The organism is Streptomyces sp. NPDC054883 (assembly GCF_053610645.1).
The window spans coordinates 111586-160045 of record NZ_JBSGYT010000012.1; the positions used below are offsets into that span (position 1 = coordinate 111586).

A 48460-nucleotide genomic window follows, 5' to 3' on the forward strand; every position below is an offset into this window, starting at 1 on the left:
GCTACTGCTCCGGCGCCCGCTGCTGGGCACACTGGCGCGCCTGGCCGGTGCAACCGGGGGCAACTTCCTGGTCAACATCTGGCTCTCCCTCTTCGAGCTCTTGGTCGTCGGGCTGCCCCGCCGGGTCTACGGCCTGTGGCTCAGCAGACCCCGCAGCCTGCGCTGGGTCGGCTCGCGGCGCCCCAAGGGCGCGAACTTCCTGCGGATGGCGCTGACCATCACCCCTTCCGGCACCTCCCGGAACAACCACGCCCTGATCCAGCGGATGCTGCTCATGGCCCTGCTGAACGACCTTTCCAGGGCGGCCGCGCCGTCCCGGCTCTCGGTCTACCGGGCCCGCCGGCGCTGGCCCTTCGTCCTCCTCCTTCCCGAGGTCGGCGAGGAGGGCACGCCCGTACGCCAACTGCTCGACACCTACGCGGACATCGTCCGCACCGAGCCGCCCGCGCCGCTGATGGTCCTCGGAGCCCTGACGGGTGAGCCGCCCTCCTACGCGCAGACCGTGCCGGCCGACCCCCGCAGCGTGACCGGTCTCGCCGACCGTGTGCACAGGCTGTACACCCGCGGCTCCTCATCGGCCGTGTACGTCGTCCCGCTGTCCGCTGACGACGACGACGGGCCGGCCGATCGCTGGCTGGAGACCAACCCGAAGGTCACCGTACGGGCGAACGGCCGCGGCGACTACGTACGGGCCGTGGCGGCCCCCGCCGTGGTGCTCGCCCTCGTCGCCGGGGGCCTGTACTTCTTCGAGCACGACACCGGAGTCTCCCCGTCGTGCCACAAAGTGAACACAGGAGAGATCGTCGGAGTCACCGACGGACAGGAGTGCCATCTGGGCATCCCGGGCCGGGACGACGAACTGCTCGCCCTGGAGGCGGTAGCGGCACAGCAGAACCACGCCGCCGTGACCAGCGGGCGCCCCTACCGGACCGTGGTGTTCTTCGCCCCGCTCACGGCCGAGCCCGGTGACTCCACCCCGGTGAGCATCCAGAGCCTGCGCGGCGTGCTCGCGGCCCAGGACCAGGTCAACGGACGCGAGGGCGACGTCGTCCAGATACGTCTGCTGATCGCCAACGCGGGGAAGTACTTCGCGTACGGATCTCAGAACGGTGCAGCGCCCGACGTCGCGAAGGAGATCGTCGATCGCAAGGACCGGGACAAGATCGCTGCCGTGGTGGGCATCACCCAGAGCCGCCCGTCCTCGTTCGCCGCGGTGGGGGAGATCTCGGCCGCGAGCATTCCGGTGATCGGCAATTCCGTCACGGGCAGCAAGATGGTGGACGAGCGGGCCCCCTCCTACTACTTCCAGGTGTCTCCCTCGAACGACCGCATCGCCGAGGTGATGGCCGAGTTCGCCGCGTATTCCGAGCAGATCGGTGAGGTGACGACGAGCAAGGACGGTGGCAGGACGGCCGTGGTGGTCTACGACCCGGACGACGAGTTCTTCAGCTCCGACCTCCAGCGCAAGTTCGCCGAGCACTACAAGGGCGGCAAGATGGTCACCGTCCCTTACTACGAGAACCGCAACGGACAGATCGTCTCGGAAGTGGCACGGGACATCTGCGCGGAAGTCCGGGCCTCCGGTGGATACATCCTGTACGCGGGCCGCTCGGGCGAGATGCCGGAGCTCTTCGACGCCCTCCAGGGGAGCGCGGACTGCCGGAAGGCGGACGGGAAACCGGTCGCCGTCTTCGCCGAGAGCACGGCCGCGACCTACATGCAGGACCCCGCGGACATGCTCAAGAAGCACTCCGTCCTGAAACCGTTCTACGTGATGCTGAACAACTCCACCGGCACGGAGAGCCCCGACAGCCCGTACTCCGAATTCACGGTCCGCTTCCGGACCGTCTTCAAGGACGGCTCGGTGCCGGAAGGGAACGCGGCAGGGGCGTACGACGCCCTTCGGGTGGCGTCCGAAGTGATCAACTCGGTCTACGCGCAGTACAAGACGCCGCAGAACAGCAGCGCCCCGTTCCAGCCGACGGACGTGTACGCGCGGCTCTCGAACCCGGGCGTCCAGAACTTCTCGGGCGCCTCGGGCCTCCTGTCGCTGGACAGCCGGCACAAGTACCCGCCGAACAAGGCGGTCTACGTCCTGGAGTCGCACATGGACAAGAGCGTGACGACATGGATGGCGTGCGGTCTGCTGCCCGACCAGCCACCGGGCATGAACAACCCCGCCACCTGGGGCCGCCCAGGCAAGACACGGCCTTGTCCCTAGACCGCGGAGCACGTCAGGTGTGAACGCCTCGCGGCCTGGGAGACGTGTGCTGCCACGAGGTCGGACGCAGTGCGGTCGACGGCCTCGTAGCGCCGGGTCTTTCACCCTGCGGGGCAAGGGTGTACCTGTCCTTGGGAAGGGGCGCCCCGTCGCCTTCGGAGACGGAGGCAGTCGAGGGCTTCCTCCTTCGACAGCGCGAATCGTTCCTGCGGTGAATGTCTGCGGCTGTGTGGGTGAGCGCAGCCCGTTATCCCCCCGGCGGAGGGGAGGAGGCCGGTAGAAGACGGGGGTCGTTCCGTCGTCCTGTGGGGTGTTGTGATGAGCCGAGGCTTGATCGTCGTGGATGTGCAGAAGGACTTCTGCGAAGGAGGCAGCGTTCCCGTCGCGGGAGGCGCGCAGATCGCCACCGCGATCGCCGACCTGGTGGAGCAGAGCGCGGACAGTGACTACCGGTACGTCGTGGCCACCCGCGACCACCACATCGACCCGGGAAGCCACTTCTCCTCGGAGCCGGACTTCAAGGACAGCTTCCCCGTCCACTGCGTCGCCGGAGACGAAGGCGGCGAATTCCACCCGAACTTCGCCCCTGTCGTCGCCGGCGGAAAGGTCCACGCCGTCTTCTTCAAGGGCGCGCACAGCGCGTCCAAGAGCGGCTTCGAAGGCGCGGACGCCGAAGGGACCTCCCTCGCGGACTGGCTGCGTGCACGCGGGGTGCGGGATGTCGACGTGGTGGGCATCGCGACCGACCACTGCGTGCGTGCGACCGCTCTGGACGCTGCCGCGGCTGGATTCGGAACCCGGGTACGCCTGGACTACTCGGTCGGCGTCGCGCCCGACACCATTGCCTCCACTCTGGACGACTTCCGCCGGGCAGGCATCGAGGTGTCCGGCCAGGGGTAGGCCGGGCGGACAGGACGACGCCCTCACCCTGCGGCGAGCCGTCTCTGCGGGACTGCGCCGCAAGGGCGCCGTTGAGCCGGCTGGACATGCTCGCGGAGTGGACCCTCCTCAGCAGCTACCCGGGGACACCGATGCCGCTGCCTTCGGCGGCTGCCGGGTAAGCGTGGCGATCATGTCGACTGGACTGGAGGGCGGTGTTCACCGTCCGGCCGGGTCGCCGAGCGGCGCGGTGAACCGCGGCCGCCAGCCTTCCTCCGTCAGCACCACCAGTTGGACCGCAGCCGCACGGGTGCGCAGAGGCAGCAGGCTGCCGACCGCAGCGCGGACCCGGGCGGAGGCCGTCGGATTGTCCGGACCCATAGCGACCGTGAGATGGGCGGCGGGCCGCGCCCCGAAGCGGCCTCTGTACGGGCGCAATTCGGGCCACTGGGCGCGGAACGCATTAACGATCGGTTGGAGTTCCGGAACGGTGACGGCGACGAAGCCGGACGCCGTCACAAGCTCCTCCAGAAGGAGGTCAGCTGCCGGAAAACTTGCCGCCAGGGAACGCATGCCCTTCTCGTCCTGGCCGGTCAGCGCGGATTCCGGCACGAACGGGTAGAGGAGCGAGACGTGCGCCGGCACACCATGACGCACCAGAGCCGGGTCGATACGCCGAGCCGCATCGAGGAGCGGGGTGGCATCGGGCAATACGACGACGACGGCAGTGGTCCCTGGATCTGGCATGCCGTCATCATCGCAGTCAGCGCGTAAGCCCCTGGCAGAGCCAGCCTCGTCGGCCGGGGTGGAGGTGGTGCGGTAGGCGAGAGCCCGGGCCGCCCAAGCGGCGCTTCACCAGCAAGATCCACCTGGCGGCCGCCATTTGCCTCCACCTCCATGTGCTCGACCGGACGGCCCTTGTGTCCTGAGTCGGAGATTCGTCGTCGGTCCGTGTGAGTCGTCCTGGACCGAAGATCGCGCCGGTGGTGGTGTCCGATGCCGAGCGGGCGATGTCGCAGTCGTGGGTGCGTCGTCGTTCGAGCCCCCAGTCGTTGGCCTGGCGGTCACTGAACGTCCCGGAGCGTGCGGACGGCCAAGCGATCGCGGAAGTCGCCCGGCGGCTGGCACCACCACGGACACGGTCCGCGTCCGGCGCCGACGCTATCTCGAACGCCGGCTGGACGCTCTGTGCGACGAGCCGTGGCCCGGCGTCCCGCGGAGGATCACCGACGCGGGCGTCGAACGGGTCGTCGTGAAGACGCTGGGGGAGACGTCGAGGGACGCAACCCACTGGTCCACGGTCGATGGCTGCGGCGACCGGGATGTCGCAGCCGGCGATCTCGCGTGTCCGGCGGGCGTCCACGGCCGTTCGTCTGGACAAAGACCGCCGACGAGATCCTCGAGAAGGTCGCCGCAGACCGCCGACGGATCTCCGACTCAGGACACTGGCTGCTGCTAAAGGCGTTTGGCGCTGCGCAGGGTGGCGGCGTAGTAGCCGTTGCCGTCGATGCGGGAGGCGCCGCCCTTGTCGCCGATGGTGGGACCGTTGGCCTCTTCCCGGCTCGATATGAAGATCTTGTGGCCGTCCGTGTCGTTGCCGAGGTACATGCCGGTGTGGTCCAGGCGCTCGCCGGTCCGCGCGTCGAGCTTGAAGAACACCAGGTCGCCCGGCTGCAGGACGTCGATGGAGGTCGGCCGGTCCTTCGCTGTGACCCCCTTGAGCGGAAGGATGTCCACTCCGACCTTCGAGCGTGCCATGCCGTTGGCGGTACGGGGCAGCCCGCTGCCGCCCGTGTCGGTCGCTGCCAGCGGGAAACGGCTGCGGTAGCCGAAGACGGTGCGGATGAAGCCGGAGCAGTCGACGGCCCGAAACTTGGGCTTCTCGGGCTGCTCCTTCGTGCCGTCGCGGAAGGTGTACGGGATGCCGAGGTAGTCGTAGAAGTCCGACTGCTCCAAGCGGAGGTCGTTGCCCACGGAGCCGTTGGGATTGATCGGGCCGAAGGCCGCGTCGCCCGCGTACGGGACGCCGGCCGCGTCCTTCTTGACGGGTGCCTGGTCGCCGTACTGGAAGGCGATCGCGAAGACGTCGTCCTCCTCGCTGCCGTAGTACTTCTTGAACCAGTCCTGGAACCACTGCTCGCGCTCCGCGCCGACGCGCCAGGGCTCGGGCAGCAGGCGGACCCAGGTGTCGGTGACGACGCGGGTCTGCGTGGTGGCCGGCTCGGTGAAGGTGCGGCTCTTGCCGGTGAGCGTCGCCGTCCGGGCCCCGTCGGTGAACGTCGCGAGGACGGCGCCGTCCCCGCTGCGGAGCACCGAGCGCTGCGGGTTCTTCAGCCGCTCCCACTTCTGGGTGCCGTCCTGACCGCCCTTGGCGCCGCCCTTCGCCGCCTGGTCGGTTACGCGCATGACGGCGGGGGCCTGGGCCTGCTCCTCCGTGCGCAGCTCGTAGGTGAAGTACGCGCTGGCGGCCAGCAGGCTCGTCACCACGAGGGCGTGCAGGACGGGACGGGCGCGACGGGCGGGTTTGGCGGTCATCGTGGCTCCGGGCGGTACGGCAGGCGGTGCGGGTGGTCGGGCGTGGCGTCGGGTCGGGCGTGGTGTCCGTCAGGCGTGCGGCAGAAAGCCCAGCAGGATGCCCGACGTCAGGACGACGTACGTCATGAGGGTCGCGGACCCGGTGGCGAGGAGCGTGGCGCCCTTGGGCTGGCGGACCAGCTGGTAGGCGATCAGTCCCGGGACGATGAAGCCGAGGGTCTGGTTGGCGTACAGCAGGGGGAACTTCATCTGCAGCACGATGACCACCGTGGCCTGCAGGAGAACGCCGATGAGGACGACGGCCGCGAACAGCCGCTTGCCGTAAAGGATCACGAACTTCTGCGTGACGAGCGTGAGCACGTACGTCAGGACGGTGATGCCGACGACGAGGGCCGCCCGCTGCAGGTCCTCGATGAGGGTGAGGGCGAGCCAACCCGGGGTGATCATGCCGCCGGGCGAGAGATTCGTGGTCAGGTAGCACAGCAGGGAGAAGAGCAGGCCCAGTGCGATGCCGATCGCGGCGATCTCGGGTGTGAGGACTGCGGGGATCAACGGGGCTCTCCTGGATAGGGCTGTTGCGGGTCGTGCCACTGCGGGTCGTGCCACTGCCGGTCGTACGACCGCGGTTCGTCTGACTGCTGGTCGTACGGATGCGGATACTGGGCCGGCGCGTACGGCTGGGGCTGCGGGTACGGCGGCTGCTGCTGGTATGGGGTTCGCGCGTACTGTGCCGGGCCCGCGTACGGCTGATCCCCCACGTACTGCCTGGGCACGGGCGGCTGCGCGTACCGCGCCTCCTGCGCGGCGGTGAGGTCCGCGTACGGGTCGAGGTGCGGGATGTACTGCGGCTGCTGCGGCTGCTGCGGCCGGTCCTGCCCGGGCGGCTCGGGCGCGGGCTCGTCCTCGAACCCGGGGAGCTCCGCGAGGTGCTCCAGCAGGATCTCCCCCTGACCGTGAATGTTGCCGATCGCGACCAGCGAGGACTCCTCGCCCAGGTGGCCGAGCAGCTCGTGCATGAACTCCTCGCCGTCGCGCTGGTCGCCGCCGAGGTCGACGGCGCGCGAGCGCCACTCGGCGGGGATCGCGTCAATGGCGCTCTTGGCGGGGTGCCCGATCACGAAGACCTTCTCGGGCATCAGGTCGGGAACGATCTGGCCCATCTGGCCGTTGCGCTCGACCCGGTCCGGCCGGCAGTTGATCACCACGTGCAGTGGACGGTCGACGGCCCCGAGGTCGAGGAGCTGGTTGATGTTCATCAGCGTGGACTCGGGGTCGTTCGCGGCGAAGACGTTGGCGAAGCGCACCCGCTTGCCACCGGGTGCGACGTACCGTTCCACGGAGAGTACGCCCGGGTCGGGCGGGGCGTCGTACATCCCCTGGAGGGCGGTATCGCGGTCGACGCCGAGCAGCTCGGCGACGGTGAGCGCGATGGCGACGTTCTCCTTGAAGGTGAACCAGCTGAATCCGCGCAGCTCCTCGTCGCTGACCGTGTCGGGGTCGGCGTAGATGAGCCTGCAGTCGCGCGCGTCCGCCTCCTGCTGGAGGACGTGGAAGCGTTCCTTCTCCGCGGTGACGCAGATCCCGCCGTGCGGCATCGACCGCGACAGGGAGCGCCCGATGTCGTCGAGGGTCGGTCCCATCTCGGCGACGTGGTCCTCGCGGACGTTGCACAGCACGCCGATGGTCGACTGGATGAGCTTGGACTGGTTGATCTCCTGGAGTGCCGGCATGACCGCCATGCATTCCATGACCAGCGCGTCCGGTTGGTAGGCCGCGGCGCGTCGGACGATCCCGATCTGTTCGACGACGTTGGCGATGCCGAACTTGCGGTAGACGGGTTCCTCGGTGGCGTCGGGGTGGATGAAGCGGGCCGCGGTGCCGGTGGTCTTGGCGACCGTGCGCAGTCCGCCGCCGCGCAGTGCTCCGGCGCAGAGCCGGGTGATGGAACTCTTGCCGCGGATGCCGTTGACGAGGACCCGGTGGGGTATCCGGTCGAGGTTGGCGTAGTGGCGTCGTTGCTCGACGATGCCCGCGACCAGCATGCCCAGGCAGCAGACGAGCAGCACGCAGTAGAGGAAGAGCACGGCGGATCAGTTCCTTCCGGCCGGGGTGGCGCGGCCGGGCGTCCGGCCGGTGCCGCCGCCGGCGTCCCGCTTGCGCTGCTCCTGCAGCTGCTGACGGATGATTTCGAGGCTGCGGGTGACGGCGCCGACCTCGTCGTGGTGGGTCGGGTAGAGGACGGTGCGACGGTCGCCGTCGGCGAGGGCCTCGGCCCGCTCGGCGAGGGTGCGCAGCGGTCGAACCACGATGATGTGCAGCCAGCCCAGGCAGGCCGCCGCGCCGGTGAGTCCGAGCAGGCCGGCCAGGACGGTGCGGTTCTGCGCGGTGTACGCGGCGATCTCCAGGCCCTTGGCGGGCTGCAGCGTGACGACCGTCCAGCCCAACGGCTGGGCCACTCCGCCACCGGTCATGGGCGCCGCGGCGGCGATGGAGGTACCGCCGTGACGCAGCACGCTGCTGCGGGGGCCGGGGCCCTTGCCGCTCTTCTGGTTGGCGCTGGTCACCAGAGCGTCGAGCTCGGCGTCCGGCAGCTTCGTGAAGGCGCGGTAACCGCTGTTGGAGCCGATGACACGGTGCTTGGCATCGACCACGCGGACCTCGCCCATCCCCGGCCGCCTGAGCAGCGCGTTGATGAAGTCCATGCGCAGCTCACCGACCACGACCGCGCCACCGAGCGCGGGCGCCTCGGCGTACTCGGTGATCACGGGCTCGTGGCCGCTGTCGATCACGGTCACCGGTTCACGGGAGGCCGCCTTGGCGCCACTGTGGTGGGGCGTGCCGCCGGCCCGCGCCATGACGCTGCCGTCGGACTTCAGGACGTAGAGCGATTCGTAGCGCGCGTGCTCGCTGCGGGTGCGTTCCAGTACGGCTGTCAATTCGGCGGGGGTGGCCTTGGCGGTGAGGATTGAGGCGACGGAAGCGAGGTCGGCGTGGCCTTCGTTGAGGGCCCGCCGCGCCCGGTCGGCGAGGGTGTCGGTGCGCTCGCGCTGGTCGTCGACGATCGTCTGGGGCACCTTCACGGAGGTGCCCGCGCGGTTGAGCGTCAGCAGGAGCGGCGCGGACCACACCAGCAGGAGGACCGCGCACACCGCGAGCAGGGCGCGCGTTCCGATCCGGCCGCGGCGACCCGGGCGGGGGCTGTCGGTGGGCGCGCCGGACTCCCCGAGCGACTGGCGGCGCAGTCGGTCGAGGGCGGCGCCGATGCGGGCCGCTTCGCCGTACTTCGGGAGGGTGACCGGGCGGTGCAGGTCACCGCGGCCGATCCGGCGGCTCTCCAGGAACAGTTGGAGCAGTGGGCGCTGCACGGTGACGACCAGCAGGGCGACGGCGAGCGCCCCGAGGACGAGCAGGGCGCCGGCCGCGGCGAGCCAGAAGAAGGAGTCGCCGACGGCGGAGCGCTGTTCGGTGACGCTGACGAACGAGACGACGGTGAGGCCGAGGGCGGTCGCGTCGGTGCTCTGACCGGGCGCCGGACCGGCGAGTTTCGCGTAGCCGGCCACGGAGCGGTGACCGGACGCGGTGTCCCCGAGCAGGCTGCCGCTGACGCCGGGGAAGCCGCCGGAGCCCGGCTCCTTGGACTGCAGGGGGTGCTGCCTGGCCTTCTGCGCCGTGGTCTTCGCGAACGCGTCGAGCTGCTTGCGCTCGCGCCCCGAGCTGCCGACGCCGCTGCTGTCCAGGACATGGCCGGCAGCGTCGAGGACGGCGATCGCGCGTCCCTGGCCCAGGCTGACACCCGGCACCTTCAGACTGCTGGAGGCCACCAGGAGCTGCTGCGGGTGGCCCTGCCAGGAGAGCAGGGCGAGGGTGAGGAGGCGGGTCTCGCCGTTTTCGAGCCGCACCATGCGGGGGGCGAGGCCGTTGGGGGCGTTGAGGGTGGTGAGGTCGAGGGCCGTCAGGGGGAGGTTCTCGCCGCGCTGAGCCTCGAGCCGTCCCGACTTGATCTCGATCACGGCCGTGCCGCGCCATTTCTGGTACACGTTGCCGAGCTTGTCGAGCACCGAGTCCGGCGAGACCGGCTCACCCGCGGTGAACAGGGAAGCGGTCCGGCCCATGTCGGTGACGCTCTCGTCGAGCGAGGCGCGCAGGGCGATGGCGCCGTCCTCCGCGAAGTGCTGCTGGGAGGTGAGGACGGCGGGCGGTACGGTTCCCTTGCCCACGTGGCCGAGCTGGAACGCGGTGAGGGCGGCGAGGGCCAGCAGCAGGGCGGACAGGGCTGCGATGGGTGGGCGGATGCCGCCCAGCAGGGACATGTCCGCTCTACGGCGCGCACGGCGCCGCCGCCTCGGTCGCGACGCGGCCAACGCAGGCTCCTCTTCGTTTCGTCCTGGAGCCGGTGTGGCCGAGGGGGATGGCGCAAGGGTAACCGGAGAGCGCCGCTCCGCTATTTTCATATGACTATGAGCGCACCATCGACCCAGCGAATAACAATTGCGATACTATGTGGCGCGATTGCTCTGCTTTGTGCCGTTTTCGTGCTTTTTGCTGCAAGGCCGGACGGAACGCCTCCTCCTCGGCAGGCCGCCCCCGCGCCCCAGTCGACCGCAGACAACGACCTCGTGCGGCGGATCGCCCGCTTCACCGCCGGCTTCGGCGAACACGGGGGCTACCGCGTCCCCACGAGCGGGGAACGACAGGCGCTCACCCGGGGCGTCGCCCTCCTGCTCGACGGCGATCAGGACGCGGCGCGGACACAGCTCGCCACCGTCGACTTCGCCCTGCACACCGTGACGGACGGCCTGAGCGGGCGCCGGTACGCGGAAGTCGCGGACGCGGTGAGCGAATCGGGCCGCGACAACCGGGGCTGGGGCCGGGTGTACGTGGACCTCGACCATCGCCCGCGCTGGTCGGTACAGGTCCCCCACCCCATCGCCGACGCCCGCACCGAGCTCTTGGGCGCACGGGTGCTCCGCGGGGCGCCGGGCGGGGTGATGGTGATCGCCGGGGCCCACCGCAACGCGGGCCGGGACGGCGCGGCGGACATGGCCCACCGCACGGACTCCGTCTTCCACGGCGTGGTGGGCGAGCTGATGCGGCGCGACCTCCCGGGGATCCAGCTGCACGGCTTCGCCAACGAGTCGTTTCCGGGCCGCGACGCGGTGGTGTCCACGGGCGCCGGCGACAGGGCCACAGCGGACGCCAGGGAGTTGACCGCGGCGCTGCGCCGCGACGGCCGCCAGGTCTGCACGGCTTACTCCGAGCGGTGCCGGCTCTCGGGAACGGAGAACGAGCAGGGCCAGGTCGCGGCCGGCGATGATGTCCGTTTCCTGCACCTCGAACTGAACCGGACGGTCCGCGGGGACGACGCGGGACTCGACCGCACCGCGGCATCCATCACGATGCTGACCGACCGCTGGTCCCGGAGCTGACCCGGAACCTCGTTGACGACGGGCTGGCTTTGTCCATGTCCACCGGTTCTGGCTCAACTTCCGTGAAGTCGAGCCGATCCTCGGTGTCCGAGGTCAGCGAGCCCGGGAACAGACAGGTCGACGGCTTACTCCCCGTGAGGGACGGATCCGGTCGCCGCGGCTTCACAGAAGTCGTGTCAGAACCTCGTCGGCCGCTCGCGGGCCGAATCAAGGACAGCCGAACTCGGGCGGCAGTGCTCTTCGGGTCAACGCAGCAGCACGTCGCAGGTGGACGCGAAGAGCTCGCCCGTCTTACCGCCGTTACCGCCGTCGGGGGTGTCGGGGCCGCCGTGACCGCCCCAGATGTGTACGACGGCTTGTTCCAGGGGTAGTCGGCGAGCATCCGGGCGGCGCCCGGCACCACCTCCTGCCAGACACGTCACCACGGGCAGCGGACGGAACGGCTTCGCTCGGCGCTGTCCGGCACCGGCCTGGCCGTGGCCGGCCGGGCCGGTGCCCGCATGGCCCACGTGCTCGGTGTCGGTGTCAGCCGTAGTACGGTCCTGCGGCTGGTCGGCGCCCTGCCGGAGCAGGAGGCCGTCCTTCCAGCGAGCCGCCCGGGTCGGCGGCCGTGCCCTGAATGACCCGTGTTCGAGGGCCGGGACCGCTGGGGCCGATCGGATGCCGTTCCCCTGATCGCAGCGTGGGTCGACCGGGTCTGGCGCAGACCCCTTCGGCACCACGAGGATGGATGGCATCCGTATGTCATGGACCGTGCACAAGGAGAAGGGCGACGAGACTATGAACAGATCCGTCTCCATGGCTTTGGGCCGGGCGAGCCTCGCGCTCGGCGTGGCCCTGGCGTCGACCGTGCTCTGCACCACCGTGAGTGCGGCAGCGCCCGGGGGCGTGAGCGGGGCCGCGGGTACGGACTCCGTTGCGCGAACGGTGGACGAAAGCGCCTGCCCTGTCGTGTACTTCGACTTGGGCGAGACCCTCGTGCACACCGCCGACGATGGCAGCATCGCCTATCAGTCCGGAGCGGCCTCTTATCTGCGCGCCCTGCGCGAGCGCCACATCAGAGTCGGCCTGATCACCAACGTTCCGCCCTCCTGGGGAACGACCGATGCCGAGCGTGCCGCCAGGTTGAAGAAGGAAGTCGACTCTGCGTGGAAGGACTCCGCGCCCTTCGCCTGGAAGGACTTCGCCGGTCGGATCTTCACCCCCCGCACCGAGGCGGAGCGCAAACCGGCTCCCGTTCTCTGGCAGCGCGCGAGGGCCGAGTCAGGGCACTGCCGGCTCGTCTTCCAGGCGGAGACGGCCGAAGAGGTCGAGGTCGCCGCCTCGCTGGGCTATGTGCCGTACCAGGTCGGACAGCCCCACCGGCCCCCGTTCCTCCCGGTCGGTCTGGTCCGACTCCTCGCCGACCGCTCCTACTGACCGTAGTGGCAGACCTGACCTGCCGTCACTGACGCCAACCGGCTCACGCCGAGGGTAACGAATCCCTGCTGGCGCTGCTCGAAGCGTCCGAGGTCTTCCGGGGTCAACGAAGGGCGCATCACCGACGTCAAGCTGCAGAAACGCCTCACTGCCGCCGGTGGACTCGGGGACTGTCGGACCGATTCGTACTACGCCTCTCCGGAGCAGCGGTACGCGCGCCAGACCCACCGCCGGTTCGGCGCGGGCGACGAAGGACGACCGCAACACGGGTTTTGCAGTCGCCGTATCCCGGCGCTGCTTCAGGCGGGTTCCCCAGGGCAGGCGCGAAGATGTGCAGCGAGCCCCCGACGATGTGGAGCAGCCTTGTGACCCTCTGCCCAAAGCCCCGGCAGCCGGGGCGGACTCCTTATGAGAGGGCATCGGACTTCGTGACAGCGGTCCTGATCTTCCTCCGGGACAACGTGCTGCTGGACGAGCCGCTGCGGCCGGAACACATCAAGCCGCGGCTACTCGGCCACTGGGGCACCTGCCCCGGCGTCACCACCATTTACGCGGCCCTCAACACCCTGATCCGGGAGCGCGGAGCCGACGTCCTGCTGGTCACCGGGCCAGGCCACGGCGCCCCCGCCCTGCACGCCAACCTGTGGCTCGAAGGAACCCACGAGGAATACGACGCGGCCCTGGTCAGGACCGGCGCCGGCCTGCGCGAACTGGCGCGACGCTACTGCGCCCCGGACGGCTTCCCCAGCCACCTCTCCCCGGCCGTACCCGGCACCCTCCACGAAGGCGGTGAACTCGGCTATGCCCTCGCGACCGCGTTCGGCGCCGCCCTGGACGCCCCCGACCGGATCGTCGCCTGCGTCGTCGGTGACGGTGAAGCCGAGACCGGGCCCACCGCCGGCGCCTGGCACTCGAACAAGTACCTCGACCCCGTGACCGGGGGAGCGGTCCTGCCGTTTCTCCACCTCAACGGCTTCAAGATCTCCTCGCCGACGGTCTTCGCGACGATGACGGACGAAGAACTGACCGCCCTCTTCCGGGGCTACGGCTGGGACCCGCGCATCGTGGACATCACCGCAGACCCGCCCGGCGAACCTCTGGCCGCTGCGGTCCTCGACGCCCACGACAGCATCCGCGACCTCCAGCACCGCGCCCGCACCGGCGACCGGCCGGTCCGCCCCGCCTGGCCCGTGATCGTGCTGCGCAGTCTCAAGGGACAGGGCGCCCCGGCCGAGGTCGAGGGCAAGGCGATCGAGGGCACCTTCCACGCCCACCAGGTGCCCCTGCCCGATGTACGCGAAGACCCGCAGCAGCTGCACGCCCTGGAAGCCTGGCTGCGCTCCTACCGGCCCCAGGAGCTGTTCGACGCCGGGGGCCGGCCCACCGCGGAAGTCCTCGCCGGCATCCCGGAGGGCGACGCCCGCATCGGAGTCCAGCCCGCCGCGAACGGCGGAAGGCTGCGCCGTCCCCTCGACCTGCCACCACTGGGTCCGCACGCCGTTCAAATGGCGAACGGACCCGGGACGGCTACGGCGAGCCCCACCCGAGTCCTCGGCGACTGGCTGGCCGACCTCATGCGCGCCACCGCCGCCCGCCGGGACTTCCGCATCGTTTCCCCGGACGAGCTGGCCTCCAACAAGCTCGACGCCGTCCTGGGGGCCAGCGGGCGCGCATACGTCTGGCCGGTCGAGGAATACTCGGAGGACCTGACCCGGTCCGGCCGGGTGATGGAGATGCTGTCCGAGCACAACTGCCAAGGCTGGCTGCAGGGGTACCTGCTCACCGGTCGGCACGGCCTCTTCCCCACCTACGAGGCCTTCGCCGCCGTCGTGGACAGCATGGCCAACCAGTACGCGAAGTGGCTCAAGATGTCCCGCGAGATCTCCTGGCGCGCCCCCGTCAGCAGCCTCACGTACCTCCTCAGCAGCGAGGGCTGGCGCCAGGAGCACAACGGCTACAGCCACCAGGGCCCCGGATTCATCAACAACCTGCTGAACAGGAAGAGCACCGTCACCGGGGTCTACCTGCCGCCCGACGCGAACACCCTGCTGGTCACCATGGAACGGCTCCTGGACGAAACCGGGAAGATCAACGCCGTGGTCGCGGGGAAGCACGACGCCGCCCAGTGGCTCGATCTCGACGCCGCCCGTGCCCACTGCCGGGCCGGCGCGTCCGTCTGGGAGTGGGCGAGCACCCACGGGGGCACGGACCCGGAGGTCGTCCTCGCCTGCGCCGGAGGCATCCCCACCGTAGAGTCGCTGGCCGCCGCCGACCTGCTGCGGCGCGACCTGCCGGAGGCGAGGGTCCGTTTCGTCAACGTGGTCGACCTCTGTGCGCTCGCCCCGCCGGACCGCCACCCCCACGGGCTGCCGGAGAAGGACTTCCGCGCCCTGTTCGGCGAGACGACCCCGGTCGTCTTCGACTTCCACGGCTACCCCTCGGCCGTGCACCAGCTGCTCCACGGGCGCCCCCACCCCGACCGGTTCCACGTGCGCGGATACGTCGAGGAGGGCACCACGACCACCCCGTACGACCTGCTCGCCCTCAACGGCACCACCCGCCACGACATCGCCGAAACCGTCCTGGAGCACCTCGGGGAGCATGCCGGCAGGTCCCGTGAGCTCGCCGAGAGCTACGCAAGCCATCGCGATCTGCTCCGGCGGGAACTGCGCCGCACGGGCGAGGATCCGCGCGAGATCACGGCATGGAGGTGGTCCTCATAACCCGGCCGGCCGCCGGCCCGGTCACCGGCCCGGTCCTCGTCGTCGACACGGGCTCCTCCAGCCTCCACCTCGCCGTGGTGGACGAGCGGGACCGAGTCCTCACCGGCCGCGACTTCGAGGAACCACCCGACGACAGGGCCGGGTCCGCGCTGACGGAGTTCCTCGCCCAGAGTCCGCCGGTGATCGCCTGCGGCCACCGCGTCGTCCACGGCGGCCCCCACCTCCGGGAGCCGGCCGTCGTCGACGCCGGCGTACGCGCGTGGCTGGAGGCGGCCGCCGGGCTCGCCCCGCTCCACATGCCGCCCGCCCTCGCCGTCCTGGACGTCGCCCGCCGGCTCCTGCCGGACGTTCCGCACGTGGCCTGCCCGGATACCGCCTTCCACAGCCGGCTCTCCGAGCCCGCCCGTACGTACGCCGTCCCACGGGAGTGGACGCGGCGCCACGGCCTGCGCCGCTACGGCTTCCACGGCCTGTCGTACGCCTACGCCCTGCGGCGCACCGCCGAACTCCTCGCCCGCCCCGCGGCGGAACTCCAGCTGGTCATCACGCATTTGGGGGGAGGGTGCTCCGCCTGCGCCGTCCGCGAAGGCACGAGCGTCGACACGACCATGGGCCTCACCCCGCTGGAAGGACTGCCGATGAGCAGACGCAGCGGCAGCGTCGACCCGGGGATGCTTGTGTGGCTGCAGGCTGAAACCGGTGTCGGACCCCGACGCCTCGGCGAGATCCTCACCCGCGAGTCGGGCCTCCTCGGGGTGTCCGGGACCTCTGGCGACACCCGCGATCTCGTCCGCGCCCGCGAAGCCGGGGACGCCGACGCCGCGCTCGCCCTCGACGTGTTCACCCTCGGGGTGCGCAGGGGCATCGCCAGTGTCGCGGCCTCCCTCGACCGGGTGGACGCCCTGGTCTTCACCGGAGAGATCGGCACGGACCAGCCCGAGGTACGGGAAGCCGTGGCCGCCGGCCTGAGCGTGCTGGGCATCGGGGGCGGTCTCGACCCGGCGAACCCTTCGGAACCCGCCGTCGTCAGCCCGTCCGACGCGTCCGTGCCCGTCCTGGTGGTGCCGACGGGCGAGGTCCCCCAAGTCGCCCGCGAAACCCGCTCCTGCCTGAACCGGCAGGACTGACAACGGCGCAGCGGTTCGCCGCAGGGCCGCGTGTATGACAGTCGCTCGTTCCGTTGTCCTGTTCGCCGTTGCAGAAGTAGTCGCAGCAGCGCGAGACCCGGCGGCGGTCGCCGTCACTCGTGGACCCTGCCGGTTCAGGCTGGACCGGGGCGGGCCGCTGGCGGGGGCCGCCCCGCCGGGTCTTCGGGGCGGCCGACCCGACGTCGCGTCTGCTGGGTGGCGGGGGTTACTGGCCTGCTGTCGCGGCGGGGATGTCGACGCGGGCGGCCCTGCGGGCGGGCCAGATCGAGGCGAGCAGCGAGCCTGCCAGGGCGATCAGGATGGTGAGGGCGAGGCGGCCCCAGGGCAGGACCAACTCGTAGCCCGCCACGTTCGCTTGGAGGGTGCGTCCCAGTGCCCAGCCGAGGAAGACGCCCATGACCGTGCCGAGGGTCGCGCCGAGCGCGCCGAGGAGCAGGGCTTCCAGGCGGATCATCCGGGTCACTCCGGCGCGGTCCAGACCGAGGGCGCGCAGCGTGCCGAGCTCCTTGCGGCGTTCGAGGACGGACATGGCGAGGGTGTTGGCGATGCCGAGAGCGGCGATCACCAGGGCCATGCTCAACAGGGCGTAAAAGGCATTGAGTTGGTCGCCGATGCCACGGCTGTCCTGGGTGCGGATGGCTGCCTGGTCGAGGACGCTCAGTGTGGGATTGTCGCCAAGGGCGTGGGTGACGCCCGCGAGCGCGGCCGGGCTGGGTCCGCCGTCCGTGGCGACGAGGATCCCGGCGGTGCTCGGGGTGGAGTCGTAGCGGGCGACGAGGGAGTCGGGTGCGGTGATGCTGGGCATCAGGTCGCTCTGCTCGTCCGCCTGGTAGATGGCGCCGATGGTGACGTTGCCGCGCTGGTCGTGCTGCCTCTCCAGGCGCAGGGTCTGCCCGATGTGCCAGCCCGCCTGCTCGGCCTTGAAATCGGCCACGGCGATCTGGCCCTCGGCAAGGCTGGCGAGGGAGCCGTCGACCACGTCGTACCGCAGCAGTTTGCCGATGGTGGCGGGGTCGACGCCGGTCAGGACGGACTCGCTGCCGCCCAAGCGGTATCCGGTGGACTGGTTGAGCGGGCTGTACGTGGCGCCGGCCAGCCTCTTCAGGGGCGCGGCGGTGGCGGGGCCCATCCGTCGGCCGCCCACGGACTTCACCACGTAGTCGGCGCTGAGGGCGTGGGTGGTCGCGCGGTCGAGGTACCGGGTGGCCGAGGCCCCCAGGACGGACAGGCCCGAGGCGAGGGTGAGGGCGATGGCGAGCGCGGCAGCGGTGGCGCCGGTGCGGCGCGGGTCGCGCACGGCGTTACGGACGGCGAGGTCGCCGTGCACCGGGGCCAGGCGGGTCAGCAGCGGCCGGAACAGGCTGACGACCGGCCGGGACAGCAGCGGTATGAGGCCGATCGTCCCGGTCAGCGCGATGGCCGCGCCGAGGCCGATGACGGTCCGGGCGTCCTTCCCGGTGGTGAGGGCTCCGTACACGACGGCGGCGGTGCCGGTGAGCACCAGTGCGGCCCCGAGGCCGGTACGCAGGGAGCCGGGGCGTGCGGGGGCCGTGTGCTCGGCGGCGCTGAGCGCGGCGACGGGCGGGATGGCCATGGCCCGGCGGATCGGGAGCCATGCGGCGACCATGGGCAGGAGGATGCCGGCCAGCACGGAGCTGATCACGGTGGTCGGGGTGAGGACGAGCGGCGCGGCCGGGGCGTCGGCGAAGAGGGTCTGGAGCAGGGCGGCGACCCCGGTGCCGACGGCCAGACCGGCCGCGGAGGCGGTCGCGCCGACGAGGAGGGACTCGGTGAGCAGGATGCGCCGCACCTGCTGGCGGGTGGCTCCGACGGCCCGCATCAGGGCCAGCTCCCTGGTGCGCCGGGCGACCAGCATGGTGAAGGTGTTGGAGATGAGGAAGGTGGCGACGAACAGGGCGACCGCGGCGAAACCGACCAGGATCTGGCGCATGGTGGTGGTGCCGCTGGTGGCGAGGTTCGCCTTGATCTGGGCGAGCCGGACCCCGGTGACCGCGCTGGTGCCCTTGGGCAGCACCGATTCGACGCGGCTGAGGAGCTGCGTCACGTCGGTGCCGGGCGTGGCCGTGAGTTCGATGTTCTGGTAGCGGCCGGGTTCGAGGAAGAGCTGCTGGGAGGTGGCGCCGGCGAACAGCGTCAGGCTGCCCCCGGTGGGGAGCTTGGTCCCGTCGGTGCGGAAGATGCCGCTGAGGGTGTAGGAGGCGGCGCCCTTGTCCGTGCCGACGCGCACGGTGTCACCGACGCGGTAGCCGCCCTTGGCGGCGGTGGCCGCGTCGAGGGCGACCGTGTCGTTGCCGGTCGGGCCGGAACCCTTGGTGAAGTGGTACGCGGGGTCCTTGCCGTCCGCCGCCGGGGCGAAGTTGCCGCCCTGGGCGTCCTTGCCGTTGCCGAGGGGCTTGCCGTCGCGGTCGGCTACGGCGGCGAAGCCGTCGACCCGGCCGGCGGCGGCGGCGACGCCGGGGAGCTCGGCCAGCGAGGTCGCGGTGCGGGCGTCGAGGTCGCCCGGTCGGCCGCCGTTCGCGGAGTCGGCATCGGCGGAGACGTTGACGGCGATGCGCGCGTAGCCGTCGGTCGCCTCGGCGGCGGTGGCCTGGCTCAGGCTGTCGCCGTAGACGAGGCTGCCGGTGATGAAGGTGACGCCGAGCATGACCGCGAATGCGGTCATCAGCAGGCGGGTCTTGTGCGCGGACACGTTGCGCAGGGCGGTACGGAACATGGGGAGCGGATCCTGGGAGGCGGGCTCGACGGAGGCGAGCGGCTGGCTGGGGCGGTGCCGGTGCACGGGCTGGTCGTCAGCTGGTGCGCGAGCGGGTGTCGAATTCCTTCATCCGGTCCAGGACCCGTTCCGGGGTGGGCTGTGCCATCTCGTCGACCGGGCGGCCGTCGGCGAGGAAGACCACGCGGTCCGCGTAGCCGGCGGCGACCGGGTCGTGGGTGACCATGACCACGGTCTGGCCCAGTTCGCGCACCGAGTCGCGCAGGAAGCCGAGGACCTCGGCTCCGGCGCGGGAGTCGAGGTTGCCGGTGGGCTCGTCGCCGAAGATGATCGCGGGCCGAGAGGCCAGGGCACGGGCGACCGCTACGCGCTGCTGCTGCCCGCCGGACAGCTGCGCGGGCCGGTGGCCGAGGCGCTGGGAGAGGCCGACCATGGAGACCACGCGGTCCAGCCACTGCTGGTCGGGGCGACGACCGGCGATGGTCAGCGGCAGCGTGATGTTCTCCAGGGCGTTCAGCGTCGGCAGCAGGTTGAACGCCTGGAAGATGAAGCCGATCCGGTCGCGGCGCAGCGCGGTGAGCTGCCGGTCGCCCAGCGTGCTCAGTTCGGTGGTGCCGACGCGCACCGAGCCGGAGCTGGGCGAGTCGAGCCCGGCGGCGCAGTGCATCAGGGTGGACTTGCCGCAGCCCGACGGACCCATGATCGCGGTGAACTCGCCCTCCCGGAAGGCGATGCTGACCCGGTCCAGGGCGACGACACGGGTGTCGCCGCTGCCGTAGACCTTGGACAGGCCGGTGGTGGCGGCCGCGATGCCGGTCGTCGTACGCAGCTCGTGCGTGGCAACTGAGTGGGCGGTCACAGGGGACTCCTCTTCGCGTGCGGAAGGTGCACTTCGAAGGGTGTCCGGGGAACGTATCGGGGGTGTGGGTCGCCGGGTACCGGGGTCCGCTTAGCCGCGTATCGGTTCTGTAGCAGCGAGGCGACCCGTACGGCGAGGGGGCGAATGTCCGCGGCCCGCGGAGGCCACGAGTCCGGTGGGCCTCGAAGCCTGAGGGGGAGTGGCGGCGTAGTTCACCGTATCCGCTTGCCACGGCTCGTTCGGTGGCGGCGAGGGAGGGCCGAGGCACTGCGAGGCCATCCACCGGCATACGCCGAACGGCCTTGGACCATTCGTCGGGGGGTTGGGGGTCGAGGGGCGGACCGTGGCCCGGCTCGTACCGGGGAGTGCGCGCTGCGCTGCGCCAGACGGCGCCAGGGACCAGCCGCCGGGTGCCGTGCACGTCGGCGTACGCGGCCCACGGCACGTTGCGCCCGCCGGGGTGCTGGTGCCGGTCTTCAGCCGGACGACGCCTGGCCGAGGAGCCGGTCGGTGGTGTGCGCCTCGCCCCCGTCCGCCTCGGAACCGGCACTCCGGCGAGCGAGGAGCCGGGCGACGTTGCCGCCCGAGGCTCCCTTTCGTATCGGTCGTGTGCCAGGGACCGGGAGGTCAGGCCGGCAGGCGCAGGGTGGCGACGGCACCGCCGTCCGGGGCGTTGTCCAGGCGCAGTTCGGCGCCGAGGAGCCGGGCCTGGCCAAGGGCGATGGTCAGGCCCAGGCCGTGGCCCGAGCCGCGCTCCGTCGCGCCCGTGTGGAAGCGGCGCGGGCCGTCGCGCAGCAGGTCCGGGGGGAAGCCGGGGCCGTGGTCACGGACGACGACGGTACGGCCCTCGACGGTGACCTGTACCGGGGTGGCCCCGTGCCGGTGGGCGTTGACGACGAGGTTGCTGACGATCCGCTCGAGTCGGCGCGGGTCGGTCTCCACGGTCTGCGCGGCCTCTGCGCTCGGTGCGTCGGCGACGGTGGCCTCGGTGTCGAGGCCGGTGCGCGTCACGGCCTCGGACACGACCGCGCCGAGCGGGACACGGGCGCGGACCGGCTGTTCGGCTCCGGCGTCGAGCCGGGAGATCTCCAGGAGGTCCTCGACCAGGCCGCGCAGGTCGCGCACCCGGGCCCGGAGCCGTTCCTCCGTCTCACCGGGCGGCAGCAGGTCGACGGCGGCCAGCAGACCGCCGACGGGGGTACGCAGCTCGTGGGCGACGTCCGCGGTGAACTGCCGCTCGCTGCGCAGACGTCGGCTGAGGCTGTCCGCCATGAGGTCGACGGTGGCGGCGATGTCCGCCACCTCGTCACGGCCCTTGGTGTGCCCGGTGCGGGCATCCAGGTCCCCGGCGGAGAGCCGGACCGCGGTCTCGGAGACCTGCCGCAGCCGACGCCCCAGCAGCCCGGCGCCGTAGACCGCCAGGGGTACGGCCGCCGCGAGGGCGATCAGCGAGGCCGCCACCATGACCGCGTCGAGCCGGCGCAGCGTGTGGAGCTCGGAGCTCATGTTGACCCGGACGGCCAGCACCCGGTTCCCCGGACCGTCGACCCGCTGGGCGCCCCAGATGCTCGGGCCCACATTCCCGTTGACGCGCCCGTCGTAGGCCGTGTGCCGATTGCTGTCGGCCGGGTGCCGCAGTGCGGCGGGAAGGCCGGCCGGATCGAGCTCGGCACCGTCGGTGAGGGTTCCGGTGCGCCGGTAGGTGTCCATGGCCGTGTACACGCTGTTGGTGGCCTGTGCTGCGGCCCGGTCGCGGATGTCCTGCGCGGTCCACATGTGCACGAGCACGCCCACTGCCGCCGCGACCAGGCAGGCCGTGGCCGCGGCCAGCCCTGCGATCTTCCAGCGCAGGGACGCGCGGGCCGGCCGCAGCCGGTGGAACGGATGCACCGGCCTCAGCGCCTGAGCTTGTAGCCGAAGCCGCGGACCGTTTCGATCCGGTCCCGGCCCACCTTCCGGCGCAGCCGCTGCACACACAGGTCCACGACCCGGCTGTCGCCGTCCCAGCCGTACTCCCACACGTTCCGCAGCAGGGTGTGCCGGTCCAGGACGATTCCCGGGTGGGCGGCGAACTCGAGGAGCAGCTTCAGCTCGGTCGGGGTCAGCGCCACTGGGCTTCCCGAGACGGACACCTCCAGCCCGCCGGTATCGATGGTCAGGTCCCCGAAGACCAGAACCTCTTCCTCAGCCGGTGGCAGCTCGTCGGCCCTGGCTCCTCCGGGTTCCGGTGCGGGTGGTGCGTAGGTCGCCCGCCGCAGCAGCGACCGGATGCGGGCCACGAGCACTCCGGTCTCCACCGGCTTGACCACATAGTCGTCCGCTCCGGCCTCCAGACCGGCGACGACGTCGAGCCCGTCGCCGCGAGCGGACATCATCAAGACGGGCACCAGGCTGGTCTCCCGGATTCTGCGGCACAGACCGATCCCGTCCAGACCGGGCAGCATCACGTCCAGAATCAGCAGGTCGAAGCTCTCGTCACGGAAGAGCTCAAGGCCCGCGAGACCGTCGGCCGCAGCCGCCATCTCGTAGCCGTAGCGCTCCAAGGCGACGGTGAAGGACCGGCGCATCAAGTCGTCGTCCTCCACCAGCAACACGCGGACAGGGCGCGAAGAGGCCGGAGCCGGGGCGGACGAGGACATCGGGAGGATCACTCCTGCTCAGACAGTTCGGACGGTTCAGGTGAGGCATCGGTCCTGTACGCACTGAACGCGCGACCGGCGACCTGAAAGGAACGATAAGGCAGACACCGGACCCGGTAACCGCGTCACACGGCGGATCCGCATCGCGCCCTCACGACCCCTTTCACCCGTAAACCGCCAGGCCAGGTGGGGTGAACGGCTCCGGCAGGAGCCGGGCACACGGCGCGTCGGCTCGGGGCCTCCCTCCGCGGGGCCGTGCTCACCGACCGGTTCGATGGGTAATGAAGCGTTCCCTGATACCCGCCCGATACAAATGCGCGAGCGACCACCTATGAAATGCCATGCCCGGGCCGGTCACGTACCGTCACTGCCCGGTCTTCACGCTCGGGCGGTGAGTGAAGGCGCCTCGGTAGGCGGCCGGGGTCATGCCGATCTGACGGCTCAGGTGCTGGCGGAGCGACTCGCCAGAGCCGAGGCCGCTGCGGCGGCCCACGTGGTCAACGGTGAGATCGGTGGTCTCCAGCAGTTCCCGGGCCCGCAGTAGCCGCTGCTGGAGCAGCCATTGGAAGGGGGTCACACCAGTCTCGGTCGTGAAGCGCGGGTCAGGGTCCGCACACTGACCTTGGCCTGACCGGCGACGTCGTGTAGGGAGAGCGGCTGGTTTAAATGTTGCAGTGCCCAGATGCGGGCGGCGTCCAATGAGGAGTCGGTCCGGGCCGGCAGTGGGATCCGTACGAATTGCGCCTGCCCGCCGTGGCGCACAGGGGCGACGACGGCGGCGCGGCCGTGGCCAACGCCGCGGCCCGGCGAGCGAGTTCAGGCTGCCCACCAGTGCTCCGGCCGGGCCGGGGCCGCCGACCTGCGTGATGTTGCAGGTGGCCTCCAGCTTGACGTTGGCCTGCACCAGCCGCGCGCCGCCGACCAGCCGCGGGAGTGCGCTCTGTGCGGCCACGTCGAAGAAGACCGTGCACTACGACATCCCGAGCGCCACGGCGTAGAGCTGAGAGAGGGTCAGCGCTCCCAGCCAGGCCGTGACGGGGATCGAGAGGAGCAGGGCGGCGCGGCCGAGGTCGTCGGCGGCCAGCACGGGCCGCAGGGGCAGCTGGTCCACCCAGGCGCCGGCGGGCAGGCCGATGAGCAGAAAGGCCGGCGCGGGCCTCCGGGCCGGTGGCCTCGCGCGGCTGGCGGGCGGGGACCGCGCCGGGTCCCTCGGGCAGTGGTGTGTAGGTCAGGTGTGCGGGAGACAGCGCGCCGAGGTTGGTGAGGGTGAAGGAACGGAGGTGTCGGTCAGTCCCTGTCCGGCCCCCGGGGACCGCGCGAGCAGCCGTCCGCGTTCACCACTCGGGCCGCGCGCGCCGTCCCACGGGCGGTCCGCCCCATCGCGATCCGCTGCGCGGACGGCTGCGGGAGGTGGCTCCGCGCGAGGAGTGCGCCCCGTGCGGTGACCTCGACACACAGACCAGGTGGTCTGGTTTGATGGTGGATTTTCACTTGAGCGCGCCTGGGCGCGACTTGATCTCTCTACATCCGGCGCGCGCGAAGTCGCCTCGGGCGTCGCCGCTCGGCAACAGGCGGGACGGCGCCTTTCGGTGCATGGCCTGGGAGGGGGCGGACGGTGCCGTGTGTCACGAGGGTACGTGCTGTCCGGGGGAGGCCGATTGTTGCGTTGACAAACCGCACACCCGGTTTCTAATGTCGCCAACGAGCTCCCGTGAACGCCGATTCGCTACGGACAAGGCGCGGGAAAGGACAAAGCCGCCGGGGGAGACGGACGGCGCGAGGACTCCGCACCGGCAGGTCTGAAGGGCGATCCCCGTCGGCCGGGGGTGCTGGGTGGCCCACCGGCGGACGTGACCCCATCGTGGCGCGGTGATACCTGTAGGAGGACGGAAATGAGTGGTCGACAGGGTGTGAGCACGCCTGTCAGCGGGCGTGTCACACAAGGGCCGAGCGAGGTACTCGACGAAGAGGTGCTCGTACCGCAGTTCCGTTACGAGGCCGCGCACTTGCTGCGCTGGTACCTGGCCATCGAGAAGGTCTTCGCGCTCGAGTACCGGCGCATGGAACTCATCTCCGAGGAGGAGGCCGCGGCGATCGGCGCCGCCCTGCTCGACATCGGTACGGAATCGATCGCCGCGCAGCCCGACCGGAACATGTCCGACATCGCCTTCGCCATCGAGCAGCAGATCGATCAGCGCTTGCCTTCTTCCGTGCCGGCATGGCACGTGGACCGCAGCCGGAACGACTTCCAGGCATGCGCGCAGCTGATGTTCGGCAAGAAGCAGGCGCTGGAGACCGCCGATGAGCTGATCCGGTTCGCTCGTGCGGCCATCGACCTGGCTCGTCGCACCTCGCGCATGCCGATGCCCGGGTACACCCATCTCCAGGCGGCCCAGGTCATCACTCCCGGTTTCTACTTCGCCGCCGTGGCCGAGCAGGTGGTGCACAGCCTGCAGCGCCTCCTCGGCACGTACGACGGGATCGATCTGTGTCCGCTGGGAGCCGGTGCCATGGCGGGTCAGGAGATCGGCTGGGACCGGGACCGCATGGCGCGGCTGCTGGGCTTTCGGGCCGTCCGGCCGAGCGCCCTGGCTTCGGTGGCCTCACGGGACTGGACGATGGAACTGGCCGCCGAGCTCTCCCTTCTCGGAACGGTCCTTAGTCGTTTCACCACTGATCTGATGAACTGGGGTGGCGGCGCGTACGGCTTCATCGACCTGCCCGATGAACTGTCCGGGATCTCCTCCGCAATGCCGCAGAAGAAGAACTTTCCGGTCCTGGAGCGGATCCGTGGCAAGACCGCGCATCTGACCTCCGGCTTTTTGGACATGACGCTCGGGCAGCGCAACACGCCTTACTCGAACTCCGTGGAGGTCTCGAAGGAGGCGGGCGCCCAGCTGCTGGCTTCCTTCGAGACCGCCCGCTCGATCCTCCGTCTCTTCCGCACGGTCCTCGGCCGGATCGAATTCCGCGAGGACCGGATGCGTGCGGCGTGCGAGGGCGAGTTCCTCGGCGGCTTCAGTCTCGCCAACTTCCTCACGTTGCGGGAGGGCGTGGCATGGCGTAGGGCCCAGGTGATCGCCGGCCGGTACATCGTCGCCGCCATCGAGGGCGGCATCCCCCCGCGCACGGCCGACCCCGAGTTGCTGCGGCGGATCGCCGAGGAGTACGGAGTGGTGCTCCGGCAGCCGGATCGGGCGCTTGCCGAAGCGTTCGACGTGGACCAGAGCCTGCTGCGCAAGTGCTCTCCCGGTTCGGTACACCCGGAAGCCGTGAGTGAGCTCCTGGACGCTGCCGAAGCCGGCCTGGACGGTCTGGCGGCCAAGTGGGAGGACCGTGGGCAGGCCGTCGCCTCGGCCCTCGCGTCCCTGGACCGCACGTCGGCTGCGAGCACCACATCCGCAGGGGAGACAGGCCTGCAAGACAGCAAAGGAGGCGTTCGCGCATGACGACGGCCGTTGTACGACCTGAAGGCGATGCCGAATGCTCACCGCTCGGCTCGGGGTCGGGGATCGGTACCGCCAACGGGACGTTCGGTGAGCTGCTGCAAGGGGTCCTGCACGAGAACGACCTCGACTTCCTCGTCACCTTCCCGATCACCCTGGCCTCGGTGGCCGAGTTCTGGCCGGACACGACCTCGCAGGAGATCGTCGTCCACCCCGCCAGGAAACAAAGGTCCCGGGTCATCGCGAAGCGCATCATCCGGTACCTGGGCCATGACTTCGGCGGCAGGCTGGAGCTGACGAGCACCCTGCCCGAAGGCAAGGGCCTGGCCAGCTCGTCGGCCGACCTGGTCGCGACCGCCCGTGCGGTGGGCGACGCCTTCGGGCGCCGGTTCACCCACACCGAGATCGAGAGCTTCATTCGGGGCATCGAACCGTCCGACGGCGTCATGTACCCGGACATCGTGGCGTTCTACCACCGCGAGGTGCGGCTGCGCGAACGGCTCGGGTACCTTCCGTCGCTCTCTATCGTCGCTCACGACCTCGGCGGAATGGTGGACACCCTCCAGTTCCACCGCAAGAAGAAGGTCTTCACCCTCGCGGAGAAGCACGAGTACGACGCTCTGCTGGACACCCTCGGCGACGCGGTGAAGGCCCAGGACATCAAGGCCGTCGCCGAAGTCGCCACCCGTAGCGCCGAGATGAATCTGAAGTTCCTGCCGCGCGAGGACTTCGGGCAGCTGCTCAGGCTCTGCGATGAGGTCGACGGGCTCGGTCTCGTCCAGGCCCACAGCGGGACGACCCTCGGAATCGTCTTCCCCGAAGGCCTCAGCGACCACGCCGAGCGCGTGGCCCACATCACCGATCAGTGCCGCCATCTGCCGGGCACCGTCCAGCAGTACCGCTCCCTCGGCTTCGCGGGACCGGGCGCCGAGGCCCGCACGTTCAAGTCCGCCGCTCTGTCAGGAATCCTGTGATGCTCTTCAACGGCATGGTCGAGGCGATAGGCCACACCCCGCTCGTACGTTTACGGCTGGACGGCGCCCGCGACGTGGAGGTCTACGCCAAGCTCGAGCTGCAGAACCCCTTCGCCATGAAGGACCGGGTCGCGCGCAACATCATCCTCGAGGCACGCCGTACGGGCGCCCTGGCCGAGGGCGCCCCGGTCATCGAGAGTTCCTCGGGCACCATGGCCCTGGGCGTCGCCCTCGTGGGCAGGGCCCTGGGACACCCCGTGCACATCGTCACCGATCCCCGCATCGACCCCCTCACCCTCGCCAAACTCCGTGCCCTCGACTGTGACGTCCGCGTGGTCCGGGCCATGACCAGCCACGGCTGGCAGAGCGCCCGGCTCGAAGAGCTTGAGCGGCTGATGAGCACCCTGCCCGGCGCGTTCTGGCCGCAGCAGTACAGCAACCCCGACAACCCCGGCGCCTACCGCACCCTCGCGGGCGAGATCCTCGGCGACCTCGGGTCCCTCGACGTCCTGGTCGGCGCGGTGGGCAGCGGCGGTTCGCTGTGCGGTACGGCGCGGGCACTGCGGGAGACGGTGCCCGGTCTCAAGGTCGTCGGCGTCGATGCCGTCGGCAGCATGCTGTTCGGCCAGCCGGACCGGCCCACCCGTCTCCAGAGCGGCCTGGGCAACAGCCTCCTGCCCAAGAACCTGGACCGCCGGAGCATCGACGAGGTGCACTGGCTCAACGACCGGGAGGCCTTCGAGTCCGCCCGTGCCCTCGCCAGGGAACAGCAGATCTTCGCCGGCAACACCTCGGGCTCGGTCTACCGCGTCCTCGGTCACCTGGCGGCCACCCTCCCCGCAGGGTCGCGCGTGGTCGGCATCTTCCCCGACCGCGGTGACCGCTACGTCGACTCCGTGTACAGCGACGACCACTGGCGGGAGAAGGGAGTCTTCGAGCTGCCCACCTCCGCGGCGCCGGCCACCGTGTCGCCCCGGCAGGTGGTCGGCGAGTGGTCCACCTCCCGCTCCACCTCCACCGGTGAACTGCCCGCCCGGCACCTGGTGTTCGTCGAGTCCAACACCACGGGCACCGGCATGCTCGCCCTCACCGCCGCACGGGAGATGGGCTACACCCCCGTCCTGCTCACCGGGGCACCCGAACGGTACGCGGGCCTGGTGGAAACCGGCAGCGAGGTCCTCGTCTGCGACACCAACTCCCCGCAGGAACTCCGGGCCACCCTGGTGGAGCGGTTCCGCCGCGAGGAACTGGCCGGCATCACCACCACCAGCGACTTCTACGTCCCCACGGTGGCGGACCTGACCACCTGGCTCGGCCTGCCCGGGAACCGGGTGGATTCCGTCGCCACCTGCCGCAACAAGGCCCTCCTGCGGGGCCGGCTGCGGGAAGCGGGCGTGGGGCAGCCGAAGTTCGCGGTGCTGACGGACGCGGGCGAGACCGCGGACGCCGTCGCCGCGATCGGACTGCCCTGCGTGGTGAAGCCCGCCGACGACTCAGGCTCGAACAACGTCCTGCTGTGCACGACCCCCGAAGAGGTCCGCGCGCACGTCGAGACGATCCTCGCGATCCACGTCAATGTGCGGGGCATGCCCACCGCGCGTACCGCCCTGGTCGAGGAGTACATCGACGCACCCGAATTCAGCGTCGAACTCTTCACCTGGCAGGGGCGGACCACCTGTGTCGGCATCACCCGGAAGTACGTGACCGGCGCCCCCTACTTCGTGGAGTACCAGCACGTCTTCCCCGCCGAGCTGTCCCCCTCCGACGAGGCCGCCCTCCAGGACGCGGCCCGCCGCGCGGTGGAAGCCGTCGGCATGGGGCTCGGTCCCACCCACACCGAGATCCGGCTCGACGCGACCGGCCCCAAGATCATCGAAATCAACCCCCGGCTGGCCGGGGGCATGATCCCCGAGCTGATCCGGATGGCCACCGGCACCAGCCTGCTCGACGAGCAACTGCGCGCCGCCGGCGGACACGCGCCCCGACTCTCCGCGCAGACCGACGGGTACGCGGGTATCCGCTTCCTGCTCGCCACCGAAGAGGGCGAGGTCGCCCGGATCGACGGTGTCCCCGAGGCCCGCCGGGTCCCGGGCGTGCACGACGTGGTGATCACCGCCCGGCCGGGGTCGCCCGCGCGTCCGGCCCGCAACTCCTACGACCGGCTCGGGTTCGTCATCGCCCGAGGCGACACCCACGACCAGGTCACGAAGGCCTGCGTCGAAGCCCTCCACCAGATCGACGTCGCTCTCGGCGATGCCCGAGAGCCCGAAAGGCCCACCCAGTGATCGAGCTCCGCAGCGACACCTTCACGCTGCCGACGCAGGACATGCTCCGCGCGATGACCGAAGCGCCACTCGGCGACGACGTCTACGGCGAGGACCCGACGGCCAACCGGCTTGAGGAGCTCGCCGCCGCCACCCTTGGGAAAGAGGCCGCCTGCTTCATGCCCAGCGGCACCATGGCGAACCTGGCATCGATCATGGCCCACGCGCCCCGGGGCTCCAAAGTACTGGTAGGCGACGAGACCGACATCTACATCTACGAGGCCGGCGGCGCCGCCGTCTGCGGCGGCATCGTCTACGAGCCGATCCGCACCCAGCCGGACGGGCGGCTGCTCCTGTCGGACCTGGCAGCCGGATTCCCGGACGACCCCGAGGACCCCCAGTTCGCCCTGCCCGCACTGATCTGCCTGGAGAACACCCACAACCGCTGCGGCGGCGCCATCCTCCCGCTGGACTACCTGCGCGAGGTACGGCACTTCGCCGACGAACGCCGAGTCCCCGTCCACATGGACGGAGCCCGGATCTTCAACGCGGCCGTCGGCTCGGGCATCCCCGTCTCCGAGATCGCCCGGTACGCCGACTCCGTACAGTTCTGCCTCTCCAAGGGCCTCAGCGCCCCCATCGGCTCCATGGTCGTGGGCACCGCCGGGTTCATCGGGAAGGTACGCCGCCTGCGCAAGATGCTGGGTGGCGGGATGCGGCAGGTCGGCACCATCGCCGCCGCCGGGATCCTGGCCATCGAGAACGCGGCCGGACTCGCCGAGGACCACCGCAGGGCCACCGTGCTGGCCGAGGGTCTCGCCAAGCTGGACGGCATCGAGGTCGCCCCCGAGGACGTGCACACCAACATCGTCATGTTCCGCGTCACCGACCCGCGCCACACCTGGCAGACCTTCGCCGCCGCCGCGCACGAGGAAGGCCTGGCCATCGCCGAGCTCGGCCACGGCCGGCTGCGGGCCGTACTGCACCGGGGACTGGACGACGGCGACGTCACCGAGGCCCTGTCCATCATCGGACGCGTGCTGGAAAACGGCCCGCGTACCTCTGGCCGCCCCATCGAGGAGGTCTGACATGCCGACCGGCACCCACACCGGCACCCCGGCCGAACCGAGGTTCGCCTCGATCCCCGCCGCCCTCTCCCACTGGGCCGCGCACCGGCCCGACGAGGTCGCCTTCACCTTCGTCGGCGCCGAGCTGAAGGTGGAACAGCACGTCACCTACCGGGGACTGGAGACCTCGGCCCTCAAAGTGGCCGCGGCCCTCCAGGCCACCGCAGCCCGCGGCGAACGAGTCCTGCTCCTCTTCCCGCCCGGCCACGACTACCTCGTCGCCTTCCTCGGCTGCCTGTACGCCGGCGTCGTCGCCGTCCCCCTCTACCTGCCCCGCCCCGGCGCCAAGATCGACCGCATCGAGGCAGTGGTCCGCAGCTGCCGGCCCACCCACGCCCTGACCACACGGGAACTGGCGGAGCACCTCGCCGACCTGCCCCGGCCCGAAGGCCCCGAAGGCCTGCGGGTCCACACCATCGAGGACCTGTCGGCCACCGACCGGCAGGCGTACCGGCCCGTGGCCACGGACGGTGAGGAACTGGCCTTCCTCCAGTACACCTCCGGCTCCACCGGCGCGCCCAAGGGAGTGATGGTCAGCCACCGCAACCTCGCCGAGAACGAGGAGGCGATAGCCGACGGCTTCGGCGTCCGCGAGGGCGACGTCATCGTGAGCTGGCTGCCCCTCTACCACGACATGGGCCTGATCGGCGCGGCGCTCCTCCCGCTCTACATGGGCCTGAAGTCCGTCCTGCTCAACACCTTCGCCTTCATCTACGACCCGATGATCTGGCCCCTGGCCGTCGCCGAATTCGGCGCCACCTGCTCCGGTGGCCCCAACTTCGCCTACCAGCTCCTCGTCGACCGGTACGACTCCGAGCGCCTCGCGGGAGTCGACCTGCGCAACTGGCGCATCGCCTTCAACGGCGCCGAACCCATCGTCGAAAACACCCTGCGCGCCTTCACCTCCGTCTACCGCGAGCACGGCTTCGACGCCCGCGCGGTCTACCCCTGCTACGGCCTCGCCGAGGCCACCCTGTTCGTCTCGGGCGCCGAGCCGGCGGCCGGGTACCGGGCCGGGACCTTCGGACGGCGGGCGCTGGAACAGGGCCGGCTGGAGCCGGCCGAAGCCGGGGCGGTCGCCGACGACAGCGTGTCCGTCGTGTCCTCCGGACGGCCCGCCCTGCGCACCGAGGTCGTCATCCGCGACACCGACGGCCGCGCCGTCCCCGACGGCCGCGTCGGAGAGATCTGCGTACGCAGCAACGGCGTCGCCCAGGGCTACTGGGGCGAAGACCAGGCCACGGAGCGGACCTTCCACGCCCGCATCGAGGGACACCCGGGGCTCTTCCTGCGCACCGGCGACCTCGGAGCCCTCCACGACGGTGAGCTCTACCCCGTGGGACGGATGAAGGACCTCCTCATCATCGCGGGCCGCAACTTCTACCCGCACGACATCGAGACCGTCGGATCGCAGGCCACCACGCACCTGCGCAAGGGGTGCGCCGCCGCGTTCCAACCGGTCGCCGAGGAACCGCGGGTCATCCTGGTGGCCGAGGTGAAGCGGACCGCCGTCACGCTCCTGCGCGACGACCCGCAGGCCTTCGCCGCCGCCGGGCGGGACGTGATCCGGGCCGTGGGCACCGAGTGCGACCTCCACCTCGCCGACGTCGTCTTCGTCTACCCCGGCTCCATCCCCAAGACCTCCAGCGGCAAGATCCGCCGCGCCGAGACCCGGGCACGGTACCTCGCCGGCAAGCTCCGCGTGATCAGCCGGACGGCCGGATCCGAACCGGACGCCACCGCCCCCCGGGAGGCGCCGACCGACATGGCCTCCCTGCACCTCCTGGAGCCCGGCCGGCGCCTCGAGGTCGTGAGCGCAGCCCTGCGGTCGATGCTCGCCGAACGATGGGGAGGCACGCCGGGCGAGGACGACTTCGCCCAGCCCCTGGCCGCACTGGGCCTCGACTCACTCAAGCTCACCGCCCTGAAGGCCTCGCTGGAACGCCTCCTGGAGCGGCCGGTCGACAGCCGCCTCTTCTACGGGGACCGGTCACTGGACGAGGTGGCCCGAGCCATCGCGGAGCTGACCGCCCACGCCCCGGCCCCCACGGCCGCTGCCGCCCCCCGGAACGCCGCTGAGGGCCCCGCCGCCGACAGCCAGGTCCACATGCAATTCTCCTCCCTCCTGCTGCCCGAGGACACGTCCAACAACCTGCCCATCGCGGTACGGCTGTCCCGGGCCTACGAGCCGGAGCAGCTGCGCTCCGCCCTGGCCTCGGTCATCGCCCGCCACCCCGCGCTGCGCACGGTCCTCGGCGACCCCGGCACCGGCACCCAGGTGGTACGTGAAGAACCCGACCTCGACTGGGAGTGGCGGGAGTTCCCCGCCGGTGAGCACGCGGCCGTCGAGGACTATCTCGACACGGTGGCCCACCGGCCCTTCTCCCTGACGGACGGCCCCCTCGTCCGCGGCGCCGCCGCGATCACCGACGGGTCAACGGTGCTGCTCCTCGTCTGCCACCACGCCGTCGTCGACCACTGGTCCCTGCGTGCGGTGTTCGCCGACATCCTCCGAGGCCTCCCGGGGATCCGGCTGGAAGGCTCGGAGACCTCCTCCGAGCACCCAGTCCCCACCCCCCTCGACTGGGTCCACGCCCAGCGCGAGCGGGCCGATGCCTCCGAAGGACGTCTGAACGCACAGACCGAGCGCTGGCGGCCCCTGCGCAACCACCTGCTGTTCCCGAAGAAGACCAGCGGCAGCTCCGGCCGCAACCCGGCCGCCACCATCGACCTCGACATCGACGCCGAAACCACCCGTCGCGTCGACGCCAGGAGCCAGGCCCGCGGCCGCACCCCGTTCGTCACGCTCGCCGCCGCCTACCTGCACGCCCTGTACCGGGTCGTCGGCGAGAAGCAGATCGTCATCGGAGTCCCCCACCACGGCCGGACGGACTGGCGGTTCGCCGGCACCGTGGGCTACCTCGTCAACATGATGCCGCTCCAGGGCGACTTCCGGGACGGCGAGGGGCTCGACACCCTAGAAGACCGCACATGGGGCGAACTCCGGCAGGCCCTGGACTGCTCCGACCTGCCCTTCGCGCGGCTGGTGAAGGCGCTCCAGCCGGAGCGGCACGGGCAGAACCCCCTCTTCCAGGCCACGCTGACCTTCCAGCAGTCCACCGACACCAGCCTGGAGGAAGGCTTCTCCCTCCCCTCCAGCGGCTGCCGCCAGACGCTCGGCGACATCGACGTCAGTGCCGTCGACATACCGCCCCGTGACGCGGCATTCGCCCTCAGCCTCTACGGCACCCGACACGAGGACCGCCTGGTCTTCCGCCTCGTGTACCAGACGGACCTCGTCGACGAGTCCGTGGCCGCGAGCGTCGCCCGGGAATTCCGGACGAGCCTGGACGAGCTGACCGCCCTTTCCCGCTGAACAAGCACACCATCAGGAGTTGAACGATGCAGGAACATGACGTGCCGGCGGGATCGCTTGCGGGCGTGGGCAACCTCGTGGACGGATTCGCGGACGCGGTGCGCGCCTTCCCCACACGTGACGCCGTGCGCTGCGGCGCACGGACCCTCACCTACCGGCAGCTCGACGACCGGGTGAACGTCCTGGCGGCCGCCGTCAACCGGACCACCGACGACCCGTCCCGCCCGGTGGGCGTCCTGCTGGAGCGGTCCGTGGACATGGTGGCGGCCGCCCTTGCGGCGCTGCGCACGGGGTCGTCCTACGTGCCACTGGACCCGTCGACGCCCGGGGCCCGGCTGGAGCTGATCCTCGGCGACGCCGACCCGTCCGTGGTCATCACCTCCCGGGCCCTGGCCGACTCGCTTCCCGAAGGGGTTCCGGTGGTGCTGGTGGACGACGCGCTGCCCGCCCCCGGGCAGGAGCTCCCGGCGGCCGAGGTCGGGGCCGACACCCGGGCGTACATCATCTTCACCTCGGGTACCACCGGCCGGCCCAAGGGCGTCCAGGTCTCCCACGGCAACGTACTGCGGCTGTTCTCCGCCACCGAAGACCTCTTCGGCTTCGGTCCGGAGGACGTGTGGTCCCTGTTCCACTCGTTCGCCTTCGACTTCTCCGTCTGGGAGATGTGGGGCGCCCTGCTGTACGGCGGTTGTGTGGTCGTCGTGGAACAGGACGTGGCGAAGGACCCGAGGGCCTTCCGGGAGCTGCTGAAGCGCGAGCGCGTCACCATGCTCAGCCAGACCCCCACCGCGTTCAACCAGCTCGCCGTCGAGGACGCCGGGCACGCGGACCGGCTGTCGCTGCGCCGGGTGGTCTTCGGCGGCGAGGCGCTGCACTTCTCGGACCTGAAGCGCTGGGTCGGCCGCTACGGCGACGACGCCCCGCAGCTGATCAACATGTACGGCATCACCGAGACGACGGTGCACGCTTCCTTCCGCCGCGTCCGGGAGGCGGACCTCTCCCAGGGCAGGTCCCTGATCGGCCGGCCCCTGCCCGACCTCGGCTTCGTACTCGTCGACGACGCCCTCCGAGAGGTGCCCGCCGGCGAGGTCGGCGAGATCGTGGTCACCGGACCCGGCGTGACCCTCGGATACCTGGGCCGTCCCGACCTCACCAGGGAGCGGTTCGTCGAACTCCCCGGCCACCAGGGGCTCGGCTACCGGTCGGGTGACCTCGCCCGGGTCACCGAGACGGGGGAGTACGAGTACCAGGGGCGCGCCGACGACCAGGTCAAGATCCGCGGATTCCGCATCGAACTCGGCGAGATCCAGTCGGTGCTCGGCCGTGTCGCCGGCATCAGCCGGGCCGCCGTCGTCGTCACCCGCCCGCAAGCCCAGGCCGGTCCCGTCGTCAAGGAGCGCGCGGTCTCGGCCAGGATCACCAACGTCCGGGACCTGGTCCGGGGAGGGGCCCGCGACCACCGCGCCGCCGAAGCGGGTCCGCGGATCGTCGCCTACATCGTGCGCGAGGACGGCTTCGACGCGGCCGAGCTGTTCGCCACGATGCGCGAGCTCCTCCCGCACTACATGATCCCGGCCTTCGTAGTGCCCGTTGACGGCATACCCATGAACCACAACGGCAAGGTCGACCGCAAAGCGCTGCCGGAGGCCACCGCCGCGAACTGCCTGCGCGAGCCCGCTGCCGCCGCCCCGGCAGGATCCGCGGAGGGCTCCGACGACGCCCGCGTCATCATCGAGGTCTTCGAGAACATCCTCGGGATCACCGGTGTCACCGAGAACGACTCGTTCTTCAGCATCGGCGGCGACTCCATCCTGGCGCTCCGGCTCCGCTCCCAGGCCCTCAAGAAGGGCATGACCCTCGAACTCCGCGACATCTACGCCCTGCAGACCCCCCTCGCCCTCGCCGAGGTCGCCGTACGCGAGCAGGCACAGGAGGCCGCGGCGAGCGTCGAGCCCTTCAGCCTGATCGGCGCCGAGGACCGCGCGAGGATCTCGACCGAGGACGTCGTCGACGCCTACCCGGTGGGCACCCTCCAGGCCGGCCTGCTGTTCCACAGCGCCTACGAGACCGACGTGAACATGTACTGCGACATCTTCATGTTCCGGCTCCGGGCCGCCTACGACCACCAGGCCATGGAACGCGCCGTGGCCCGGGCCGTCGCCCGCCACGAGATCCTGCGCACCAGCTTCGACTTCAACGGCTACTCGGAGCCCCTCCAACTGGTCCATGCCCGGGCCGCCACCCACGTGACCGCGCACGACCTGCGCCACCTCTCCACCCCGGAGCAGGAGGCCGCGCTCGAAGCCTGGCAGCTCGCGGACCGCGAGACCGGCTACGACTGGGCGAAGCCCCCGCTCATGAGGTTCACCGTCCACGAGCTCGCGGACGAGGAGTTCATGTTCTCCATGAGCTTCCACGACGCCCTGCTGGACGGCTGGAGCGAGTCCTCCCTGATCACCGAGATCCTCGCGGACTACTGGGCCCTGCGCGGCGGCGCCGCCAAGGACCCCGCCCCGCAGCCCGTACGCCGTTACGCCGACTACATCGCCCTGGAACGGGAGGCGCTCGCCGACCAGGAGATCAAGGACTTCTGGAGCCGGGAGCTCGACGAGACCAGCCCGACCCTGCTGCCCCGGCTCGTCGAGGGCCCCGAGGACCGCCACGAGTCGACCATGGGCTTCCTCAGCGTCGACATCGACCCCGCGCTGTCCGAAACGCTGGACGAGATCGCCCGGAACCACAACGTGACCCTCAAGCACGTCCTGCTGGCCGCCCATGCCAGGGTCGTGTCCTTCCTCACCGGCAAGAGCGAGGTCGTCCTCGGCGTCGAGTCCAACGGCCGCTCCGAGCAGGAGGGCGGCGCCGACGTGATGGGCGTCCACCTCAACGTGGTCCCGTACAAGCTGCGCGGTGACCAGCCGACCTGGAGCGAGTTGATCTCCGCCGCGTTCGACAAGGAGCAGCGGCTCCTGCCCGTCCGCCGCTTCCCCTACGCCGAACTCCAGCGGCACCTCAACGTACGCGAACTGACGGACATCAGTTTCAACTACACCCACTTCCACAGCTACGAGGAGCTGGCCTCGGCCACCGCTCTCGAGGTCCTGGACGCCAAGGCCTACATCCAGACCCACTTCACGCTGCGCACCGAGTTCAACAAGGACCCCTTCACCAAGCTGCTGTCCCTCGACCTCGAGGCCAACATGCAGCGGATGACCGATGAGCAGCTGCGCCTGGTCGGCGAGGTCTACCGCAACGCGCTCACCCACCTGGCCGCCGATCCGGGTTCCGCGCCCGACCGGCGCCTGCTGTTCGGCGAGGACCAGTGGAGCCGGCTGCTCGACGGGTACGGAGAGCCCGCCCGGGAGCTGTCGGCGGACGGGTTCTTCCAGGTGTTCGACGAGACCGTCGCCGCCCATCCCGACCGGATCGCCGCCGAGTGCGGCGCACTCGGCATCACCTACCGGCGGCTCGCCGAACGGGCCGCACGCCTGGCCACCCGGCTCGGTGAACTGGGTGTCCGCCAGGGCACGGTCGTGGGACTGGTCGCCGAGCGCACGGTCGACTACCTGGCGGCGACCCTGGCCGTCATGCGAACCGGCGCCGTCTACCTGCCGCTGCCCACCGGCCCCGTGGCGCGCGTCGCGAGCATGCTCAAGAGCAGCGGCGCGCAGCTGCTCCTGTGCGACGACGGCACCCGCGGGGCCGCGCAGGACGCCGCGGACGGCACGGTGCCCGTCCTGGAACTGGCCGGGTTGCTGGAGTCCGCCCGGGGCTGCGCGCCGTACACCGGCCCGATACCGGGCGGCCGCGACGACGCCTACATCATCTTCACCTCGGGCTCGACAGGAGAGCCCAAGGGGGCACTGCTGCGCCACGACGGCATGCTCAACCACATCCAGGCGAAGCTGGACACCCTGGAGATGGGCCCCGGGGACCGGATCTCCCAGGACGCCGCAGCCACCTTCGACATCTCCGTCTGGCAGATGCTCGCGCCGCTCGCCGTCGGCGCGACCGCGGTGATCTACCCGGACGCCGTCAGCCAGGACCCGTCGCGGCTCCTGCGGTCGGTGGCCGCGGACGGCATCACCGTGCTGGAGGTCTCCCCGTCGGTGCTGAGCGTGTTCAGTGCGGAGCTGGCCCACTACGGGCGCGAACGGTTCGAGCCGTTCGCCCTGCGGTGGGTGGTCTCCAGCGGTGAGACCCTCACCCCCAAGTGCGCCAACGCCTTCCGCAGGCAGCTGCCCGAGGTACGGCTGCTCAACATGTGGGGAGCCACGGAGGTCTCCGACGACTGCACGCACTACGAGCTCGTCGGCGCCGCCGACGAGCGCGCCGCCTCGGTCCAGGTCGGCCGGCCGATCAGGAACGCCAAGGTGTACGTCCTCGACGACAGCCGCCAGCCGGTGCCGGTCGGCACCCCGGGCGAGCTGTACGTCGGCGGTCTGTGCGTCGGCGCCGGTTACGTCAACAACGCCGGGCGCACCGCCGCCGCTTTCGTACCCGACCCCTTCGCGGATTCCCCCGACGTCCTCGCCTACCGCACCGGTGACCGGGGCCGGCAGCTGGCCGACGGCGGCTTCGAGTTCCTCGGCCGCATCGACACCCAGCTCAAGGTGCGCGGCCACCGCGTCGAACTCGGCGAGGTCCAGCGCGCCATGGCCTCCGTAGAGGCCTTGCAGGAAAGCGTCGTCACGGTCCGGGCCGACGGCGAACACGGCAAGCAGCTCGTCGGGTTCTATGTCCCGCGGGCGGTGGAGGCCTCCCGGTCGGCGGGGGACACCCTCCTGCGGGTGGAGGTGTCGCCGCTCGAACTCCGCGACGAGCTGGCCCGGCTCCTTCCGCGCTACGCCGTACCCGACCACCTGGTCCGCCTCGACGAGCTGCCGCGTACCCCGCACGGCAAGGTGGACACCAAGGCCCTCGCGGCATGGGACGTCACCGACACGGATACGGCCCCCGAGGACGACAGCGAGCCCCCGACGCCGGCCGAGGCCGCGGTGATCGACGTCTGGGCCTCGGTCCTGCGCACCGCGCACCGTCCGGTCCCGCTGTCCAACTTCTTCGCGCTGGGCGGCCACTCCCTGCACGCGACCCAGGTCATGGCGCGGCTGCGCGACCGCTTCGACGTGGACCTGCCGCTGCGCCTGCTGTTCGAGAACCCGACCCCCAGGGCCCTGGCCGCGAAGATCGGGGAACACGCCGCGGCTCCTGCGGGCGGTGCCGCGGAGGGTACGCGCATCCCGCGCGCCGAGGACCGGGAGCGGGAGTTCCCGCTCGCCCTCAACCAGTCCAGCCTCTGGTTCCTGAACCAGGTTGACCCCCTGGACCGTTCCTACGAGAACACCACCCTGCTGCACCTGTCCGGCGACCTCGACGTCGAAGCGCTCCGCGGCGCCGTCGACACCCTGGTGGAACGCCACGACATCCTCTCCGTGCGGTTCGGCAGCCGCGAGGGCGTCCCGTACCAGCGTCGGCGCGAGGAGCCCGGGGTACGCCTGGAGGTCGTGGACGCCTCGGCGGAGAACCTGACCGAGCCGGCGGCGATGAAGGCCTACGTGCGGGAGCAGGCCGGCCGGTTGCGCTTCGATCTGGAGCACGGACCGCTGGTGGTGGCCCGCCTGTACCGGTTCGCACCCACCGAGTACGTCCTGCAGTGGAGCAGCCACCACGTGGTGTCGGACGGCTGGTCCACCGACGTGGCCATCCGTGAGATCACCGAGGTCTACCTCGCCCGCCGCCAGGGCCGCGAGCCCCGCCTGCCGGAGCTGTCCGTCCAGTACGGCGACTACGCCCTGTGGCAGCAGGAGCAGCCGGCCGCGGCCGCCACCGCGGAAGCCGGTTTCTGGCGCACCTACCTGGACGGCTACCAGGGCAACATCGCCCTGATCACCGACCGGGAGCGCACCGAGGACCGCAGCCGGGCCGCCGCCCACCGGGTGAAGGACTGGGACGCCCGTACGATCCGGCGCGTGCACGAATTCGCCGGGGCGCGGGGGGTCACCCCGTTCATGGTGTTCCACACGGCCACCGCCGCCGTGCTCTCGCGCTTCGCCCAGCAGCAGGACCTGGTGATCGGCTCCGCAGTCGCCGGACGAGACGTCCCGGAAACGGCGAACCTCATCGGCTACTTCGCCGACACCCTGCCCTTCCGCTACCGGGTGGATCCGGCGGCCACCGGCACACAGCTCCTCGGATCTGTCGCGTCGAGCGCGCTCGGGGCCCTGGAACACCGGCGGCTGCCGTTCCAGGAGATCGTCCGCGAGTTCGGAGGCGAACGCGTCCCCGGAGTGTCGCCCCTGGTGCAGGTGCTGGTCACCGTGGACAACTTCCCCCTCGACCTGAACGCCCTGCCGGGCATCACCGCAAGCCTGGAGCAGGTCCCTCCGGCGACCGCCCTCTTCGACCTGCTCTTCCGGTTCGTGGAGGACTCCGGGCTGCACCTCACCGTCCAGTACGACACGACCTTGTTCAGCGCCGCCACCATCGACCGGCTCGTCGGCGCGGTCGACAAGGTCCTGCACATCCTCCTGGAGCAGCCGGACAGCGAGCTCGGCGACGCCGTCCTGATCGACGCGGCGGACCTGGCGGCCCTGCGGTCGGTCTGGAGCTCGCTCGGCGGCGCCGAAGTGGACTTCGCACACCAGGCGGCCCTCGTCGTCGAGTCCCCGCTCTGGCCGGATTTCCTCACCCGCGTCGAGGAAGAGGGCCTCCTCTCCGCCCTGCTCCTGACGCTCTGACGTGACCACCAAATCGCTGGTTCGAGAAGGAAACCCATGAACAACACCCGTGCAGACCTTCTGCGCAACCGAGTGGCCCTGCGCAACGCCAACGGTCCCGTCACCCCCGCCGCCGGTCCCGTCACCCCCGCCGCCGGCCGCTCCCTGGCCGGCGCGGCGAGCCTGGTGGAGGCCTTCGCCGACACGGTGGCCTCCTTTCCGGACCGCACCGCCGTGCGCTGCGGCGACCGGTCGCTGACCTACCGGGAGCTGGACGAGCGGGTGAACGCCCTCGCCGCCGCGGTACTGGCGTACGGGCCCGACCGCGCACACCCCGTCGGCGTACTCCTGGAGCGGTCCGAGGACATGGTGGCCGCCGCGGTCGCCGTGCTGCGCACCGGCTCCTCCTACGTGCCGCTGGACCCGGCCACCCCGGCGGCGCGCCTCGCGCTGATCCTCGAAGACGCCGCCCCCTCCGTGGTGATCACGTCCCGGAAGCTGGCGGAGGCGGTGCCCGCGGGCATCGAGGTGGTGTACGCGGACGAGGAGCTCCCCGCGGCCGGGGCCCTCCCGGCGGTCGAGGGCATCGGACGGGACACCCGGGCGTACATCATCTTCACCTCGGGCACCACCGGACGACCCAAGGGCGTCCAGGTGTCACACGACAACGTGCTGCGCCTGTTCTCGGTGTCGGAACCCCTGTACGGCTTCACCCCCGACGACGTGTGGTCCCTCTTCCACACCTTCGCCTTCGACGTATCCGTCTGGGAGATGTGGGGAGCCCTCCTCTACGGCGGCTGCGTCGTCGTGGTCGAGCAGGAGGTCGCCAAGGACCCGCGCGCGCTGTGGGAACTGCTGAGGCGCGAGCGGGTGACGATGATGAGCCAGACCCCCAGCGCCTTCAACCAGCTCATTGCCGAGGACGCCGGACGCCCGGAGAAGCTGCCGCTGCGCCGCGTGGTCCTGGCAGGCGAGGCGTTGCACTTCTCCGACCTCAAGCCGTGGGTCGCCAAGTACGGCGACACGGCGCCCCGGCTGATCAACCAGTACGGGCCCACGGAGACCACGGTCTACGCCTCCTACCGCCGCGTCCGCGCGGCGGACCTCGAACAGCCCCGGTCCCTGATCGGCGGCCCCCTGCCCGACCTGGGCTTCCTGCTGGTCGACGGGGAGTTGCGCGAGGTGCCGGCCGGTGAGGTCGGCGAACTCGTGGTGACCGGCCCCGGGGTCACGCAGGGCTACCTGGGCAGCCCGGAGTTGAACCGCGAACGCTTCGTCACGCTGCCGGGCGGCGCCGGCCGTGGCTACCGCACCGGCGACTTGGTCCAGCGCACCGAGGACGGCGACTACGCCTACCACGGCCGCAAGGACGATCAGGTCAAGATCCGCGGCTACCGGGTGGAACCGGGCGAGGTCGAGGGCGCGTTGCGCGCTCTCGAACCGCTGGCCGAGGCCGCGGTCGTCGCCAGGGACCTGCCGGGGCTCGGAACCAGCCTGGTCGCCTACGTGGTCTGCCGCACGCCCGGGACGACCGCGGTGTCCCTGCGCCGGGAGCTCTCCCGTGCCCTGCCCCCCTACATGCTCCCCGCCGTCTTCGTCGCCCTCGACTCCCTGCCCCTCACCCAGAACGGCAAGCTCGACCGCCGGGCCCTGCCGGACCCGGACCGGGCGACCACCCTCGGCGAGGACCACGCGGCGCCGGACCAGGACCCCGGCGCCGGCACGGACGCCGTCGAGACTGCCATCGCGGGCATGATCGCGGAACTGTTGAAGCTGGAACGCGTCCACCCCGGCACGGGCTTCTTCGCCCTCGGCGGTCATTCGCTGGCCGCCATCACCCTCCTCGCCCGGGTCCGCCGGGAGTTCGGCATCGAGGTGGCGCTGCGCGACTTCCTGCGCGAGCCGACCGCCCGCGCGCTCGCCGGGGCCGTACGGTCGGCCTCGTCCGCCGAACAGCCGGCCCGGCCCGGCGGCGTCACCCTCGCCAAGGCGCCCGCGGACGCCCCCCAGCCGGCCACCGACCCGCAGAAGCGGCTGTACTTCCTCGCCGCGCTCGAACCGGACAGCGGTGCCTACAACCTGCACCAGACCCTCCTGCTCGAGGGCGACCTCGACGTCACCGCCCTCGGCAGGGCGTTCGGCGCCATCGTGGACCGGCACGCCACCCTGCGTACCGTCCTCCGGTACGACGGCACGGACCTGGTCCAGGTCGTCCGCCCGGCCGGCCGGTTCACCCTGCGGGCGGAAGACCTCGGCACGCCCACTGACGAGGCCTGGACACGCGCGGTGGAACGGCTGTCGCAGGAGGAACTGGCGCGCCCCTTCGACCTGGAGCAGGACGACCCGCTGCGCGTCCGCCTGCTGCGCGGCGCCCCCGGGCTGCACGCCCTGCTGATCACCGCGCACCACATCGCCTCCGACGGCTGGTCGAACACCGTGCTCAGCCGTGAACTGGTGCGGCTCTACGCACACTTCAAGCAGCGGCCCGACGCCCCGGACGTGCCGCTCGAACCCCTGGCGATCGAGTACACCGACTACGCGTACAGCATGGACCAGTGGGCCGGCAGCGCCGCGGCCGAACGGGACATCGACTACTGGCAGCAGCGCCTCGCCGGGCTGCCGGCGGTTCACACGCTGCCGCTCGACCGCCCGCGCCCCAGGAACATGACGCACGCGGGCAGCACCTTCGACGAAACCGTGCCGAAGGCGGCCGCCGACGAACTCCGCGCCCTCGGCCTGAGCGCGAACGCCACCCCCTTCGCGCTCCTGCAGACCGCGTTCGCGGTGCTCCTGGCCGGGTACTCCGGCACCGACGACATCGTGATCGGCAGCCCCACCGCCAACCGGCCGCATGCCGAACTCGAAGGCCTGATCGGCATGTTCGTCAACTCTGTGGTACTGCGCACCAAGGTCGACCGAGAGCTCACCTTCCGCGAACTGCTCGGGCAGGTACGCGAACGGACCCTGCACGACCTGGAGCACCAGCACGTCCCCTTCGACCTGCTGGTCAAGCGGCTCAACCCGGAACGCTCCGCCGCCCACTCGCCGCTCTTCCAGATCATGTTCGCCTACCAGAACAACGAGGCGGCCCAACTCGGCCTGGACGGGCTGGACGTCGCTCTGGTGCGCTCGCCGGAGCAGGACGTCCAGACCGACCTGACCCTGGACGTCCTGGAGGCGGACGGCGCCCTCACCCTCCGCTGGCGCTACAACACCGACCTCTTCCTCGACTCCACGGTCCGCCGGATGGCCCGGGACTTCGACCGTCTGCTGCGCACCGTGGTGGACGCCCCGGACACCGGGATAGCCGAACTCACCACCCCCTCCCGTGACGAGCGGAACGAGGCGGCGGGCGACGCCGGCCCGGGGACGCACGGCCTGTTCCCGCTGCGGCAGAACCGCACGGGCGGCACGCCGGTGTTCGCGCTGCCCGGAGTGCTCGGGCTCGGGGCTTCCTACGTCCAGTTGTCCGCGCACTTCAGCGACCGGTCCTTCTACGCCCTGTCCACCAGGGACATCGCGCAGGCCCAGGCGCGCGAGGGCCGGCTCGGCGTCGAGGAGCTCGCACGGGATTGCGCACGCGTCATCGACGAGGCGGCGAACGGCCGTCCGGTCCACCTCGCCGGCCACTCCTACGGCGGAGCCCTCGGCCCGTACGTGGTGGGGGCGCTGCGCCGGCGCGGCGTCCGCGTGGAGAGCCTCGTCGTGCTGGACGCCCTGGCGCCCGCCGCGGTCCAGCGGCAGCTCGCCACCGGGCGCCCCGAACAGCTGCGGGCCTTCCTCGCGACCCTCGCCGCGCTGTTCCCCGGCCTCGCCGCCTCCTACCTGCGCGCCGACCAGGCCGCGCTGTGGGCCACACCGGAGGCCGAACTCCTGGGCAAGGTGGCCGAACTGCTCGGGCCCGATGCCCTCGAACTGCTCGGCGGCGGGCTCCGGGAAACCTTCGAGGTCTTCACCCTCATGTCCTCCCTCACCTGGCCCACTCCGCCATCCGGGCTGCCGCCCGTACTCCTGGTCGAGGCCACCGGCGACGAGGGCCGAACGGCCCGGCCGCCGCGCGAGGGCTGGGAACCGCTCACCGGCGGAAACCTGTCCCGCGAGGCCGTGGCGGCGGGCCACGAGAGCATGCTGCGCCATCCGCACGCCGGCGACACCGCCCGTCTGATGCAACGGTTCTTCCGGCAGCACGACGCCCAGCTCAGCGGCGCCGGTCTGGGGGCGGCCCGATGACGCCGCCCTCCGCCGCCACGCCGCCGCTGGCCAGGCTCCTCGTGGCCGGCTCCGGCATCATGATGCTGGCGAACTCGATCAGCATCCCCTTCCTGGCCGTCTTCCTCCACCAGGAGCTCGGCCTCGCCCCGGGCACGATCGGCTTCGTCATCGGCTCGTCCGTCTTCTTCGCGATCTTCGCCGGACTCGTCGGGGGCTCCCTCTCCGACATCCTCGGACGCACCCCACTGCTCCTGCTGGCCCTGCTCGGCGTGGTCGCGGCCTTCATCGGCTTCTACTTCAGCCACACCCTGCTCTCGGTGTTCCTCTTCAACGCGCTGCTCTCACTGAGCAGCAGCTCGTTCGGACCCGTGGCCAAGGCACTGCTCAGCGATCTGCTGCCGCAGGAACGCCGGGTGAAGTGGTTCTCCTACCAGTACCTTTCCGTCAACATCGGCTTCTCGGTCGGCCCGATGATCGGTGCTCTCACCGGTCTGTCGGGTGGCCGCGAGACCTTCCTGATCGCCGCGGCCGTCTACGTGCTGTACTTCGCCCTGCTGGGTCTGACGGTCACGCTCAGGCCGACGGCCGGACCCGCCCCGACCCGGCAGCCGGCCGACGAGAGCAAACTCTTCGGCCAGGTCCTCAAGGGACTGGGGGACAGCTTCCACGCCCTGGCGACAGACCGGAAACTGCTCTGCCTCATCGTGGCCGGAGTGCTCCTGGAAGCGGTGCACGGCAAGATCTCCGGCATCCTGGCCCAGCACCTCTCCCTCGGGTTCGACGACGGCGTCAAGATCCTCGGCTACCTGCTCACAACCAACGCCGTCACGGTCGTGGTCTTCCAACTGCTCGCCTCGCGCATCGCCCAGAAGCGGGAGCCGGTGCCGTCCATCGTGCTGGGCGGCCTGCTGATGTTCGCCGGGACACTGGGCTTCGGCCTCTCGCACGACCCCTGGCAGTTCATCGCCGCCATGGTGCTCTTCTCCATCGGGGAGACCTTCATCATCCCCGCCGAGTTCGCGATCATCGACCGGATCGCACCCGAGGACCGGCGCGGCAGCTACTTCGGTGCCCAGACGATCGCCCAGCTGGGCGGATTCGTCGGTCCGTTCACCGGTGGCCTGGTCCTCGCCTGGTACGGCGGCACCGTCATGTTCCTCGTCATCGGCAGCTTCGCGCTGCTCAGCGTACTCATCTACCTCGTCGTGGGCCGGCGCATCCCGGGGCTGGCCCGGCACGAGGACGAGACGTGCGAGAAGGAGGCGACCGCCCATGCGCAGGCGTGAGCAGCTCCGCGACAAGGCACTGGGCCTGCTCGCGGCGCCGAGCCGGTGGGCGCACCCCGTGGCCGGCACCCTGGAGACGGACCACATCCTCGCCGGCGCGACCGTCCGCCGTGACGAGCGCGGCATCCCCTGGGTGGAGGCGGACAACGACCGGGACCTCTACTTCGCCGTGGGCTTCGCCCAGGCGACCGACCGCCTGTGGCAGATGGACGTCCTGCGCAGGAGGGCCAAGGGACAGTTGTGCGAGATCTTCGGCAAGGCCGTGCTGCCCGAGGACATCCGCGCCAGGAGACTCGCGCTGGAGCGGGTCGCGGCGGCTTCCGAGGCCCTGCTGAGCCCGGAGCACAAGGCTTGCCTCACCGCGTTCAGCCGCGGCGTGAACGCCGCCGTACGGCGGATGCGGCGGCGCGCTGGCCTCCCGGTGGAGTTCCTGCTGCTGCGCTACGCACCGGCACCATGGACCCCGTTGGATTCCCTGGTGATCGTCAAGCACCTGGGGTTCGACCTCGGGATGAACCTCAAGAACGAGACGTTCCGAGCCCGGCTGACCCGGGAACACCCCGAGCACGCTCCCTCGTTCCTGCACCCGAAGTACCCGGCCGATGGAGCGGTGACCGTCAGGCGGCCCGCCGGGCGCCCGGGCCCGGTGCCCACCCCTGAGCCGGTCGCCGCCACGGCGGCCGTGGGCCCCGAACTCCCCGACGCCCTGCCGCTCCCCTCCAGGGACTGGGTCCAGGGGCTGCTGCGCGGTGAACACTCGATCGGGTCCAACGCCTGGGCGGTGTCCGCAGAACGCTCGGCCACCGGATACCCCTTGCTGGCCAACGACCCCCACGTCCTGTTCACCCAGCCCAGCCTCTGGTACCAGATGGGCCTGAAGGCGACCGGCGCCCGGAGCGGGGACCGCGCCGGAGAGGACACCGCGGAGGGCTACGGAGTCACCGTCCCCGGCCTCCCCGGCCTCATCGCCGGCGCCAACCGCCACCTCGCCTGGGGCATCACCAACTCCACGGTCGACACACAGGACCTGTGCACCCTGGACCCCGCGAGCGGGGAGCAGCGGACCTGGGAGATCGAGAGCACCATCGTCGTACGCGGCGGTGACGACGTGACCGTGCGCGCCGCGGGCGGCGACCGCCACGTCGAGATGGATCCGCCGACCGACGACGACACCGAGCGGTACGGACTCTTCTGGAGCGGTCTCACCCCGTCCACGGAGATCGAAGGCTGTCAGCTGATGTGGCGCGCCCGGAACTACCGCGAATTCCGCGGTGCGCTGCGCGGTTTCGGAGTCCCCGTGCTCAACGTCGTGGTGGCCTGTCAGGACGGCGACATCGCCCTCAAGACGGCGGGACTGGTGCCCGAACGCCGCCCGGGCAGCGGGCTCGCTCCGGCGCCCTTCGCCGAAGTCGCCCGGTCCTGGGAACACTTCCTGCCGTTCGACGCCCTGCCGGAGACCCTCAACCCGGACGAGGGGTACATCGTCTCGGCCAACCACAAGATGGTCCCCGACGACGCCCCCGTCCAGGTCGGTGTCGACTGGGTGGCCCCCTACCGGGCGGAGCGCATCGAGGAGCTGATCGTCGGTGCGGGGCGGGTGACCTCCGACGACTGCGCCCGGTGGCAGGGCGACGAGACCAACGGACGCGCCGTGCGCGTGCTGCCGTCCTTGCTGGAAGCGCTGGGTCGCCGGCCCCCGGTCGAACCCTCCGCCGCGGCCTGCCACGCGTTCCTGAGGGAATGGGACGGCGTCGACTCGCGCGGCCAGGCCGCTCCCCTCGTGTTCTTCCGGCTGATGCAGGTCCTCGCGGAACACTGGGTGACCAGCCGCCTCGGCGCCGACCTGGCGGGCCGTATGCCCGACATCTCCCTCCAGGTCGACCACCTGATCCTCGACGAGGGGGCCAGGGCGCGGCTCGGTGACGAAGCGCCCTTGCCGGACGTCGTCGGCGCGGCCCTCACCGAGGCCGCGCGGCGGATCGCGCTGGAGTGCGGACCGGAACCCGGTCGTTGGCGCTACGACCGGATCCACCGGCTGGCGGACCGCCACCCGCTGGCGAAGGCGGTGCCGGCGCTCGCCGGTCTGTTCGGCGGCACGACCATTCCGGTCGGCGGAAGCGGGCACTCGGTCTTCCTCATGACCCCGGACCGGGACGGGGCCGTGGTGGAGGGCGCCCCCTGGCGCTTCATCGCCGAGCTGGGTGCGGCCGGGCCCAGGCTCCGGGACGTCCTCAGGCACGGCAGTTCAGGACATCCCCGGTCCGTGCACTACGAGGACCAGAGTGCGGTGCACGCCGCCGGCGGGTACTACGACGTGCAGTTCCAGGCCGCGCCGCACGCGCCGGCACCGCGGCTCAGGCTCGTGCCCCGGTCGTGGCCTCGACCCTGGCCCGGACCGCGGAGCTGACCGTGGTGGTGGGGGGGGCCCCCCCCCCCCCGCCGCCCCCGGGCGCCCCCCCCGCGCGCCCCCCCCCCG

Annotated in this window: 26 protein-coding genes and 1 pseudogene (1 of these 27 cut by a window edge); 16 read left to right on the top strand and 11 right to left on the bottom strand. The window is 71.1% G+C overall.

Annotated elements, in window-relative coordinates; translation table 11 throughout:
* Both ACWGH1_RS12150 and ACWGH1_RS12155 read left to right on the top strand, forming a co-directional pair.
* Window positions 1–2221, top strand: partial view of an ABC transporter substrate-binding protein gene (locus ACWGH1_RS12150; RefSeq protein ID WP_453351703.1) — the 3' portion only. The gene continues 470 nt to the left of window position 1, outside the view; 2221 of the gene's 2691 nt are visible here — the last part of the coding sequence; its start codon lies beyond the left edge, outside the window; the stop codon is at window positions 2219–2221.
* Window positions 2222–2539: 318 nt separating this feature from the next.
* On the top strand, window positions 2540–3121 hold the full coding sequence (locus ACWGH1_RS12155) for an isochorismatase family protein (protein WP_453351702.1): 582 nt from the start codon (window positions 2540–2542) through the stop codon (window positions 3119–3121).
* Between the two features lie 198 nt (window positions 3122–3319).
* Here ACWGH1_RS12155 and ACWGH1_RS12160 read toward each other — a convergent pair whose 3' ends face one another.
* Window positions 3320–3847 carry a 2'-5' RNA ligase family protein gene (locus tag ACWGH1_RS12160; protein ID WP_453351701.1) on the bottom strand — a complete coding sequence of 176 codons (528 nt, stop codon included), beginning with the start codon at window positions 3845–3847 and terminating at the stop codon, window positions 3320–3322.
* A 263-nt stretch (window positions 3848–4110) separates the two neighbouring features.
* Between ACWGH1_RS12160 and ACWGH1_RS12165 the strand changes: the two are divergent.
* A pseudogene (locus ACWGH1_RS12165) lies at window positions 4111–4546 on the top strand (hypothetical protein); the annotation flags it as partial.
* 9 nt (window positions 4547–4555) lie between these two features.
* Here the strand turns inward: ACWGH1_RS12165 and ACWGH1_RS12170 are convergent.
* From ACWGH1_RS12170 to ACWGH1_RS12185, 4 genes are all read right to left on the bottom strand, one after another.
* Complete coding sequence (locus ACWGH1_RS12170) at window positions 4556–5635, bottom strand: C40 family peptidase (RefSeq protein WP_453351700.1); 1080 nt, start codon at window positions 5633–5635, stop codon at window positions 4556–4558.
* Between the two features lie 69 nt (window positions 5636–5704).
* Complete coding sequence (locus ACWGH1_RS12175) at window positions 5705–6187, bottom strand: poly-gamma-glutamate biosynthesis protein PgsC/CapC (RefSeq protein WP_136213015.1); 483 nt, start codon at window positions 6185–6187, stop codon at window positions 5705–5707.
* Window positions 6184–7719, bottom strand: a complete 1536-nt coding sequence (gene pgsB, locus ACWGH1_RS12180; protein ID WP_453408658.1) for a poly-gamma-glutamate synthase PgsB — start codon at window positions 7717–7719, stop codon at window positions 6184–6186. Before pgsB ends, ACWGH1_RS12175 begins: the two co-directional genes overlap by 4 nt.
* Window positions 7720–7725: 6 nt before the next feature.
* On the bottom strand, window positions 7726–9945 hold the full coding sequence (locus ACWGH1_RS12185) for a HAMP domain-containing protein (RefSeq protein ID WP_453351698.1): 2220 nt from the start codon (window positions 9943–9945) through the stop codon (window positions 7726–7728).
* A gap of 306 nt (window positions 9946–10251) precedes the next feature.
* Here ACWGH1_RS12185 and ACWGH1_RS12190 point away from each other — a divergent pair, with 306 nt between their 5' ends.
* The 4 genes from ACWGH1_RS12190 (at window position 10252) to ACWGH1_RS12205 (ending at window position 16330) form a co-directional block, all read left to right on the top strand.
* Window positions 10252–11061, top strand: a complete 810-nt coding sequence (locus ACWGH1_RS12190) for a hypothetical protein (protein WP_453351697.1) — start codon at window positions 10252–10254, stop codon at window positions 11059–11061.
* Between the two features lie 741 nt (window positions 11062–11802).
* Entirely contained in the window at window positions 11803–12480 is a 678-nt protein-coding gene (locus tag ACWGH1_RS12195; protein WP_453351696.1) for a hypothetical protein, read from the top strand.
* A gap of 350 nt (window positions 12481–12830) precedes the next feature.
* Window positions 12831–15203 carry a phosphoketolase family protein gene (locus ACWGH1_RS12200; protein WP_453408664.1) on the top strand — a complete coding sequence of 791 codons (2373 nt, stop codon included), beginning with the start codon at window positions 12831–12833 and terminating at the stop codon, window positions 15201–15203.
* Entirely contained in the window at window positions 15185–16330 is a 1146-nt protein-coding gene (locus ACWGH1_RS12205) for an acetate/propionate family kinase (RefSeq protein ID WP_453356320.1), read from the top strand. Before ACWGH1_RS12200 ends, ACWGH1_RS12205 begins: the two co-directional genes overlap by 19 nt.
* A 226-nt stretch (window positions 16331–16556) precedes the next feature.
* Here the strand turns inward: ACWGH1_RS12205 and ACWGH1_RS12210 are convergent, their stop codons facing one another.
* The 6 genes from ACWGH1_RS12210 to ACWGH1_RS12235 form a co-directional block, all read right to left on the bottom strand.
* A complete protein-coding gene (locus tag ACWGH1_RS12210; RefSeq protein WP_453408659.1) occupies window positions 16557–19151 on the bottom strand; it encodes an ABC transporter permease in 2595 nt (864 codons plus the stop codon).
* Window positions 19152–19161: 10 nt separating this feature from the next.
* Window positions 19162–19914, bottom strand: coding sequence for an ABC transporter ATP-binding protein (locus tag ACWGH1_RS12215; protein WP_453352159.1), 753 nt, complete (start codon window positions 19912–19914; stop codon window positions 19162–19164).
* 657 nt (window positions 19915–20571) lie between these two features.
* Window positions 20572–21834, bottom strand: coding sequence for a sensor histidine kinase (locus ACWGH1_RS12220; RefSeq protein ID WP_453352149.1), 1263 nt, complete (start codon window positions 21832–21834; stop codon window positions 20572–20574).
* Window positions 21835–21839: 5 nt separating this feature from the next.
* Window positions 21840–22583: a two-component system response regulator CseB gene (gene cseB, locus ACWGH1_RS12225; RefSeq protein WP_453352150.1), complete on the bottom strand. Its 744-nt coding sequence runs from the start codon at window positions 22581–22583 to the stop codon at window positions 21840–21842.
* Between the two features lie 364 nt (window positions 22584–22947).
* Window positions 22948–23535, bottom strand: a complete 588-nt coding sequence (locus tag ACWGH1_RS12230) for a helix-turn-helix domain-containing protein (RefSeq protein WP_453352151.1) — start codon at window positions 23533–23535, stop codon at window positions 22948–22950.
* A gap of 18 nt (window positions 23536–23553) precedes the next feature.
* The gene (locus ACWGH1_RS12235) at window positions 23554–23694 is read right to left on the bottom strand and encodes a hypothetical protein (protein ID WP_453352152.1); all 141 of its coding nucleotides are present in this window, start codon (window positions 23692–23694) and stop codon (window positions 23554–23556) included.
* Window positions 23695–24589: 895 nt separating this feature from the next.
* Here ACWGH1_RS12235 and ACWGH1_RS12240 point away from each other — a divergent pair.
* From ACWGH1_RS12240 to ACWGH1_RS12280, 9 genes are read left to right on the top strand one after another with little or no spacing between them, the layout of a single operon-like run.
* A complete protein-coding gene (locus ACWGH1_RS12240; RefSeq protein ID WP_453408660.1) occupies window positions 24590–26032 on the top strand; it encodes a lyase family protein in 1443 nt (480 codons plus the stop codon).
* Complete coding sequence (locus ACWGH1_RS12245; RefSeq protein WP_453352154.1) at window positions 26029–27003, top strand: GHMP family kinase ATP-binding protein; 975 nt, start codon at window positions 26029–26031, stop codon at window positions 27001–27003. Before ACWGH1_RS12240 ends, ACWGH1_RS12245 begins: the two co-directional genes overlap by 4 nt.
* The gene (locus ACWGH1_RS12250; RefSeq protein ID WP_453352155.1) at window positions 27003–29288 is read left to right on the top strand and encodes a pyridoxal-phosphate dependent enzyme; all 2286 of its coding nucleotides are present in this window, start codon (window positions 27003–27005) and stop codon (window positions 29286–29288) included. Before ACWGH1_RS12245 ends, ACWGH1_RS12250 begins: the two co-directional genes overlap by 1 nt.
* A complete protein-coding gene (locus ACWGH1_RS12255; RefSeq protein WP_453352156.1) occupies window positions 29285–30355 on the top strand; it encodes a GntG family PLP-dependent aldolase in 1071 nt (356 codons plus the stop codon). The genes ACWGH1_RS12250 and ACWGH1_RS12255 overlap by 4 nt, the downstream gene beginning before the upstream one ends.
* Before the next feature lies 1 nt (window position 30356).
* Complete coding sequence (locus ACWGH1_RS12260; RefSeq protein ID WP_453352157.1) at window positions 30357–33770, top strand: AMP-binding protein; 3414 nt, start codon at window positions 30357–30359, stop codon at window positions 33768–33770.
* A gap of 26 nt (window positions 33771–33796) precedes the next feature.
* Window positions 33797–40507: an amino acid adenylation domain-containing protein gene (locus ACWGH1_RS12265; RefSeq protein ID WP_453408661.1), complete on the top strand. Its 6711-nt coding sequence runs from the start codon at window positions 33797–33799 to the stop codon at window positions 40505–40507.
* A gap of 36 nt (window positions 40508–40543) precedes the next feature.
* The gene (locus ACWGH1_RS12270) at window positions 40544–44716 is read left to right on the top strand and encodes an amino acid adenylation domain-containing protein (RefSeq protein WP_453353874.1); all 4173 of its coding nucleotides are present in this window, start codon (window positions 40544–40546) and stop codon (window positions 44714–44716) included.
* Window positions 44713–45984 carry an MDR family MFS transporter gene (locus ACWGH1_RS12275; RefSeq protein WP_453353875.1) on the top strand — a complete coding sequence of 424 codons (1272 nt, stop codon included), beginning with the start codon at window positions 44713–44715 and terminating at the stop codon, window positions 45982–45984. The genes ACWGH1_RS12270 and ACWGH1_RS12275 overlap by 4 nt, the downstream gene beginning before the upstream one ends.
* The gene (locus ACWGH1_RS12280; RefSeq protein ID WP_453353876.1) at window positions 45971–48391 is read left to right on the top strand and encodes a penicillin acylase family protein; all 2421 of its coding nucleotides are present in this window, start codon (window positions 45971–45973) and stop codon (window positions 48389–48391) included. Before ACWGH1_RS12275 ends, ACWGH1_RS12280 begins: the two co-directional genes overlap by 14 nt.
* Window positions 48392–48460: the final 69 nt, after the last annotated feature.

Bases quoted from the DNA above. Each gene is read 5' to 3' on its own strand.
- ACWGH1_RS12195 (WP_453351696.1), top strand. From the start codon at position 11,803: ATGTCATGGACCGTGCACAAGGAGAAGGGCGACGAGACTATGAACAGA.
- ACWGH1_RS12250 (WP_453352155.1), top strand. From the start codon at position 27,003: ATGCTCTTCAACGGCATGGTCGAGGCGATAGGCCACACCCCGCTCGTA.
- ACWGH1_RS12205 (WP_453356320.1), top strand. From the start codon at position 15,185: ATGGAGGTGGTCCTCATAACCCGGCCGGCCGCCGGCCCGGTCACCGGC.
- ACWGH1_RS12160 (WP_453351701.1), bottom strand. From the start codon at position 3,847: ATGCCAGATCCAGGGACCACTGCCGTCGTCGTCGTATTGCCCGATGCC.
- cseB (WP_453352150.1), bottom strand. From the start codon at position 22,583: ATGTCCTCGTCCGCCCCGGCTCCGGCCTCTTCGCGCCCTGTCCGCGTG.
- ACWGH1_RS12265 (WP_453408661.1), top strand. From the start codon at position 33,797: ATGCAGGAACATGACGTGCCGGCGGGATCGCTTGCGGGCGTGGGCAAC.
- ACWGH1_RS12185 (WP_453351698.1), bottom strand. From the start codon at position 9,945: ATGTCCCTGCTGGGCGGCATCCGCCCACCCATCGCAGCCCTGTCCGCC.
- ACWGH1_RS12260 (WP_453352157.1), top strand. From the start codon at position 30,357: ATGCCGACCGGCACCCACACCGGCACCCCGGCCGAACCGAGGTTCGCC.
- ACWGH1_RS12245 (WP_453352154.1), top strand. From the start codon at position 26,029: ATGACGACGGCCGTTGTACGACCTGAAGGCGATGCCGAATGCTCACCG.
- ACWGH1_RS12280 (WP_453353876.1), top strand. From the start codon at position 45,971: ATGCGCAGGCGTGAGCAGCTCCGCGACAAGGCACTGGGCCTGCTCGCG.
- ACWGH1_RS12200 (WP_453408664.1), top strand. From the start codon at position 12,831: ATGTGGAGCAGCCTTGTGACCCTCTGCCCAAAGCCCCGGCAGCCGGGG.
- ACWGH1_RS12270 (WP_453353874.1), top strand. From the start codon at position 40,544: ATGAACAACACCCGTGCAGACCTTCTGCGCAACCGAGTGGCCCTGCGC.
- ACWGH1_RS12155 (WP_453351702.1), top strand. From the start codon at position 2,540: ATGAGCCGAGGCTTGATCGTCGTGGATGTGCAGAAGGACTTCTGCGAA.
- ACWGH1_RS12275 (WP_453353875.1), top strand. From the start codon at position 44,713: ATGACGCCGCCCTCCGCCGCCACGCCGCCGCTGGCCAGGCTCCTCGTG.
- ACWGH1_RS12170 (WP_453351700.1), bottom strand. From the start codon at position 5,635: ATGACCGCCAAACCCGCCCGTCGCGCCCGTCCCGTCCTGCACGCCCTC.